The sequence below is a fragment of the Emticicia sp. GW821-FHT11C11 genome (assembly GCF_058808615.1).
Genome location: NZ_JBXARV010000003.1, coordinates 570,346 through 628,016, shown reverse-complemented (window position 1 = coordinate 628,016; position 57,671 = coordinate 570,346). Strand labels below are relative to the sequence as shown.

Sequence of the window (57,671 nt, the reverse complement as noted above, 5' to 3'; positions counted from 1 at the left end):
TTATTCCTGTGCTTGTGAGATTACCATACGTCTTATTTAATTCCGAAATGGATTTGGATGAAAGTCAAATCATGGGGCAGGCCATCGGCCTGAAAAACGGTTTACTTATATGGAAAGACATCAATCCTACTACATCCGGCCCGATAAACACCTATGCCTATTATTTATTCTGCCTCATTCTCAATATTCCGTCTAATTATATTTCCGTACATTTCCTGTCTTTATTGCTTGATTTAATCATGCTATTTTTTTTGTTCAAAGCAGGTGAAAAACAATTCGGATTCCGAAAAAGTATATTAGCAATACTGGTAGTGGTTGTAGTGTTGCTCTTAAACCCTAACTCGTATTACACATTGCTTATCAACAAAAGTGCTGTTTTGCAATCTGTATTTTCGAAAAACCCTCTTTCACAGTATTCAGATTACGGCAATTTCAGGAATTTGTTTTTCCATTATGCAAGTGAAAAAGTATCATTGACTATCATAGCTGTCATGCTTTATCTGGTAGCCGGAATCTCCGCCAGCAAAAAAACATCAATTGCTCAATTGTACCTCGTAGGCTTTTTAGCTGGCTTTGCAATATTTACTAAGCCTCAGTGTGTCCTAATTACTTCTTTTATTAGTCTCTATGTACTCTATTTGTCCTATAAATTCAAAACAATTAGTTTAACAAAAAATCTATCTTACTACTTTTTGGGCGCTGTTTCATTTCCACTTTTAGTTATCGCGTACCTGTATTGTATTGATGGATGGAGTATTTTCAACAGTCAGTTAAAACTCATGCTAGACCACCATGGCTTCATAAATGGTATCGTTGGTAATACAGTGCAATTTTTCAGGTCGGTTGGTTTTACATGGATATTTTTTGCACTTTTTATTTTGTTCCTGATTAATTATTCACACAACCTGAAAGCCAATCCGGAATTCTTCTGGTTTCTTGTCGGATTATCTGTAATCTCAATCTACTCAATTTGCAAGCCCGGAAGATTTTATGGCCATTATTATCTTTACCTCCTGCCTTTAATTTTCTATTTCAGTATTTACTCCATTTATAATAAAACCTATAAGTTGAATACTGTTTTAATGCTCGCCCTATTAATTTCTTACATTGCCCTCGACCGTGCTCACCGCAGATTAAATTCTTCAGAAAGTATTGAAGCAACTATAACACTACAAAAACATCCCCTGTCTGAAACTATTAACAGACACAAAAAACCAAATGATAAAATGGCCATCTGGGGATATACCCCCCATTATTTTGTAGAAACGCAATTACCTCAGGCTACATCACAAAACCACGTTACAACTTATTTTAAAACAGGCAGGTATAAGTTATTCTTTCGACAGGAATATATGAATGAGATTATCAGAAACAAACCCGCTTTCTTTCTCGATGGAATTAGCAAACCTCATATTTTGGTCCCACAAAAATTCGAAGTGGTTTTGCCTTCGCTGGTTTCTTTCATTAAACAAAACTATGTACTTTATGAAACCTATGAAGGCCGCAGATTATTTATCAGGAAAGATCGGTTAATTAAAAAAAGAGATTAATACTAAAACAACCGCACATCATAGAACCACAACACTAAAAAACAACCGTGCCACGCCTATACTCTGTCGAGAAAGGGCGTGGCACGGTTAAATTCATGCTAATTTTTTACCAAATTCGACAATCCGAAATCGAAAATCGACAATAATAACTATTGCTTTATAATTTTGTAGCTGAATCCCTTATCTCCCTCTCCCAGCACACTTACCTGTATCGTCTTATCGTCCAGTGGTTTGTATTGAATCTTCTTAGGGAAATCGTGCATAGGGTTTTCAAATGAAAATAGAGTTTTTACCTCACGGTTCAGTATAAACGGGATAGTCCGGTTATCGTTCTGGTCGGGCACTCTTGCCTGATACGTTACTTTACCATCTATAACCTTAATGCTCAGGTATTCACTGATAACCTTCTGACCGGCTTTCATTTTATAGCCTTGTCCTTCTAAAGAACTGTCGGCAGCCTTTTTCCAGATTTCATAGTTTTCCTTGTTTTCGGTTTTCCAGGTTCCCTCCAGAAAATGTATATCATGCAGATTGTCTGTCTGTAAGAACGACATCAGCATAATAAGAACAAATGCACTGATAATAGTTTTCATTGTGTTTACTTTTAGAGTTTACAGATAAGGGCGATTCTTCTCACCTGCACAAAATTGCCCGAAAACCCGAAATCAAAATTGTAAAATTGCGACAGTTCATTCGGTGCCGATAAAAAGTGCCGACATTTTCAGATTATCGGCATAAAATTTCTTCGGACTCACCCCCGTAAACTCCTTGAAATCCTTAATAAAATGTGCCTGATCGTAATAATTACCTTCATAGGCTACCGAGGTGAGCTTTTCAAACGATTGCCCAGATAAAATTTTCAAGGCCGATTGCAGCCTGATAATTTTTGACAATTGCTTCGGGCTGAGCCCTATCGCACTGGCAAATTTTCGTTCCAGCTGTCGCCTGTTTACCAGTAAATTATCCGAAAGCACATCAATAGATACCTGCCCTTTCAGTTGTATAATCATTTCTACACTTGACTTTATCAATGCATGCACCGATTCTTCCGTAATCAGCCGATTTATTAAAAATGTTTCTACCAGTTCAATCCTCTCCTTTGTTGCTTGCGCTTGCAGAACTGCTTCTGCCAGTTGAAGGCCATCTACACCGAACAATTCTTCCAGTGGCACGGCCCTGTTTTCCATATTACTGACGGGCATAGTGGCAAAAGCAGTGAAACCCTCTGGCTGAAACCGCACTGAAAAAATACCCGTTTCTCCTGTCGGCTCAATATCCAAAGCCTGGGTTATCTGCCCGAACACAAAGCATTGCGGCTGCACAATAGCGCCGCCATCTTCCAGATACTGTCTGTATAAATCTTTGAAGTGAAAAATCATCTCCATGCAGCCGTCGGGCACGATACGCTGTTTTTGAGGAGCTGCCTCAGCCGGGGCTTCCAGAGTCCAGTAGCATTTAACGTATGCCGACAGTCGGGTATCAGGAGAGAAGGTTTTATAGTTCATTGGGTATCAGCTATTGCAGTAATAAAATTAGCAAATAAGTCTGAATTCCGTTCAGTTAAACCTCGATATCCGGATAAAGAACAAAGCCATATCGTTGTTTGTCATTACTCCTCCACCCTTTCTTTCAAAACGATTCTCAGAAATAAGTACCCGATTATACCTGCCACTAGCGATGAAAGTAGAATCACAAACTTGGCCTGATTGATGATTCCGGCGTCATCAAATGCCAGCAGGGTAATAAATATCGACATCGTGAAGCCAATTCCCCCCAGAAAACCTACACCACCAATGGCTTTCCAGCTCAGGTCTTCGGGTAGCTTGCAGATTCTGAGTTTCACAGCCGCAAAAACCAGTAAAAAAATACCAATCGGCTTGCCCAGAATCAACCCGGCGGCAATACCTCTGCTATACGTTTGTGCCAGTATGTCGCCTACATCTCCGCTCAGGGTAATAGCAGTGCTCGCCAAAGCAAAAACGGGTAATATCAGAAAAGCCACAGGTTTATGCAGAAAATGCTGTAATACATAGGAGGTTGACTTCTCATCTCCATTCCCGAAAGGTATGGCAAAAGCCACCAACACCCCTGTGATGGTAGCGTGCACGCCCGAATTCAGCATAAAATACCACATGGCTACACCACCTATCAGATAAGGAATCAGGCTTTTTACCTTTAACCGATTCATTGTAAACAATACGACCAGAATCCCCAGCGCTATCAAAAGGTTGCTCCACAGCAAAGTCTTGGTATAGAAAACGGCAATGACCAGAATAGCACCCAGGTCGTCAATCACGGCAAGGGCTGTCAGAAAAACTTTCAGAGAAGCGGGCACTCTGTTGTTCAGTAAAGATAAAACTCCCAGGGCAAAAGCGATATCAGTAGCCATCGGGATTCCTGCCCCCGCCTGGGTGGTTGTACCAAAATTGAAAGCCATATATAAAGCGGCAGGTACTAGCATACCGCCAATGGCCCCAAAAATAGGTAGCAATGCATTTTTTACATCCGAAAGCTCCCCTAGATATACCTCTCTTTCCAGTTCCAGACCAATCAGCAGAAAGAAGATCGCCATCAGTCCGTCGTTTATCCAGTATTCCAGTGGATGCCCAGCTACTGACGTATGCCATACATGCTGATAGCCTTCTGCCAGACTGGAATTGGCCAGTATCAACGACACCACTGTGCAGGCAATCAGTATCAGTCCGCCTGCTTTTTCACTGTCAAAAAAATCCCTGAATAAAATCGTCAACTTCATGTTTATTGAGTGAATTGGTGAATGAGCTATTTAACGCACATCTATCTTTAGACAGATACACTTATTCACTCCGCCAAATATGCCACAATGTACACGAATCTCACAAGGTTGCACAATAAAAAATTACTCATTCTGCAAATTTGCCGCTCATTCACACATTCACTCAATAGTTACCTCCCTCAATCATTTCTCCTCCACATCATAATCCCTGCCAGCACCAACCAGCTTACCAGTCCGAATATAAATGCTCTGAAGCCCCACACACTAATAAAATTGAATTTTACTACTGCCCCTATTAAGCCCATAGCCACAATAATCAATCCATAGTAACCTATCCATTTGGGTAATCTGCCGGTCATAATGATAACTATCGACCACAAACCTACTGCAAAGGTGCAGGCAGCAATAAAAATATAAGCCATGGCTGCATTCACAAAATATCCGTAGCGCATAATCACTTTCAGTACTTCTTCGTCGGTACCGCTATTGAAATAACGGACTACGAAATTGGGCAAAATAAGACCATTAAAAGCGCCCGCAATCATGGCTGCTACCAGCCCCATGCTAAAAACATAAAAGCCCAGCATTGAAACTCTGCCTGGAGTAAACAGCAATTCTGATAGCCCCCATGCGCCAAAACCTATAAAAGGCAGACAGATGATAGCCAGTGAATGTGAAAAAATAATAACACCGCTGATGTGATGAATATACTCCATACTGCCGCCGGTAGGATGCAGTATCATCGTAATAGTAGCCAGCAATGAGCCAATGAAGAGCGATAAAGCTGTTGTTTTTCTGAATTGATTGTCCATAAGTATGTTTGGTTCTGAATACCCTGCAAAATTGCAGGATACCCACCGGACCATCACTTGATTCAAATCAAGAAATACAGGCTATCAATAGATACTTCTTACTCTGCTGAGCGTTTCGGGAGTGATTTTAAGATAAGAAGCAATCATTTTGAGAGGAAACATTTGCAGCAAAAGGGGTTTGGTTTCGAGCAGGTAGTTATATTTCTGCAAAGGGCTGAGCGCATTATCAGAATAATGTGTGCGTGCAAGGCCTTGTTCCAGAACTTTACCCAGTTGGAAAAACACCGGCGAGCTTCCGATCAGATCATGGGCAGCCAGAATGGAGATTTCCATTACTTCACAGTCGGTATAAGCCTTTATAAATGTAGTTGAAGGTCTTTGCCCAACAAAACTCGGATAATTGATAACCCAGTCTTTTTCAATATATAAATCAACTACATTTTCGTCAATGTCGTTGACGGTATATTGATAGGCAGATCCGGACACTACTAAGCTCATAGATCGGCACACTATTCCTTCCGCGAGCAACAGTGTATTTTTTTTATAGTGCTTCGTTACCATTTTTGAAGCCACAAACGCAACTTCATCATCCGTGAACCGGCCTATTTTATTTAGAGCTTCGTATAACATCATGGGATATTGTCGATTTTCGATTGCAGAATGTCGATTGACACAATGTGCTATCCTAAAACAAGTTGACTCTTAATTATTCACTAATTCGCCATCCACTAATTCACAATTAAAAAATCACCCAATCACTCAATCGCTCAATCTTAATTATTCACTAATTTGTCATTCGCCAATTCACAATTAAAAAATCACTCATTCACTCAATCACTAATTCACTCAATCCTTCACCTCATTCGACAATCCGAAATCGAAAATCGACAATCTCCAAATTATTCATGCGGTTCCACATGTATCAGTATCTGGTCGAGCTCAGGCATTTGTGCCTGCAGGTAATCTTTCAGGTTATGCGCCACCGTGTGTCCGGCTTTTACTGTAATGTGTGCATCTACAATGATATGTAAATCGACATGATACTTCATACCAGCTTTGCGTACATAACATTTCTCTGTCTCTATTACTCCCTTTACCTCCAGCGACTTCTCTCTGATAACCGCAATTACATCATCATACATATTCTCGTCCATGATTTCTCCCAAAGCCGGGCGCACAATCAGGTAACAGTTATATAAGATGAGGCCGGAAGCAAACAAAGCCGCCCAATCATCGGCCGACTCATACCCTTTACCCAAAATCAAAGCGATAGAAATACCGATAAATGCCGCCACTGAAGTAATGGCATCACTTCTATGATGCCAGGCATCAGCTTTCAGCGACGAGCTGTTGGTTTCCTTGCTGCGCCGCATCACAATCTGATACGAAATCTCCTTCCACAGAATAATCACCCCCAATACAATCAGCGTCCAGGCTTTTGGCAGCGCATGGGGTGTCCTGATATTCTTTATACTTTCAAAGGCAATAATACCTGCTGAAAAAATCAGAAAGCCTACTACCAGAAAAGTAACCAGAGGTTCAATACGCCCATGCCCATAAGGATGATTATCGTCTGCCGGCCGGCTGGCGTATTTTACGCCCAGCAATACCAGAATAGACCCGAATATATCGGTGGTAGACTCAATGGCATCTGCTATTAACGCATAGGAATTTCCGAAAAAACCGGCCAGCCACTTCAAAATAGCCAGGGCAATATTTCCGAAAATACTGAAGTAGGTCGCCTTTATCGCTTTTTCTTCGTGGGTACTTGCCATCAATACAAATGTTAAAATTCACTCCGAAACTGCACTTTTAAAAAAAATCTCACAAATGTAGACTAAATAGGTTATTTTTCACCCTTTTGGTTGTATTAATACAATATAACCATTATTGATTCACATTAATTATTCTGACTGCTTACAACAGAGCACTGATTCCTTACCAGTTTATCCGGATTCAGGCTGGCATAATATTTTAATAAAATTATCCGGTAAACAGGTCGCTCTTTATTAAATCATTGTTAAAAACCGGATTTCAGGTACTTTATACCAGTTTTTAACGAAGAAAATACCTGTATTTATAAATACTTTACTGATTCAGTAGAACAAATCGTTTTATTTACCTGACAAGCGATTCAGAAATTTTGTCAGAAAACCCATGAAAACACGGCTTCGTGCTTTATAAATCAGATGTGGCACCACGCAAGTGCACTAAAGAAAATCAGCTTTTCTTAATACAAACATTTTAATTGGTCCGGAATATTCTTCATCGGTTTGATAAACAATATTCGCTTAATCCCATTCACCACACTTAAAGATTAAATAGTATGCATGTATCATTGAATGTAGTTCTGGCTGAAGACGATAAAGACTATCAGGAAATATTTAACAGTGCTTTGGAAGAGGTAAACATCCCTACCCTGCTGACCGTGGTGAACGATGGATATGAGCTAATGAAAATGCTAAAATCTCCCGATTCGCCCACTTATAACATTGTTATTCTGGACATCAACATGCCCAAAAAGAATGGCATTGAGTGTTTGGAGGAAATCAGGAAAGATAAGACCCTGAGCAGTACTTTTTCGGTTATCCTGACCACCAGCCAGGATCCTGTCATTAAAGAAACCGCCTACCGTGCCGGAGCCAATCTGTTTCTGACCAAGCCCATCAATTTCAGTGAATATGTTGAAACCATACGAACCATTCTGACCTCTGACTGGCGGATGAATTTGCCCATATTTTTTTAAAGACAGTTCATTCGTTTAATCTATAACCTTTTCTCTTAGAGCGACTAACAACGTATTTATATTTATATAATTGCTTTAAACTGACGATAGAACATTTCCTGAATAGTTTCTAAAGAAGTGAGCAAAATTTAAAACTAATATCTGAACTTTATTTTCAATGATTTATCGTATATATTTTTTCTGAACAACTTTCAGTATAAACGTAATTATACGTAGCAAAATGCGTAGAAATACGTATTTATTATACGGAATTTAACTATAAATTTGGTGTAGGTTTTCAGAATTAATATTTTCAAACTAAATCAAACAAATCAATGAAAAATTTAGCCTTAAGAATTTCGTTCAGTTTATGTTTATCATCTTTTTTAATAATCTCTTGCGAAAAAGAAGGAACAAAAGTCCCCATTGTCACTTTAAGTGTTAAAACTCTTAAAAACGATGCTATTTTTAATGAATTTGCTTCATTAACAATGCAGATGCTTACCGGACATTCAAATTACCTAGAAAACCTCACTACAAAAGAGGTAGAAACTTCAAGGCAGTATTTATCATCATTGTCAAATAAACAAAGTCTGTCTGATATGGATTATCATAAAATGAGTGTCTCTTTTGGCTTTTCAAGTGAAAAATTATTTGCAGAAAAATTAGACAGATTAGAAGTTTTAAAAACTCTCCTTCATGAGAGATATTCTGAATTATCAAGTAAACCACTTATACTTGAACAAGCTCTTTCTGAGTTTGTAAAAAAACGAAGCGCAAATTTAAAAGAAGATGATAATTGCCGGGCCATATATGAGTCCTGCTTAAGTGTTGCTGTTGCTGGTGGGGCTGCCTGTATTGTTTTCACTTCTGGGATTGGAGTACCTTTGTGTTTAGCATCAGCCGCCGCCGCAATGGAATACTGTAGACAACAAGCAATCGGATGTCATTAACATATTATGGAAAAAATACTTCAAATAACTAGAGTACTTAGAGTAGTCATATTGATGGCAATATTTTGGCTATTCTTGTTTAAGGTTTATAATATTGGGATATATCTCATATTTTTTGTAGCCGCTCTTATCATAAGATATGTAGAAATAAAAAAAGGATTTACAGTCTTCGATAAAAGAAAAATTATAACGTTGATTATAAGTGCCGTCATACTGGCAATTTTGTATTTCTATTATATGTCATATTAAATATTTTCAAACTTTACACACGTAAAGAGGGTGTATCAAAAAGAAAACTTACAAATATTATTTGTGATTGTAAAACCCCACTCTCTAAATCGCGCCGCGTCCTCACCCCAATAGTGAGGGAAAGGCTTTTAGGTCCTTCCCTCACTATTGGGGTGACCCGCGTAGGGAAGGGTTGGAATGGGCGAATGCCACATGGTTTTGCCAAACGTAATTTGGTAAAAAATCTTTTTGATACAGCCGCTTTATGTCGTTCTTATAATTATTGAATAGTTATTAAGGTCTGCTGATAAGCGAACAAATCTGCGTATCTTTTTATAGCCATATAAAGTTTTTAAACTTAGACTGTATTTCCCCGATTCGACAATCTCCCATATCATCCCTAATTCTGATTTTTCTCATATTACAGGCGAACAATCGTCCCTACTTTTGGTGTTTGAAGGATAATAACATTTGACAAGCCTTGTCTGTAAAGTTCTCTCTTGCTTTATAATCTGAATACCACCATGACACATACTTACTATATACAGGGCATGTCTTGCGACGGTTGCCGCTCAAAAGTAGAAAAAGCCCTCAATGCCATAGAAGGTGTACACGCCACCGTGAGCCTCGAGCCTCCGCAGGCAGTTGTTCACATGCAAAAACATATTCCGCTTGACGAGCTACAAGCAGCTTTATCGGCAGTGGGTAAATATACCATCAGCACTGAAAACACGCCTCCGGTTGCTCAGGCAAATCATGACCACCATGCCCACCACAACCATCACCAGTCAATGCCGGCACCACAAAATGCCAAAGGCAAATACTATTGCCCCATGCACTGCGAGGGCGACAAAGTATACGACCAGCCCGGCAACTGCCCCGTATGTGGCATGAATCTGGAAAAACTACCCGAACTGGCCACGCATACGCAATATACCTGCCCCATGCATTCTGAGATTATCAGTAATGAGCCGGGCAGCTGCCCGATATGTGGCATGGATTTAGTGCCTATGATGCCCTCTGAAACAGACGACAACCGGGTTTACCTCGACCTCCGCAAAAAAATGATAGTGGCAACGGCTTTTACCCTGCCGGTTTTTCTGATTGCCATGATCGAAATGATACCCCATAACCCGCTGCTGCAACTGATGGACGTGCAGTATTGGAACTGGGTGCAACTGATACTCTCGCTACCTGTAGTTTTTTATGCAGGCAGTTTGTTTTTTGCAAGAGGCTGGCGGTCTGTCACTTCGGGCAATCTGAATATGTTTACACTCATTGCACTGGGAACAGGAGTGGCTTTTGCGTTTAGTGTGGTTGGTGTGCTGGCTCCCGGTATTTTCCCTGACGAATTCAGAACCGGCCATGGCTCGGTTACCTTATATTTTGAAGCCGCCACTGTTATTCTGAGCCTTGCCCTGCTCGGCCAGTTGATGGAAGCCAGAGCCCACACCCAAACCAGTACTGCCGTTAAAGAACTGCTCAAACTAAACCCTACCGATGCCACACTGGTACGCAACGGCAAAGACGAAAAGGTTTCAATTCATGCCATTCAACCCGGCGATTTACTGCGCATTAAACCCGGCGACCGGATACCGGTAGATGGAAAAGTAACTGAAGGTGAAAGCAGTATCGACGAGTCGATGATTACGGGAGAACCCATTCCTGTCGATAAGAAAACGGGCGATGTCGTAAGTTCGGGTACCATTAACGGTAATAAATCGTTCGTAATGGTGGCTGAAAAAGTAGGCTCCGAAACCCTGCTGGCACAAATCATTGACATGGTCAATACCGCCAGCCGTTCCAAAGCCCCTATTCAGAAACTGGCCGACACTATTTCCCGGTATTTCGTGCCTACGGTTATTATCATTGCGGTAGTTACTTATTTTATCTGGGCCAAATGGGGGCCCGAACCTCGTTCGGTATATGGCTTTATCAATGCCATTGCGGTGCTGATTATCGCCTGTCCCTGTGCGTTGGGCTTAGCTACGCCTATGTCTGTTATGGTGGGTGTGGGTAAAGGGGCGCAGTCGGGTGTGCTGATTAAAAACGCCGAGGCACTGGAAGACATGGATAAAGTAAATGTGCTGATTATTGACAAAACTGGCACCATCACCGAAGGTAAACCCTCGGTAGAAAGAATTTTCACCCGGCAATATGATGAAACTGAGGCGTTGGCGTACATAGCTGCCCTGAACCAGAACAGTGAGCACCCGCTGGCACAGGCGGTTGTCAATTTCGCCAAAGCGCGCCATGTTTCATGGCCACAGGCCAAGGCCTTTGAGGCCGTAACCGGCAAGGGGGTGACAGGCAACGTGGACGGGAAACAAATAGCCTTGGGGAATAAAGCATTGATGACGGATATCCACGCACAAATTAACCCGGATATAGACAGCAACATTATTGAACAGCAAAAACTAGGCAAAACGGTTTCCTATATAGCTGTTGATGGCGTGGTAGCAGGTTTTGTAAGCATTGCTGATGCCATTAAACCAAGTAGCAAAGCCGCCATTCAGGAACTAATCCAACAAGGCATTGAAGTAATTATGCTCACCGGCGACAACGAGAACACAGCCGCGGCCGTTGCAAAAGAATTGAATCTATCTGCCTTTAAGGCCTCCTGCCTGCCGGAAGATAAGCTGAACGAAATCAAACAACTGCAACATGCGGGCAAAGTGGTAGCTATGGCCGGAGATGGTATCAACGATGCCCCCGCGTTGGTACAGGCCAGTATTGGCATTGCCATGGGTACAGGTACCGATGTAGCCATAGAAAGCGCCCGTATCACCCTGGTAAAAGGAGATTTACAAGGCATTGTAAAAGCTAAAAATCTGAGCCATGAGGTCATGAAAAACATCCGCCAGAACCTGTTCTTTGCTTTCTTTTACAACACACTGGGTATACCCGTAGCGGCAGGCTTATTATTTCCGTTCTTCGGAATCCTGCTGTCACCCATGATAGCCGCACTGGCCATGAGTTTCAGCTCTGTATCGGTTATTGCCAATTCGCTGAGATTACGCGGAGTGAAAATCTGAAGGGATAGTGCATAATGAATGACTGAACACTTTTCATAAAATAGGCTTCTTTATTGAGCGACCTCTGAATTTTAAATATATTTCTGTAATTTTGCAAAAGGGTGAACCGGCTTCACTCTTTTGTTATTTATAGCTACAAGATATGAAAAACTGGCTCTCAGCTGCCCGCCCGCGCACTTTACCGTTATCGTTGTCAAGCATTCTGATGGGTAGTTTTCTAGCTGCCTCAGCCGGACAGTTCAACTGGCTCATTTTTGCCTTTTGCTGCCTCACTACCATTGCTTTGCAGGTACTCTCAAACTTTGCCAACGACTATGGCGACACCCAGAACGGCGCCGACCTTGCCGGTCGCGTTGGTCCGCAAAGAGCGGTTCAGTCGGGTGCTATTACACCACAGCAGATGTTCCGCGGTATTATTGTTTTGGCCGTTATCTGTCTGGCCTTTGGTATTTCGCTGTTGTACTTTGCTTTCAGAGATGCCGCAGCTAACCAGTTCTGGGGTTTTCTGGGTCTGGGTTTGCTGTGTATGCTGGCGGCTTATACCTATACTGCCGGTAAAAAACCCTATGGCTATGCTGGTTTGGGCGATGTATCTGTACTCATTTTCTTCGGACTGGTCGGTGTATTAGGCAGTAATTATCTGTACACCAAAACCTTCGACTGGCTCAATCTACTTCCGGCGCTTACTTGTGGTTTCTTTGCCACGGGGGTGTTGAATATCAATAATATCAGAGATATCGAGTCAGATACCCGTGCAGGTAAGAAGACAATCCCGGCCAGGCTGGGTCGTGCAACCGCCATTAAATATCACTGGTTTTTACTACTGGCAGGCATGCTGAGCATATTGGCATACAGTCTGTTTAAAGAGCAATACATAATACTATATGTGTTATGTTTCCCTCTGTTTTTTATCAATGCCATTAAGGTTTCCAAACTTCCGAACCCCGACCCCATGCTGAAACAGATGTCACTCTCAACATTGGCATTCGTGCTCCTGTTTGGCATCAGTCAATTGTTTTTGTAGGGTGTATTTCAGAGACAAAAAATATTTTATATCCTACGAGTAGCCCCGTCTCTACCGCTTTATAGGCAAAAAAAAAGAGCAGCAAATCTGCTGCCCTTAGTATATAATTTCACAATATATACAGTGCCTTATAGTAAACAACCAAAAATGCTTCACTCACTAAATCACTCATTCACTAAATCACTCAATCACCATTTAATCCTCTACTGGCTCACTATCGAGGCCTTCGACTCCAGGAATTTCTTCTCATTAGCCCGTATTTTTACCAATACCCGGCGGTTTTTCCGGCGGCCTTCCGGTGTTGCATTACTTGCCAAGGGTTGGGTAGCGCCATAGCCTGCAACGGCCATACGCTCAGCCAATACTCCTTTCGTCTTCAAAAATAAAGCAACCGACTTGGCACGATTCTCTGACAACGTCTTATTTTTCAATTGATTACCACTGCTGTCGGCATGGCCTTCAATAAATATCTCTGTGTACGGATATTGATTCAACACCCCTGATATATCGCCTAATACACCTCTGGCATCGGCTGTCAGTCTCTCAGAACTCGACTCGAAGTAAAAATCAGGTTGAAACGTTATATTAATACCATCAGCCGTGCGCACAATATCTGCCTTACCACTGGTAGCGCTTATCAGGTCATTAGCCAGTTTGTCAAGCATGATGCCGATCCTCAAAGCGGCCTCTGCGGCAATCGGGTCTTTCTTACGGCCATTTGCCGCATTCTCTGATGTTTTCTTTGATGATTTGCAGGAGGCGACAAGCACTATACCCAGTGCTGCCATCGCCAGAAGTCGATGTAGTTTCATAAATTAATAATATGATAGCAACGTAAGTTGGTGGTTTTTAAGGTTTCTTAAAATCCGGAATTGCACAAAGTTCCTAAAAAACATATAATGATCGCAAGATTTTTATTAAATATTTACAGCCCTTCATTACAAGGGTAGATTTAACAAAATCTTTTCCGAAAAAATGTTGGGTAAATCACCATAAAATTTATCTTTGCTAAAGAATTTCTCTTTTAGAAAGACCTTACCTCTTTCTCCTAACTACCCGAACTTTAGTATGAAGAACCGCTTACTCCCTTTCTGCTTTCTGGCGGCAGTGATGGGTATTAATCAAGTATTTGCCCAGCAAACTGCATCCGATTATTTTGACATTGGCGTTTTTAAAAGTAAGGCCGGTGATTTTGTAGGCGCTTCTCAAGCCTATAGTACTGCCATTTCCATGAATCCGGACAATCCCAACAGTTATTTCAACAGAGGGCTGGCTAAGCAGCAACTCAAAGATCATCGGGGAGCGATACTGGATTTTGATAAAACCATCGACCTTGACCCAAAAAACGCACTCGCCTACCTGTTCAGGGGGAAAAGCAAAAGTGAACAGGATGATTACCGCTCTGCCCTGCAAGATTACAACCGTACCATCGATCTAAGCCCTGACGACGCCACGGCTTATTTATACAGAGGTACAGCCCGTGCAAAATTACTTGACTACCACCGGGCCATTCAGGATTTCAGTAAGGTACTAGACCTCAATACCGAGGATGTCAATAAATATCAGGCCTATTATTCTCGTGCGGTATGTAAATCGCGTCTGGATGATTTCCAGGGAAGTATTCTGGATTTTACCAAAGCCATAGACATGAACCCCAAGCGATCGCAGACATTTGCCGGCCGGGGTTTAAGCCGCCTGCGAATCCATGATTATACCGGCGCCATTAAGGATTTCGACGAAGCCATCAAATTAAATCCTGAAGACGGCGAGTCTTTATATAACCGTGGTTTCAGCAAAACTAAAATAGACGATTTCCGGGGTGCTATCAGCGATTTCGACAAGGCCATAGCGCTCGACAATCAAAATACGAAAGCCTATTACGGCCGTGGTTTTTGCTACAGCAAACTCAATAACCAGAGAGACGCCATTCACGACCTGACCAAAGCCATCGAAATCAATAACGACAACATTGAATCGAAAATAGTTTATCATGGACGCATCAAAAGAAATGTCCTGGATGAGCTCCGCAATATGGTTCAGGAAAAGGGCAAAATCAACGAGTTTTCAGAAGATCGCTCAGAAGGTTACTACAGCCGCAGCATAGCCAAATTCAAAAACGGAGATGCCAAAGGTGCCATTACCGATTTGAACAAGTCTATTGAGTTGAATCCGATTTATGCCGAGGCTTATTTTTTCAGAGGGTTCGTGCGCTCATCGATGAACGCTCAGAAAGAAGCCATGCAAGACTGTACCAATGCCATTAAACTGAACCCCAAATACGGCGAAGCCTATTATGTGAGAGGCATTATCAAACACGCGCTGGGCGATGAAAACGGCGGTTGCTATGACCTGAGCCGTGCCGGCGAGCTTGGCTACTCGGCAGCCTATAATGTAATACGTGAATACTGTAATTAAGCATTGCTACTGATATACTGTCAAAGCCCTGCCATAAGGTAGGGCTTTTTTGTTTGCTTTCCGTTTCAGCAGAGTCTATTCAACCAAAGCCTGGCTTCAACTACATCCTTCTATTGCTTCACTAAACACAACCTTATCTTTATAAGACACAACCCATGCCTGGTTAAGTCAGTTTTGAAACCTTCAATTTAATACGCTTACTTTAAGCATTATTACCTCGCTCAAAACACTTTTGCTATGACTACCTCTCTGCTTGGTTCAGACATAATCGTTTTTCTTAATAAAAAAACATGGGTTTGTGTCAATGAAATTATGCTCTTAGAAGCACTTGCCAATTATACTAAAATACACTTCGAAGAAAAAAAACCTTTAATAATTGCTGTGACACTAAAAAAAATCGAGCCTTTGGTGAAAGACTTCGGTTTTTTACGAATCCACAAGAAGTATCTGATTAATATGAATTATGCCGATTCATCACTTTTGTCGAATGAATCAGTTACAATCCCGAACGATGTAGTCATTAAAGTTTCGAGAAGAAAAAGAAGCACCTTAAGGCGGAATTTAAAGCAATGGGCTGTTGCTTGAAACTCTTTCTGCTATTAAGAATTTGCTCCTTATATACTACAACTCCACCAGCGTATCGGCATCACACTGGTAGATAAACTGGGCCATTTCAACCAGTTCAGCCTCTGAAAGTTTCTTCATCTGGGTATCAAACTCACCGGCATATTTCGTAGTAATGTCCTTGGCTTTCTCTATAATTTCGGCTATGAACGGATGTTTCGGTTTTCCGACTGACTGCCCGAAGTCCATAATATCGGTCTTGAACATCAGGTTCATCGGTATCTTATACATTTGTCCGTTTTTCGCAGCACATACAGGCACGGGTTCGTAAACCGGCGAGGCCGAATACTCTCCTATTTTCTTCTGTGCTTTTTTATACAACTCGTCAGATTCTCCGAATACCACCGCCACTTTCTTGCGGGTAGTAGTTACGCGCTCTTCAATCATGGCGTCCAGCCTTTCCAGCAATTGGCGCAATGGCACAGTGTTCTTTCCGCTTCTGATACGCTCCCGAACCGACTGACGAATAAAATAGGTAATTGATTGGGTAACCGTAAGCCCGATTTCTGCCATCTGTTTGAATATCAGCGAAGAGGGCGACATCCCCGGTATCGTATTCGGGTCATGCAAAAGCACGCGGCCGTCAGCCGTCAGGAAGCCGTCTATGCGCGTCACTACACAAAAGCCCAGTGTATTGAAAGTCTTCAACAGGCTCTCATGAATCTTGTGCAGATTTTCCATACTTGTATCAACCGGAATCCGCTTCTTGGTCACATTCGATTTATACTTCGACTTGAAGTCAAAAGTCTGTATTTCTCCGTATATTTCTGTAGGGGGCAGGGCAATGGCTTTGCCGTCATCTTCCTGAATCACACCGCACGAAAACTCCTGTCCCTGAATAAACTCCTCTATCATCACATAATCCTCGGCATTTACCGAAACCACCGTGGCGGTATCGGCCGTAAACAAAACAGCATCCAGTTCCTCCATAAGATCAGCCGGGTGCGACAATATCTTGCCGTTTACCATCACCGGAAACCCGATGCCTTCATCCAGATTTGAGGTTTTCTCCATCAAATGCCGTTTCTGGCGTTCGGTCAGTTTCTCCCAGTCATTCTTTTTGAAAATCGCTTCAAAGAAACATTGGTTAACAGACCTTGTAAATTCTTCCAGGCTTCTTTTCCTGACAATAGCTACCCCGATTGATGACCCCTGATGTGGGGCTTTCACCACAAACGGGAAGCCGATATTATTAATCAGTTCTGTAAAAAGTTTCGAGCGGTCGGCCGTAGCCCATTCTTCTCTGGTAAACGTTACCATCTTTTTCTTTTGACCTGTCACGAGCGAAATCAGCTGGTTTTGCATGGGCTTATCAATACCCACTGCCGAGCCTATCAGTCCCGGCCCCATATACGGAATCCCGTACCATTCCAGCAAACCCTGCACGCTACCGTCTTCGGCCTGCGGGCCATGCATGATGGTAAAGGCGAAATCCATAATCTGCGAGAAATCGGAGGGTTGAATCTGCTTGCCGACTTTATAAATCAGTTTATAGAGTTGGGTTTCGTTTAGTTCACCCAACGATTCTATATATACTCTAAACCCACGATTCAGATTTTTCGAAGGGAAGAAGTCCCTGATAGATTCCTCATAAAGCAGCTCAGGGTTGATTTGAATAAAATGACCTAAACTGTCAACAAATACCGGAACCGGCTCAAACAAAGCTTTGTCGATATGCTCGAAAGCTGTTTTCCCGCCTAAGTATGATATTTCCCTTTCCCGGGCTTGTCCGCCAAAGAAAATCCCGACTCTAATTTTACTTGCCATTTTAAACCTTGAACTGATTATTCGTTTAGCGTAGTGCCTGAAATCAAAAAGTGCATGCAAGATAATAAAAAAGCCACTTGCAAATGCAAGTGGCAGTATATTTTTAGCTTATTTTACGTCGAAAACCCTATTAAAACGCAGGTGTAAGGTTTAGTGCCTCTACTTTTTGTATCTCTGGTACAGCTTTCAGAATAGCTTCTTCAAGCCCTGCCTTAAAAGTCATCGACGACATCGGGCATGCGCCACACGCACCCAGCAATTCCAATCTTACGGTATAGTCGTCAGTAATCTCAATTACTTTCACATTACCACCGTCTGTTTGCAGATAAGGTCTTACTGTATTTAAAGCGGTTTCTACTCGTTCTATTAAATTTTCCATATACCAACTATTCAGAGTATTTATCTATTACAAAAGTAAAAAAATATTGAAAAAGTTCAAAATCGGGCGATAGAATAAACTTACTCCTCGAAGATTTCAATTTGCTTAAAGTAATTGTCGAAGTTTTCATCCCATAAAACTGAAATCAATCCGAGTATTAATTCATAATCCTCAAATACATAGGTGGTAGCTCTATGTATAAATCTATTGTTTGCATTCCCAACTTTAAATCACAAATACGGGATAAGTCTTATAATACTCTTTTCCGGTCGGCATTTTTAGGTATTTCTATTTCTCCTGCCTGAACCTGGTTTACCCATTTTTTCTTTAACTCAATGGCTTTTTTTATTTTATGGGGTACAGGTGCATTAACCTGTATGCGCTTCTCAGTTATTATCTCTTCTTTTATCATAAATAATCTATTAACACTTAAATATAACATATTTTCAATTATTTTCATTCATTTATTTAATTCTAAACAGTTTCCTACTTTTCCTACACTTCACTATCTTTACAGCTACTAATCAATCAATTTCCAAACTGTATTCAATTTATCAGCAAACTATGCGAAGCTTTATCTTAGTGTTTATTCTTTTCTGCTCAGGGGCAGCATTTTCCCAGACCACCGATGCCGGTTATGTGCAGGAAAACTACAAAAAACTGGAAGTGTACATACCCATGCGCGACGGTGTGCGTCTGTTTACTTCCATTTATCTGCCGAAAGATTCCACCCAAAAATATCCTGTCATGATGCAGCGCACGCCCTACTCTGTAGCGCCCTATGGCGAAGGCAAACTAAAAACCCAGGTAGGCCCAAGCTCAGAGTTGATGCACGACGGCTTCATATTTGTATATCAGGATGTACGCGGCCGCTGGATGTCTGAAGGAGATTTTGTAGAAATGCGCCCGCATCTGGACACCAAAAACGGCAAAGCGATCGATGAATCGACCGATACGTATGATACCATCGAATGGCTCCTGAAAAACCTCAGCTACACCACAGGTAAAGTAGGCATGTGGGGTATCAGCTATCCGGGTTTTTATGCTTCAGCGGGTCTTATGGCCAATCACCCTGCTTTGGTGGCTTCATCGCCACAGGCGCCTATGGCCGACTTATGGCGCGACGACAGCTATCATAACGGTGCCTTTATGTTGCCGCATAACTTTGGGTTTTACCCTTCATTTACCAATCGTACCGACAACAAGCCTACCCAGAGTTTTGGCAAGCGCTTTGATTTCGGCACGCCTGACGGCTACAAATTCTACCTCAATCTTGGTCCATTGAAAAACTCGCTCAATTATACCGAAAGCCTGGGCAAAGACCCCTACTGGCGTGCCAATATTGACCATCCTAACTACGATGAGTTCTGGAAAAGCCGTAATATTCTGAACCATCACAAGAGCATTAAACACGCGGTAATGGTAGTGGGCGGCTGGTATGATGCCGAAGACCTCTACGGTACTTTCAAAACCTACCAGTCGATCGAGCAAAAGAACCCGGGTATCTTCAATATTTTTGTGGTTGGCCCCTGGGTACACGGCGGTTGGGCCAGAGGTGACGGAGACGTACTCGGCAATGTGAGTTTCGGCGAAAAAACCAGCATTCATTACCGCCAGAATATAGAACGCAAATTTTTTAACTACTACCTGAAAGGCCAGGGAGACAATACTTTTGCAGAAGCACAAATGTTTGAAACCGGCACCAACCGCTGGCGCAACTTCAGCGAATGGCCACCCAAAGCAGCTAAAGAACAAAAACTTTACTTCGGTGCAAACGGCAAACTGACTTTCGATGCCCCGGCTGATGCAAAAAGTGCCAGCCAGTATCTATCAGACCCGAGCAAACCTGTGCCATCGTCAGACTACATCACTTCAGGTATGCCGCGCGAATACATGGTAGACGACCAACGCCATGCCAGCCGCCGTCCGGACGTACTGACTTTCCAGACCGATGTGCTCGACAAAGACATCACCCTTGCCGGAAACATCTGGGCCAGCCTGAAAGTATCAACCACAGGAACCGATGCCGACTTTATTGTAAAAGTAATAGATGTGTATCCTGACGACGCCAAAGATAACGCCAATACAGCCAAGCATATCCGTATGTCGGGCTATCAGCAGATGGTCAGAAGTGAAGCCATGCGCGGCAAGTTCCGTAAGAGTTTCGAAACACCGATACCCTTCAAACCCGGCAGTGTAGACGAAGTTTCTTTCGAATTACAGGATGTACTGCATACCTTCAAAAAGGGCCACCGCATTATGGTACAGGTACAAAGCACATTCTTTCCGATTATCGATCGTAATCCGCAGAAATTCCTGCCCAATATACATTTTGCAGACCCGTCAGATTTCCAGACGGCTACCCACAAGGTGTATCACGAAAAGAATAACGCCAGCCACCTGAAAGTACGGATACTGGAATAAACCAGCCTTAAACAAAAACCCCTCCGTCAGCCTGGCCAACGGAGGGGTTTCTATTTGATATATTCAGATTATTACTTCAAAGTAGTAATCCATTTTGCAATTTTCAATGCTTCTTCTTTTGGAACTTGTGTCATCGGAGCCATTGGAGGATACCCTTCCCAGTTAGCAGGATTCGGCTTGTAGATTAACTCTACAATCTCTTCTGCTTTGTATTTTTTCTTCTTCATAACGTCTTTATAGGCTGGTCCTACTAAACGGGTATCTACTTTATGACAAGCCAGACAGGTATTTTTTTGTAATAATTTTTCAATATCCGGTGGTATTTTGGTTTGAGCCTTTGAAGCAGAGGCTATACCAAGCACAACGGCAATGGTCAGGAATGTTTTTTTCATTGGTAAATCTAAATATTAAAATTATACTTAAGTCCGAGCGGAAAACTTTTCCGCTAAATACGTAAACAAAACGTTATGAAGAAAGAATTAGTTAAATTTTTAATATAGTATTTTGTTAATAAAACGTTAAATACAAAAAATGAAAGGCTGTTAATAAATCATGATACCCCGTAGCATGCATTTTCTTGATAGTTTCCTGATTTTACTTTACTTTCGCTGTTATACTGGCTATCAGGGTTTACCCAAATTAAAATTGTATGAACGCATTACCTACCCCAAAAAAACGCAGAACGCTGTTGTGTTTCAAAAAATGTATTACAGGCTTTGGGGGGTTCTTTATCGTATTTCTGCTTTGTTTTGATATTTCGGCCCAGCCCATTCAATGGGCCAGCAAGGTATTGGGTGTTTCTTCCGAACGCACCGACCCTATGGGGCAGGGTCAAGAATTCAAAGCAGTTCAAATATTGGGTAAACCCAACAAACTACCCCAAACCGGTGACTCTAAAGTTGCCTGGTCGCCTGCCGGTGCTGATACCAATGGCGACGAATGGATAACGGTCGGCTTCGAAAGACCTATGAAAATCAGACAGGTGTCTATTGCCGAAAACCATAACCCGGGCGCTATTATCCGGGTCTTTGCTTATGACTCTACCAACAAAGACCACCTGATTTACGAAAACATAGGTGACGCGCCCAAAGTACCGGGGCGTATGTGGAACATCACCATCCCGCAGACATCCTTTAAAGTACATGCCATAAAACTGGTGATGACCCCCTCGCTGGTGCGTGGCTATAATCAGATTGATGCCGTGGGGATAGCTGAACTGAGCATACCTTATGAGGCGCAGATTAATCTGGCTAAAAATATACCCAAAGAAATTGTGAAAGAGAATCTTGGGCGGGGTGTTAACTCAAAATTCGGTGAATTGGCGCCTATTATTACCCCTGATGGCAGAACACTGTTTTTTACCCGTATTTTGCATGATGGCAACATTGGCAAACTGAAAGAGCAGGATGTGTGGGTATCAAAACTACAGCCAGACGGCACCTGGGGTGAAGCCGAAAACGTGAAAGCACCTATCAATACAGAACAGAACAACGCAGTAACTTCTGTATCGGCCGATGGTAAAACCATCTTTCTGCTGAATGTATACCAGCCTGATGGTTCACTTTCACAGGGCTTATCTACCTCAAAAAAAACACAGCTGGGCTGGGAGTTTCCGAAAGAAGTAAAAATCAATGACTATTATAATCTGGCCGATTTCACCGAGTTTTCTCTGGCTCCCAACAACAGGGTGCTGGTGATGACCTGCAAACGCCGGGACACACAAGGTGGCAAAGACCTGTATGTTTCATTTCTGAATGCAGACGGCACCTGGTCGAAACCGCTGAACATGGGTGACGACATCAACACGATAGAAGACGAAACCGGGCCTTTTATTGCGGCAGACTCAAAGACCCTCTATTTTTCAACAAAGGGTTTCCCGGGTTATGGAGACAACGATATTTTTCTGAGCCGCCGCCTCGACAGCACCTGGACCAAATGGAGTGAACCTGAAAACATAGGCCCGCTCATCAATACACCCAAGTGGGACAGTTTCTTTACCATTCCGGCGTCAGGTGAATTCGCCTATCTGAGCTCTGTCGAGAAATCTCTCGGCGGTGAAGACATCTTCCGGATCAAGCTTTTCCCATCAATCAAGCCGGAACCCGTAGCCATTATATCGGGTACTGTGTTCAATGCCACAGATAAAAAACCAATTGCCGCCGATGTGTTTCTGGAAATTATCCACGATACTACTTTCATCGACTCGAAAGAAAAAATTGTATCGGAGTTTGACCCCGGAACCGGAGAATTCAAGTTTGTAGTACCCCTGAAAAAAAACTACAGCCTCAGTGCTTCTAAAAAGGGTTTCATTGCTGTAAGCGATAATATCGATTTAAGCCGCGACAACCGTTTCAGGGAAATCAGACGGAATATCAACCTGATACCCATCAGGGAAGGAGAAAAAATTGTACTGAATAATCTGTTTTTCAACCAGAGTAAATATGATATCCTGCCGCCCTCCTACTCCGAGCTTAACCGCATCATTCAACTGATGAAAGAATACCCTAACATGGAGGTATTGATTGAAGGCCACACCGACGGTGCAGACGACAACCTGATGCTGAACGTGAAGCTGTCACAAGACCGGGCCAACGAAGTAAAAAAGTATCTGGTAGAAAAAGGAGGAATCAATCCCGGCCATATTCAGACCAAAGGCTGGGGGCCATCACGGCCTATTGCCAGCAATGTTTCGGAAGAAACCAGAAAGAAGAATCGTAGGGTCGAATTCTCAATTTTGAAATTGTAATTTATGCCTTCTAAGAAAAAACCTGAACAGGGGCTTATAGCGCTCTGTTTTATCCTGATTCCCATCCTGTTTTTTGGATACATTTTTCAGAAATATGCAGTCAACATACCTCATTGGGACGACCACGGAGTAAAAAACTCTCTTGCGGTTTTTCTCACAACCAGTAGCCTGACAGAAAAAATAAGGATTCTTTTTGCACAGCATAACGAGCACCGCATTGTTCTTACACGCGTTTTTGCCTTGCTCACCTATCTGTTCACAGGTACTCTGAATCTGAAAGTGCTCATGCTTCTTGGCAACCTGGCTCTGGTGGGTATCCTGATTGTTTTCTACAATGTCGGCAAACGCAACAACTTCTCCTTATTAGCGCTTGCACCGGTTTCATTTATGCTGTTTTTGAGCAGTAATAGCGAAAACATTTTCTGGGGAATGGCCTCCGTCCAAAACTTCTGGATCAACCTGCTGACATTTCTTTCCCTTTATTTTCTTGTTTATTCGTACGATAAAACAGATAAATCATATTTCTATTTAGCCATTGCCTGTTGCTTTCTGGGCATTTTCACCAGCAGCAACGGCATATTGATTGCCGTAGTCGGTTTGTTTGTGCTTGTGATTCAGAAGAGATACCGTCAACTCGGCATCTGGTCAGGTGCTTCAGTTTTATTCCTGTTTTTATTCTTTTTCAATTACAGCAAACCGCCCGATAACGTAGCCGTAATAGATTTATCGAAACCAAAGTTATTACTAATGGGCATACTTACTACCCTCGGTAATAGCATTGATGTATCTCACATTGCACATGCTACGCAACTACTGCTGCCTATGGGTGTAGGCATGGTGATACTTATCATATCCGGTTTTTTGGCGTTTCAGTTATTTTTTAGAAAATATAATATCAAGCAGCACAACAACAACCTGTTTTTAATCAGTTGCCTCCTGTTTTTGGGTATTACCTGTGCCGGTATAGCCGCCGCCCGGCTTTCTTACTACGGCATCGAGTTTTTGCTTTCCAGCAAATACAAAATTAGTTCAGCATTGCTTCTTTGCCTTTGCTACTTTGCCGTGCTGAGTTTCACTAATCAATCTAAACGAGACTTACTGATTAAAATAATACTGGTCGTTACGGTAGTTTTCTATTTCTACACCTATTTTGCCGAACTGAGAAACATCAGCTATTTGCACAGATCGCGGGTGGCTGAGCAGTTTTATGCTCAGCATAACGAAAAACAGATGCCATCAACAGGTATCCATGCCCGATTACAACAGCCGGCTCCGGCATTTTATGATACCCTGATGCCCGACCTGTTATCGCGCCGGGATTCCGTCAAAACCGAAATTATCATCGAAAAAAACGACACCGGGTTTATTTTGATCGATAAGCAGACAAGTGGACAGAGTGCCGGTTCGGCAGATACCTGGGAATACCTTCTTTTCCGATCAGCCCAAAACCTATATCTGTATGCGCCGAGAATCAACTCGTCGAGTTTTATCTCATCAAAAGATTCTCCAAAAATCAGTTTTCTTTTCGGAAATCAACAGAAGACAACTAGCTTTGTGTTTGATGTTTCTAAATTCCTGATTGCGCCCGGCAACTATCAGCTGGGTATTGTTCGGATAGAAGACCAAAAGCATAAAGTAATCTGGACCACCCAATCAATCAATATCGAGGCGCTGAAAAAAGCGGAATCAAAACAAAACTGGTAATTTCCTGTAAGAATTCAATTTCTGATGTCGGCACAAAACACTTCCTATTTAAAACAGCTTGACGGTATTCGTTTCATAGCAGTATCATTGGTGCTAATAGATCACTGGTCTGACGAAAAACTGAATATCCCCCTTGGTTTTCTGGGTGTTTGTGTGTTTTTCGTGCTGAGCGGTTTTCTGATTACCCGCATTTTGCTCAATGCCAAAGACAAAGACGAGGCCCTCGACCGTTCGCATGGCTTCTCGCTGAAACAATTCTACATCCGCCGTACCATCCGTATTTTCCCGGTTTATTACCTGACCATATTTATACTCTATGTATTGAATGTGGCGCCCGTACGTGATAAAATCATCTGGTGCCTTACCTATTCAACTAATATTTACATAGCCGTCTATCAATCATGGTTAGGTGTCATTGATCACCTGTGGTCGCTGGCGGTTGAAGAGCAATTCTATTTGTTTTTCCCCTTCGTTATCTTTTTTATTCCATCGCGCTATCTGGTCAAAGTTCTGTTTGGTTTCATTGGCCTGTCAGTATTGCTCAGGTTTGTACTATACAAACAAGGGGTGGCTTGGATGGCCTCATACGTACTCATGCCTACCTGCCTCGATGCATTCGGCATGGGTGGTTTACTGGCCTATTTTTTCTATCAGAAAAACGAAAAGGTAAAAGCATTCATCACCAACAAGATATGGCTGTTGCTAAGTCTTCTGATGTACATCGGCATACTTATACTAAGCCGAACCATTTCTGAAGGGCAGAACATCGTAACCATCGTTTTTCTGCGCTTGTTCGAATCCCTCCTCTCTCTTTTTCTGGTCGGCAATGCCGCTTACAATTTTGGGGGCATCGCTAAAACCATACTCGAAAGCAAAATGGCGGTTTACCTCGGGCGCATCAGCTACGGTATCTACATCTATCATAATTTCATTTATAATTACTATCATTCAGGGCCGCTGCACCCAACCATAAGGGTGCTGAACAAACTCCCCTTCTTAGCCCATAATTTACCGCTCAGATTCATTTTTCTGTATGCCGTTACCATTGGTGTAGCCACCTTGTCATGGTATCTGATAGAAAAACCCATCAACCGCTGGAAAGAGAAATTCGGGTATTGAGGTTTCTTATTGCCTCTTATCAAAACTCAAAATATATATTCATAGACCAACATTTTATCTTAATTTTGCCGGTGTTTAGAAGCATAGCATAACCCAGGTTTCTCTCATGAGTAGTACGTACGGAACAATTTTTAAGATTTCAACATTCGGAGAATCGCACGGCAAGGCGATTGGTGTAGTAGTTGACGGATGCCCCGCCGGAATAGATTTTGATGAACAATACATTCAGCATGAACTTGACCGCCGCAAACCCGGGCAGTCGCGTATTACAACCCAGCGTAAGGAAGCCGACGAGTTTCAGGTACTATCAGGTATTTTTGAAGGCAAAACTACGGGTACTCCCATTGCTATGGTTATTTTTAATGAAGATCAACGCTCTAAAGATTACAGCCATATAGCACATCAGTTCAGGCCGTCACATGCCGACTATACTTATACTGCCAAATACGGCGTGCGCGACTACCGCGGTGGCGGGCGTAGTTCTGCCCGTGAAACAGCCGCACGGGTAGCCGCAGGTGCGCTGGCCAAAATGTTGCTGTCTGCACAGCAGATTACCGTTCAGGCGTATGTGTCGCAGGTCGGAAAAATCAAATTAGATAAAGAGTACTGGGAGCTTGACCTGAGCAAAACAGACGATAACGCCGTGCGCTGCCCCGATGAAGCCATAGCACAGCAGATGTTCGATTTCATTGACGAAACCCGCAAGAAGGGTGACTCAATCGGTGGTATTATCACCGGTATTATTAAAGGCGTGCCTGTGGGCTGGGGAGAGCCCGTGTTCGATAAACTGCATGCCGAGCTGGGCAAAGCCATGTTGGGTATCAATGCCGTAAAAGGTTTTGAATATGGCAGCGGTTTTAATGGCATAGAGTTGTATGGTTCACAACACAACGACGAGTTTTATGTAGGTGACGACGGAAAAGTACACACCCGTACCAATCATTCGGGTGGTATACAGGGAGGCATCTCCAACGGCGAAGACATCTACTTCAGGGTAGCATTCAAGCCTGTAGCTACTATTATGCAGGATCAGGACAGTGTGGACGACACCGGAGAAAAAGTGGTGGTGTCGGGCAAAGGGCGGCATGACCCTTGCGTATTACCCAGAGCCGTACCTATCGTAGAGGCCATGGCAGCGCTTGTTCTGGCCGATTTCAGCCTCCGGAGCAAGAGCAATAAACTATAAAACAGAGAAAAAAAATAGCTGCAAAAAAAACACAGGGGCAAAAAAAGCCCCTTTCTTATTCGTTTTTTTGAAATTTGTTCTATTTTTGTATAAAAATGCTTTCCTGATGGAATTTATTCCTTCTGATATTGACAAATATTGCCTGGATCACACCACACCTGAAAACGACTTACTGAGCAAACTTAACCGTGAAACGCATGCCAGAGTGTTGCAATCGCGTATGCTTTCCGGTCATCTGCAAGGGCGTTTTCTTGCTATGTTGTCGCACATGATCCAACCAGGGCTTATTCTTGAAATCGGTACTTATACGGGGTATTCGGCCCTGTGCCTTGCTGAAGGCCTGACAGAAAGCGGAAAAATCATTACTATTGACGTGAACGAAGAACTGGAGGATTTCGTAAGAGGTTTCTTTCAGCAGTCTTCATTAAATGATAAAATAGATTTCAGGGTTGGTAATGCGGCGGAAATAATCCCCGATATTACCGAACCGATAGATCTGGTTTTTATCGATGCCGATAAGCTGAATTATCATCTTTATTATGAGCTGGTTTTCGATAAAGTGCGTGCAGGAGGCTATATCATTGCCGACAATGTTTTGTGGAGCGGGAAAGTAAGCAACCCGACTTCTAAAGACAAAGACACGCTGGCTATCAGAGCTTTCAATGAGATGATTCAGCAGGATAACCGCGTAGAAAATATCCTGTTGCCCATCCGTGACGGGCTGATGGTGCTGAGAAAGAAATAAGTGCTTGAATTTTAATAGAATCGATCTTATCAACACTCCCACATCGGGAACAAACTGCTGCGAGTATTTTGCTGTACTTTATAAATAAAAGTAAGCGAATCATTTTCTTATCTGAAAAGATTCAGAATTGCCCATCTTCTGCGCTTCCGCGAGGGGCCAGGAGAACAGAATCTAAACGTGTTTAAAAGTTGTGCTTTTACTAATAATTTGTTAGCTCATGAAAAAACTCTTCGTGCTTTCGTTTTTTGTGGCAGGTTTTCAGATGGCGCTTGCACAGCAGGCCAGCTTGCCACAAGTACCCAAAAAAGTGACTTTTGCGGGTCTAACCGTCAATCTGGATTCAGATGCCCAGGAACTCGTTCTGAAAGAAGTATCGGCTTTGCTGATACCCGAAAACAGATATGTTCAGGATAAACTCCAGCGTATTCAGTGGTACTTCCCGGTTATAGAACGTATTCTTGCTGAGGAAAAAGTACCCGACGACTTCAAATATCTGGCAGTAGTAGAAAGTTCGCTGTTGCCCGATGCCGTTTCCAGCTCAAATGCGGTTGGTTTCTGGCAAATGAAAGCCCCCACCGCTCAGGAATTTGGCTTACGCGTTGATAGCAACATTGACGAAAGAAAGAATATCTATGCCTCAACCCGGGCAGCAGCCAAATACCTGAAACGGAACAATCAGATTTACAAAAACTGGATATCGGCGCTCTACTCCTATTTGCTCGGAGCCGGCGGTATCAGTAAAATTGTACCGGCCGAATGGACAAACGCATCGTCGGTAGCATTCACAGGTCGTACTGATCGCTATTTGATTAAAACCGTTGCGGCACGCCTTGCTTTTGAGTATCGCGTGAACCGCATGAAACAAAACGACTGGACCTTCTTTGAATACACCAAAGGAAAAGGTAAAACGCTGGCAGAGATTGCTTCCGTTTTTGAAATTGATCTTATCGAGTTGAAAAGACATAACTCGTGGTTGCAGGTAAGTACCATTCCTGACAATTACTCGGTAGCCCTGTTTGTGCCTGCCAACAAAATAGACCTGGTACAGATAAAGGCAATCGGGCAAAGCACTTTAACTGCCACCGGTGCTTCTTCAACACCGGCACTAACGGCAGTTAAAGAAGAACGCCCCGCAAAAGAGGAAACCAATCACATGGGATACCCCGTTTTAGTACGTGTAACCAAAAAGACAAGCAAAGACGACGAGGCCGTTTTCTATGAAATAAATGAAATGAAAGGTATTCTTGCTAAATCGGGCGACAACGTAGCCTCTTTGGCAAAAGCAGGTAAGCTGAAAATAAAAGACTTCCTGATGTACAACGACATGAGCGACGCCGACGTGGTAGAGACAGGGAAAGTGTATTATCTGCAAAGAAAATACAGTAAAGGTCCCGTACGTGAGTTTGAGGTGAAGTCTGGCGAGTCGATGTGGAGCATCTCACAGTCTTTTGGGGTTAAATTAAAGTCTTTGTTGAAATTCAACCGGATGAAGGCCTCTGCTGATATTGCGGAAGGCCAACTGGTGTATTTGCAGCATAAAAGGCCTAAAGACCTGGCTCTGAAACTTAATACGGACCAACGCAAGCCCGAGGTTGTTGTTCCGCAGCAGAAATTGCCTCTTATGGAAAAATACGAGCAGAAGGCTACCCAAAAGCCGGAAGTTATCGCAAAGACAGAAGAGAAACCTGCAAAAACTGTGGAGCCTGAAAGAGTAAGAGAGCAGTTGCCATCAGAAACAGTGGTGATTGAACGATCTACAAAAAGACCGGCACAGCCACAAACGCAGCCACAGCCGCTAAAGGAGTCGAAAACAACCGCTATCGCTACACAAAACAGTGGAGCATCTGACGACGGCGACAATATCCCCGTAATTAAGATTGAAGACGAAACAGAATATTCAATATCTGTCAATCCTTCTAAATCTGTTAATAAACCGGTCGTTTCTGTCGTTAATAACGAACCTGCCGAAACGGAAGTCAAAAAAGTAGTTAAAACCAATGCAGCGCCTAAAAAGGTGTTTCACAAAGTTGCTCCAGGACAAAACCTCTACAGCATTGCCCGTAAATATGATGTAACCGTAAGAGAACTGGCCGACTGGAATAATTTCTCGACTAAAGAAAGGGTAAAAACAGGCCAGAGGCTACTTGTTGGGTATCAGGGCGACACCGATAACACTGTGAAAGAAGAACCGGCCAAAGAAAACGTGGCGAAAGCAAACACCGCCAAAGAAGAGAAACGCAGCGAATCGCTGGCTAAGTCACACAAAGTAGTGAGAGGCGAAACCCTGTTCAGTATTTCAAGACGCTATGATGTAACCATGAAACAAATTCAGGAATGGAACAATATGCGCGATCGCAGCGTTAGAATAGGGCAGAAACTTGTTATCAGAAAAATATAGTCTGACCGGGAGTTTTAAACCGAATAGTCATACAGTTCAGCATTTACTTTTACTGAGCCTCAGAAGAGTAATTGAACTTAGCCTTATAAACTAGTCCCCTCTGCCTTTTCTTACCGGCAGAGGGGCTTTTTACAATGAAGCATGCCGACCCGGCCTTTGGCAAAATGGGGTATTATTTAAAATAGACAATGATTTTAATCGAAAACACTTGTATCAGTGATGACGTTGCAGAGAAGTTCTTTGTCTGCAATCTGGAAAAATGCAAAGGCGCCTGCTGCGTAGAAGGCGACCTGGGTGCCCCATTGGAAGAATCTGAATTGCCGATACTGGAAGAAGTCTATGACGCCGTGAAACCCTACCTTTCTGCCGAAGGAATTAAGGCTATTGAAACACAGGGAAAATACATTAAAGACTGGGAGGGCGACTTCTCTACGCCAACCATCGATGACCGCGAATGTGCCTATGCCATTTATGACGACAGAGGCATTCTGAAGTGCGGAATTGAACAAGCCTATATAGATGGGAAGATATCCTGGAAAAAACCCATCTCCTGCCATTTATACCCCATCCGTATTACTAAATACGAAGACTTCCACGCCGTGAACTACGACCGCTGGACTATCTGCAGCGATGCCTGTGAACTAGGCGATAAACTCGGCGTGCCGGTCTATCAGTTCCTGAAAGAACCATTGATAAGAAATTACGGTGAAGCATGGTACAACACACTCGATAAAGAAATAAAAGAGCGGGAAGAAAAATGATTTTTTATTGTCGATTTTCGAATGCAGACGGTTCGCCGCGCGATTGTCGAATTGTTTAATTGTGGCGTGAACTTTCAGTTCACTGCATGCAAACCGATTGTTACTATACTCACAAAGCTTACAATTTTTCATGATAATTTCACTTTATCTGATTCGGCGAATGAATTCACCGGCTATCAGAACAAAGGAATATTAATGTCTATTTCGACCGACTTAAGTCGGTCTTAACTAAAATCAAATCCTATGTTATTGTAGCCCCCGAATTCATTCGGGGAATCGTCAGATTGGGAAAAACAGTAAAATATTAAACCAACGCTCACTCAACCACCAAATGAAACCCTCCATAGACAACGTTTTTGATGAGATATATCAGGTAGTACGTATGATACCCAAAGGCCGTGTAACCAGCTATGGTGCTATCGCAGCATATATCGGTTCAAAATCAGGAGCAAGACTGGTAGGCTGGGCAATGAACGCCTGCCATAACCAGCCGGACGTGCCCGCGCACAGAGTAGTGAACCGCAACGGGGTTTTAAGTGGCAAAGCGCATTTCGGTGGTAATCGCATGCAGGAGTTGCTGGAAAACGAGGGAATAAAGGTAGTCAACGACAAGATTACAGATTTCGACAAGCATTTCTGGAACCCCTCAACAGAATTGATATAGCAGATGGTCTATAAAGAAAAAACCCCCGAAGCTCGGGGGTATTTCTCAACTTTATAGCCATGAAAACTAATATTTTTATAACATTCTCAAATTTCCTTATGCTAATGTTATTTTTAAATCATTTAATTTCTTTCTGATCGAAGTATCAAACTGTCTGTCATCCAGTTTCAGTACGTACCCACCAATCAGGTCTTGGTTTGTTTTCTCCTCCAATATTACTTCTTTTCCTGTAGCTTTTGCTACTAAAGCTGTAAAATCTTTACGTTGCGTATCGGTTAACGGAGAAACAGTGGTTACAGTAGCTTTTTGAATACCCTTTTGCTCGTTATACAGTTTCTGAAACTCTTCTGCAATTGAATAAATCAAGTTCTCTCTGTGCTTCTTTGTTAATACATTGAATATCGAAAAAGTAACATCGCTTACACGATTCTCGAAAATATTCTTCAGTATTCCTAATTTTTTGTCATGACGCACAATCGGGTTGTTCATCACAACAGCAAACTGTCTGTTTTCGTCGCAGATTTGTTGAAACAAGAACATGTCTTTGCTCACATCTTCCACAACTTTTTTTTCTATTGCCAAATCAAACAACGATTTAGCGTATCTATATGCAACTATTGAATCTGCCATTTCTTTTTATATAGAAGTAAATTCTCGGTTGCAACATATATTTCTACAAAAGTACAACCGACTCTACCAAAAAAACAAATTTTGTAACACTTATTTTGCAAAAGCTTAACAAGAAATTTGCAAAACGTAAGTATTTTAATTAAGAATGAACCTGCCTAGCGCTGATATCAGTTCAATTTAGCTTCTGAAATCAGGTCTGTTACCAGCGACTCCTGTGCTTTTTTATCAGTCAATTCTTTACGCAAAACTTTTTCGGCAATCTCGATCGAGAAAGCAGCCACGTCTTTTTTCATTTGCGCTACTAAAGCTGCTTTTTCTTGTTGGATGGCCTCACGGGCATCAGCAATAATTTTTACTCCTTCACTCACTGCTTTTTCTTTTGCTTCGGCCAATAGGTTATCAGATGCCTTTTTCGCTTCACGGATAATCAAATCGCGTTCGGCACGGGCTTCAGCAATAATTCTGTCGTTATCAGATTTCAATTTCGCCATTTCTGCACGGGTTTCTTCCGCCATTCTCAAAGCCGACTCAATTGATTCTTCACGCTCTTTCAATGCGCTCAGGATGGGTTTCCAGGCAAATTTTGCAAGGAAAAAAACTAAAATACCAAAAACCAAAAGCATCCAGACAATCAATCCGGGGCTGGGGGTTAGTAATTCCATATCAGTTTTAAAATTATATTTTTATTATTTGACTAGTAAAGGCCTGCTGTTTACAGCAACTAATTTACCATAAACTGCTTTACAATACCGACCGCCGATGTGTGATAGAATCCTGTACTAACGCCTAATGCGAGTAGTACAGGATCTTAATCAGAGTCGTTTACTTTTGATTCTTACACTAATTTGAAAGAGATCAAAAGACAGATTACAGCTGCAAAAAGAGCTACGGCTTCTACAAGGGCAGCGATGATGATCATCATAGTCTGGATTTTGTTAGCCGCTTCTGGTTGACGAGCCACACCCTCAAGTGCGCTACCACCGATACGACCAAGACCAACACCAGCACCAATTGCTGCAAGACCAGCACCAATTGCTGCGCCCATTACTGCAAAACCGCGGGTTGCATCAGCACCTGCTTGTAAAAGAACTTGTAATAAAGACATGATTTAACAATTTATATATTAGTAAAAAAATAAATACAAACTCAGGTTATCAATGACCGTGGTCAGCCTCATGATGTTCTTCAATGGCACTGCCAATATACATTGACGACAACAAGGTAAAGATAAACGCCTGCAGGAATGCTACCAGTAACTCAATGGCATTCATGAACAACGTAAAGATGGTTACCACGCCACCTACTGCAAAGCTCTTGAATATAAAGATAAGACCCAGCAAACTCAGGATAATAATGTGACCGGCAGTGATGTTAGCGAAAAGACGTATCGTTAACGACATCGGTTTCATGAATACACCGGCAATCTCAACCACCCACATTAAGGGCAACATCAACACAGGTACGCCCTCAGGTTTCACTAAGTGCAACCAGTAGTGTTTGTTGGCATTGATATGCGTAATAATAAAAGTAATAAGGGCCAGAATCAGGGTAATGGCAATATTACCTGTTACGTTGGCACCACCCGGCAACAGCCCCAAAAGGTTGTTGATTAATACAAAGAAAAACAAAGTAAGCAGATACGGCAGGTATTTACCATATTTAGGGCCGATATTCGGTTTCACTACTTCGTCTCTGATGAAAAAGATAACCGGTTCAATAAACGCCTGTATACCTTTAGGCGCTTTGCCACGGTTAGTGTTAAAGCTTTTGGCAACGGTCGACATCAACACAATAAGAATAACGGCGCTCAGAATAAGCGATGCCACGTTTTTGGTAATAGATAAGTCCCATACGTGAACAGCCTCATCAATTGAGCCGTCAGCTTTTACTCTGTGTATATGTTCGTGTTCGTTTTTATAATCGTTGTAGATACCGTTTCCTTCTTTGAAACGGGCAGATGAGAATACTTCAACGCCTCTGTCTTCGCTATAAAGAATAACCGGAAGCGGAATGATAGCCCCATGCGAAAATTCCCACTCATGAGAATCGGAAATGTGGTGCATGATCATCTTACCGATGTCGAAATTCTCTTCCTCATGTGTAGCACTTTCCTTTGCTTCGTGATGGCTGTCGTGCGCTTCCTGGGCAAATGAAAAAGTAAGAGAAAAGACTGATAATGAGGCTATTAGTAAGGCTTTATTTGTTAGTGAACGCAACATAATTTTTAAATGATTCGGTCAATCAACGTTTCGGGATAATCACTTTTCTGAATTTTGGCGCAAGTTACTATTTAAATTCCAAATCTCAAAGACTGTATAAAATAAATATAATGCAAAAAAGTTGGCAACGAACAGTTCCTGCTGCTGCAAACCTGCATATAATTCAATGCCGATGAAAATAATGCTCAGAAGTAGACGTAAAGCAACTGTTGCGAGATAAAACTGGATAAAGTTTTTACGTTTTTCGCGGAAACCTAATTCCATTATCCGGTTAAAAAGAAAGGAATAGGCCACAAAAAAGCTCAGAATTACCCATTTTTGCTGGTGCAGCAGATAACCGAGACCAAGTGGTGCAGCTAAAAAAAATACAATTATGAATACTCCGGTGAGCAGTAAAGTTTTTGTCATAAAAGCCATAGCGGGTTGTTAGCCACAGTATTATTGTTTCGGAAGCTGTCTGATAACGTTGTAAAGAGAGACGCCGATGGAGGTAAGTGACAAGACGAGTGTCCAGACCGGTGTTTTATTGGCCGAACGCGAATCGAGCCAATAACCAAACCAGGTACCCAGCCCGATGGTCAGAATCATCTGCAGGCCAATCTGCGTAAACTTAACCCAGGTACGTGGGCTCGGGTTGTTATCATTCTCTTCCATACAATCATTTTTTGCAAAATTAAACGATTAAAGTTTAAGGATTCAGCAAACGGGCAGAAAATATGAATCGGGCACATAAAACCTGTGGGGATGTTTCAGTTTTATGGTAGATTTTACTGTACCAAACAAAGCGATAAATATGTGAAGTTGCCATTAGAAAGTCTGACTCCTTTGCCGAAATGCGCTGCTGAGAGGGTATCCGGGCATGATACAATCTGGAGAAATATCACCAGCCGGGTTCATACATATCTAAAAAAGAAGGAGCAGATAAGTTTAAGAAATCGACCAGAAAGTGAGAGAAAATCACCCATCGCAGGCTATTGGTTTTCTTATAGGTTATGGCCCAAACGATACCCATCACAAAGGTAGATACCAGCACTTCAAACCCTCTGAAGAGCTCGGAGTTTACCCCAAAAACCGCATGATTGACTGAAAATACAAGACTGGTAAAAATGATGGATACGGTGGTATTCCATCCTTTTGTAAAGTCAGACAGGAGCCCTCTCCAGTAGAACTCTTCCAACCAGGGATTAACAATGGCAAGGAGTATCCACGGTAGCCAGATTTCCCAATCCGTCAGTAAATGATTGTATTTCAGAAAAATTGGTAGCGGAATCAGTCCCACCAACAACACGGCGACTATCCATCCCATACCACCGGCAGCAGGTTTTAACCATTGGCGAACCGATTCTTTTTTCCCGTATTTCAGAATAAAGAAAGCAAACAAAAGCCATTCGATTAAAATAATGGGAATAAAAGCCCATTTACCAATTAACCGGCCGGCTACATAGGCAACTACAAAATTGATAGCAATGATAAGGAAGGGGGAAAACAATACTGTTTGTTTGCTTTTAGCGCTCATTTATTTCCTGGTTTAATTATTGATAAGACAACCGGAATCCGTAAAGCCCCTATTCACTGCGAACCATATCAGAAATAAAAAAACACTATTTTTTGTACCACATATTCACCAGATAATAAGTAGCATCTCTTACCCCTTCGTAACCTGACTGCAAGGCTTCGTTTAACGTTTGAGGGCGGTTGAGAACAGAAGCAGCATAGCTGATACCTATCTCTTTCATTTGCCGGGGGGTGGCATCCAATGTGCCGCAAATTGCGGCCACAGGAATTTGTCCCGCTTTGCTTGTAATTCCTTTAATCAGTTTTCCCTGTAGTGTCTGGCTATCAATTTTCCCTTCACCCGTAATAATCAGGTCAACCCCATTCAGGTGTTGGTCGAAATCACAAAAATCCATCAGCAGTTTTACACCTTCATGAAGTGTAGCATTCAGAAAAAAGGCCGCGCCGAAACCCAGCCCGCCTGCCGCTCCAAAACCGGGACTATTCAATACATCACCCGACAAACCGGTGATACCCGCAAAATCCTGCAAGCCCTTGTCTAGTATTGCTACGGCGTTGGCATCAGCTCCTTTTTGTGGGCCATAAACATAAGCCGCACCGTTGGGGCCATAAAGAGGGTTGGTGACATCGCACGCAATCCTGAATGCCGGTAAACGTGAAGTGAGCGATGAAGGAACAATCTTTTTTATAGCAGACAGATTCCCTCCTATTGCTTCTACTTCATGCCCTGCCTCATCCAGAAACTCCCAACCTAAAGCCTTGGCCATGCCTATGCCGGCATCGGTAGTGGCACTGCCGCCTATACCTAGCATAACCTCATGCACTCCGGCTTCTGTCACAATTCTGATTAACTCGCCGGTGCCGTAAGTACTTGTAAGCAGCGGATTTCGCTCTTCGGGTTTCAGCAGATTCAGACCCGAGGCCGTTGCCATTTCTATAAAAGCGGTTTTGCCGTCGGCCGAAATACCATACTCAGCATCAATAATCCTGCCCAGCGGGTCTTGCACTTGTGCTGTTTTCTTTTGTCCGCCTGCATACCACAGCAGCAGGTCGAGCGTACCTTCTCCCCCATCAGCCATGGGCAGGCTGGCGACCTCAATGTCAGCAGATACCATGCTGATACCTTCCGCCATGGCCTGGCAAACCTGTTGTGCATCAAGCGAGCCTCTGAATTTATCGGGTGCTAAGAGTATTTTCATTCAAAAACGGAAGAAATTCTTCTTTTGGCCAAAAAGTGTTTATCAATAGTTGGTTGGGGAGTTGCTGTAGCCGTTTTTTCATCCGACGCTTTAAATTTATTAACCCCCACCATAATTTTCCCGTTTTGCAACAGGCTTATTTTCTCCTGATAGGCCTTTTCGATTTCAGTTTGTATAAATTCTTCTTCAAAGGCCTGTAATATTCCACCTTTTTGCTCAACGGCCAGAAACAAACCCCAGGCAGCTTCAGATAAATCGTTAGTGAGGTTTTCGAGATAATAAGAACCGGCGGCCGTATCCTGTGTCTGGCCCAGATAACTTTCGTCACTCAGCAGAATTGATATATTGCGGGCAATCCGCTCGCTCATGGCATTATATTCATCATTAAAGACTGCATCATAGCCATGAATACTGAGGGAGTCGCAACCACCAATAACTGCCGACATGGCCTCGGTAGTGGCGCGCAGCATATTAGTATGGGCATCTGGCGTGGCATCATAGAACCAAGAGGTATGGCAGTGTACCCGGCAAGCTGCACCGGTGCATCCGTAAGCCTCAATAATCTTACTCCACAAATATTTCAGACTGCGTATCTTGGCTATCTCCATAAAGTAATTGGTACCTACTGCCAATGAAAACTCCATCTTCGACACCACCTGGTCAGCAGGTAATCCTTCGTCAGTTAGTTTGTCAAGATAAGCAACGGCTGTAGCCAGTGTAAAGGCCAGCTCCTGCACGGCATTGGCCCCAGCATTATGAAATACTTCCGAACGGATTGTGAGGGCATAAAATGACGGATACCCGGCACATTCCTGAATAATGCTTTTTGCATTTTTCCAAGTTGTTCCATCCGCAACACCCCGCCCGTTAAAGAAATCTCCTAACGAATCAAAGATTAAGCCTCCTTTGGGCTGATACGGCACAACCCGTTTCAGGGCAGGCAGAAGCACTTCATAATTATTGGTTCTAAAATAAACCGGGGTTTCGCTCAGTTTTATTTTATCCAATAATCTGGTAAAGTCAACTTCCTTGATATCCGCTTCTTCGAAATCAATGGTTATGGCGTGTGCCCCATTCTGCAGGGCATCAATTATAATCCTGTTTGTCTCTTTTTCTTCAGAAAACCTCACTATTGGCCTGTTTTGCCAATTCGGACCTTTTTTGCCGGCCTGCGCCTGCTGAATTTCTCTGAACGGCACACCGGCCAGGTCTTCTTCGGCATAATATGGCTGAACAGAAAATCCTTCGGGGGTTTTCCAGACAAGCGTTTCTTCGAAACTTTTTCCTTTCAAATCTTTTACAGCCTGCGCTTCCCAAATTTTTTTTGTTGCTGCCTGAAATTCTTCAAAGAATTTTTCCCTCATTGATAAATTGCATTTTTCGGTGAAAAAGTTTACTTACAAAGCAAATGTAAAGGTACATTTTGTATTTTTATAAGGCAAATCAAATTTGGTGAAATAATGTTTTGGATTTACTTTGAAAATCCAGCAAAAATCTCAAAATTCACTTCTTGGTTGCAAAGCTAATTTTATTATCTTTGCACCCCCTTAGAATCCCATCATTTGGCCATTATGACTATTTTAGAAACACCAAAGATACAACGAGAGGTAGAGTTAGTATGGCAGAACTGCCTGAAGATTATCCGCGAGAATATCTCAGAACAGAGTTACAAGACCTGGTTTGAGCCGATTGTTCCGGGTAAACTTGAGGGTAAGAAACTGATCATACAGGTTCCGAGCCAGTTCTTTTATGAATGGCTGGAGGAAAACTATGTGCAGTTGTTGAGAAAAGCGTTGGATTATGCCATCGGCAGAGACGGCATGCTGGAGTATTCTATTATAGTAGATAGTGGGAATCAGAAGAAAAACGAGCCGCCTATTGCCGTGAATATGCCACAGCATAGCTCACCGGTAAGCAACAGAACAGATAATAATCAAATGAACGATCAGGTGCGGAACCCTTTCATGATGAAAGACCTCGACCTGCCGAATGTAGACTCATATCTGAATCCGAATTATACTTTCGATAATTTTGTAGAGGGCGACTGTAACCGTCTGGCCCGTGCGGCTGGTTTTGCAGTGGCTTCCAAGCCCGGGGTTACGTCTTTTAATCCGCTGATGATCTATGGCGGAGTAGGGCTGGGCAAAACGCATCTGGTACAGGCAATTGGTAACTTTATGAAAAACAGAGCTGTCAATAAGTTTGTGCTCTATGTTTCGTCTGAAAAGTTCACCAGCCAGTTTATCAATGCCATCAGAAACAACAGCCTGCAGGACTTCATGAGTTTTTATATGCAGGTAGATATCCTGATTATCGACGACGTGCAGTTTCTGTCGGGTAAAGAAAAAACACAGGAAACTTTCTTCCATATATTTAACCACCTGCATCAGTCCGGCAAACAGATTGTGATGACTTCCGACCGCCCCCCACGTGAGCTGGAAGGAGTAGAAGACCGTCTGTTGTCACGTTTTAAATGGGGCCTTACTGCCGATTTGCAGACACCTGATTTTGAAACACGCATAGCCATTATTCAGAAAAAAGCACAGGCCGAGGGTATTTCGCTCGACTATGAAGTAATTGAATACCTGGCGCATAGCATTGATACCAACGTGCGTGAGCTGGAAGGGGTAATTATTTCATTATTAGCACAGGCTTCTTTAACCCGCAGAGAAATAGATGTTGACCTGGCTAAAATTACTTTGCGCCACCTGGTAAAAGATACTGAAAAAGAAGTAACGATTGACACCATCATAGAGGCGGTAACAGAGCAGTTTAAGGTAAGAATCCCAGACCTGAAAGGCAAAAGCCGCCTGAGAGATATTGTATTGCCACGGCAGATAGCCATGTATCTGGCCAAAGAAATGACCAATCTTTCGTTGAAATCGATTGGATATCATTTTGGCGGACGCGACCACAGTACGGTAATACACGCCATTCAGACCGTGAACGACCTCATGGATACAAATAAGGAAATAAACGGAACTGTCAATAAGCTGAAAAAGCTATTCGGTAAATAATTCTCCTTTACTCAAGGTCTCGTGTAGTTTCAGCACCTGCGGTATCAGCAGGTGGTTTTCATCATTCAGAATCGTGTAATTGGCCACAGCGGCAAACTGTTCTTCGGTTTTCTGGCGGGCTATAATGGCCCTGATTTCTTCCTGGCTCCGGTGAGGGTCTCTTTTTTGAGTTCTCGCTATTCTTAATTCTATCGGCGCACTAACCACAATTACAGCATCAAAATCATTATTGTCGCCTGCGGCATTCATTAATGCGGCTTCTCTCAGAGTATACGCCTCATGCCGATGCTGCAGAAACCACTGGTCGGTATCGGCAAATACCCGTGGATGAATCAACGCATTGAGCATTTTCAGTAATTCCGGATTATCAAAAACCTGAGCAGCCACCCATGTGCGGTTATATTTCCCCTGCGCATCATACGCCTGCCTCCCCAGCAATTCCTTTATTTCTTTGCGCAGTTGCAAATCATGATTGGTCAACCATTTGGCGCGCTCGTCGGCATAATAAACCGGAACCCCGAGGATTTCGAACATCTGGCAGACAATGGATTTACCTGACCCAATGCCACCGGTGATACCTATTTTAAGCACAATAATGAAAGATTGATGTATTGCAAAGATAATGGAATATGCGATCAGTCCTGACTTGTTAACTCTGTGAACGTCTTCTTTTTCTTAAAAAAATAAGCCCACACAATACTTTCAGGATAAATGTCTTTCTGTACCGGCGGAGATTTCCTTTCTAGTTTACCAATCATGCCATAGAAGGCAAAATGCGCTTTCAATATAGCCCAGATGTCTTTGAATGAACCGGCCAACAGGAATTTAACACCCGAGACACCGTCAAGCACCAACCGAAAAAAAATAGTAGTGAATAACTGACCGGCAGGCAGGTTTTTGTACATCATGGCCAGCCCGTTGCGGTAATTGAAAAAAGTCTTGCGTGGATTCGATTTATGAAGGGTACCCCCGCCCACATGATACACCGTTGATGCCGGAGAATATAAAACACGATAGCCCGCGTTTTTCATGCGCCAGCACAAATCTATTTCTTCCATGTGTGCAAAAAAGCGGGTATCGAAACCACCCAGCTGGTGAAAAACCTCTGTCCTTACAAACATACAGGCGCCTGTAGCCCAGAATACCTCGCGGGTATCGTCATACTGCCCGTTGTCAATCTCACAAGTATCAAAGATCCGGCCCCGGCAAAACGGATATCCCAACCAATCTATGTAGCCCCCGGCGGCACCGGCGTATTCGAAATGAGTCGGTTTGTAATAATCTTTTATTTTGGGCTGGCAGGCTGCAATATCCGGGTGAGCATCCATCAGTTCAATCACTGGCGCTATCCAATCAGGCGTAACCTCAATATCTGAATTCAGCAAAACATAATACCTGGCTTCTATATGCGCCAGTGCCTGATTGTAGCCTCCGGTAAATCCACCATTATGGGGTAATCTGATCAACCTTACCTGTGGATAGTTGCGATTCATAAACTCAACCGAGTTATCCGTAGAAGCGTTGTCGGCCACTATTACTTCATAACCCACCGAGTTTTTTATAACAGAAGGCAGGAATTTCTCAAGAAACCCTTGCCCATTGTAATTAAGAATAACGATCGCAACTGTTGGCATGAATAAGAATTGAGTGATTGAGTGAATGAGCGAATTAGTGATTGAGTGAATGAATAGGCAGTGTTTGTCGAAATTAGTCAATAGAGAATTGATGCTTGAACGACTATTGCTGCGGTGAGTTAGTGATTATCCTTGACTATCAAACAGTAACAGACTGCATGAACCTGAAACCAGCAAACGTTACATGTACATTTTGAACTCACTCAATCCCCCATTCACAAATTCGCCATTCGCTAATTCACTCAATCACTTATTCACACAATCACTCAATTATTTACCAAACATACTCCCCAGGTCCATGCCCGGTATATTCGGCATCAGGCCTTCGGTGCTTTTTTTAAGTTCTTCTTTGGCTTTTTCTTCTACTTTTTCCAACGCTTTATTGGTGGCTGCCACGATCAGGTCCTGCAATATTTCACGTTCGCTGCCTTTAAGAAGGTCTTCATCTATTTCAATTTTCAAAACCTGCTTTTTACCGTTTACGGTCGCCTTCACCATGCCTGCGCCCGATTCCCCGGTCTCGATTATCTTTTCAAGATTCTCCTGCGCTTCCTGCATACGGGCCTGCATTTCTTTCATTTTGCCAGCCAGCCCGAAAATATCACCCATGTTCATATCTCTATTGGATTAAATGTTCAATATTCAGCAAAACTACAAAAAAAGGCCGTCGGTTCAGACAGCCTGTAAAAATATCATTACTTACCTCTGCATTTCGCCTACTTATCGAGCAATCGCGAACTTATGTAATACTACAGATGCTTTTGCCCACGAAGCGTTCCATACGTTTTAAGCGGTATAAATCGCGCAAACAATTCTTCTGAATACCAGTCTTCTGCTCTGGTTTTCTTAATTACAGCAGCATGTGTTTGCTGGCGGTAGGCAAACTGCTTCACGTCGTCAAGGCTCTCCCAAATGGAAAAAGTCGCCTGCCTGATAAACGGTATTTCGCCAATACCAAAAGAAGTAATGAACCCCGGCGCCTCACTTACCTGAGCAGCTACGGGCGGCACATTACGCCAGAAACTCCGCAGTTTTGTAACCCGAATACTGGCCCGGGTCAATACGGCGACCTTGCCCTCCATCAGATTCGTAGCCGGGCTATTACCAAATGGTTCTCTTCCACCCCATTTCCCGTGCGATTCACCCGGTACACAAAGTATAGTCCATTGTTCATCTGTAAACAGCTTCCACCATTTCTGTATGCACGAATCCTTCCTGAATCGCTCAAAATCTGCCTCAGTTTCCCATACAACCAGCAGCCCCCATTGTTTCAGGTCAGGTTCAATATCGAAAGAACCGTTCTTGCCGCAACCCAGCAGCTTCCAGAACGTCAGTCCGCGGGTAAACAGGAGTGGCAGCCTGAACAAAGCCATTGCAATAAAAGCCAGCGGAATAGCATAAGCCGGATAACGCACAATGGTAAGAGACATAAACATATTCAGATGGTTTTGGACTTTTGACCTATCATTTTTTTAATCTCACAAAGTAAAGTGTTTTGGGATTTATAAACTGCTTTGCAGATGAATGAATGAATTAATTCTCTATTAATAATTTTATTATCAGGCATATAATTTTATTTTTGGGAATTGGCGAATTAACGAAATGCACAAACCGACAAATTCAGATTTCACCTCAATCAATAATTACTAATTAAGATACTCAATATACATTGAATGGAACACTCTATCTATCCTGATAATCAGATATACATACCTATCGTTTCTGACTATGGATTCAAAACTACTTTCGGCAATGAATCCAACACTTTATTTCTAAGAAAATCTCTGCAAGCAATTATCCAATCGGAACGACCGATTACAGAAATCCGATTTGATAAGAATGCGTTTGAAGCATTAACTATTGACAGCAGAAGCGGTATTTTCGATTTATCTTGTACCGACGATGCAGGCAATCAGTTTATTGTTGAAATGCAATTGGGGTATGCCCCTTACTTTATACAGCGCATGAAATTCTACGCCTTACACAAATTTAATATATTGGTCGAAAAAGGTAAATTTGATTATGAAGAACTCCCGAAGCTCTATACCATTGCATTCATGGAAAAAAATATCCTCCCTGCAGGAGGTTTTTATACAATTGCTAACTTAAGAAATGAGCAAGGTGAAATTATTGACCGCCAAATGACGTTTATAATAATAGAATTAGCTAAATTTGATAAAGCTTTGATCGATATTCAGACAGATTTAGAAAAACTAGTTTATACGATGAAGACCTTACATAAAACAACCGAGGCGAGCCAGTATCCTTCGTTCTGGAATGAAGAATGGCTTAAGCATGCCATTGAGGAATTAGACACCCGAAAAATGACTCCAGAAGAAAGGGCTTCTTTTGCCAGAAGAATTGCTGCTAATGCCGAAGCAGTAAAAGCAGAAAAAAAGAGAATTCAAGAAGTTAAAACAGAGGCAATCAAAAAAGCGTTGAAAAGAGGTAAGCTGACAATAGAAGAAATAGCAGAAGATAATGACGTGACTATCAATTTTGTAAAGTCAATTCAGACGCAGATGGCTATTGAAAAATAACAAGGTGGTTTTTCTGAAAAAATAGATGTATAAGAAGTACCTTATCAGCAGGTACTTTTTTTTGTTTAGCAGGAAGTTCATCACACCCTTTTCTCCCTCAAATGCCTGATTACCCACAAATACCCCTTACCTTTACAAAAAAAGTGAATGATGAGAAAACTACAAATGGACGAATTGAACCGGCTGTCGGTTGAGGAGTTTCAGGAGGTAGATAAGAAGAATTTCTGCCTGATACTGGACGACGTACGCAGCATGAACAACGTAGGTTCGGCGTTTCGTACTGCCGATGCCTTTCTGGTTGAAAAAATCTATCTGTGTGGCATTACGGGTACTCCGCCACATCGTGAAATAGAAAAAACAGCTCTTGGTTCAACTGATTCGGTAGCATGGGAACACAGAACAGATATAGTAGTGCTGATTGAAGAACTGAAACGAAACGAGTATACGGTACTGGCCATAGAACAGGTTGAAAACAGTCTGAAACTACCGGATTTTCAACCGGATGCTTCGCGCAAATACGCTTTCATTTTCGGTAATGAGGTTTTCGGTGTCAATGACGCCGCCATCGCTGCTGCCGATAATTGTCTTGAGATTCCGCAATTCGGCACCAAACACTCGTTGAATATAGCAGTTACGGTCGGAATTGTCTGCTGGGACTATGTCTCAAAAGTAATGGCGCAATAATTGAAACACCGCCCATGCAATTTTTTTTACCTTTCTTTCGTCTTTATTGATGATTACCTCTTGAATATCTGAACATGCGTTTGTTGGGGAAAACCTTTATTTTACTGTTATCTTCTTATACCTTGTTTGCGCAGGAGTCTATGCCTGCCGAGCCGGTTATATGTTATTATAAGGAAGAAGACAGTTTTACGCAGATACTGCCCGACAAGAGCCTGTCCGGAAATGCCCGAATCGCTTCTACTGCCACCATTGTGGTTACGTATGTTGATTTCCCCGAAACCGCCAAGGCTGCTTATGAACAAGCCATGAGCCGGTGGACAGAATACCTGTATTCCAGCCAGCCGATTCGTATCAAAGCCACCTGGGCCTCGCTAGCGTCAGGTGTATTGGCCGTAACTGGCTCTACCCGTATTTATAAAAACTTTAGTGGCGCTCCCTACACCAATGTATGGTATCCTGTGGCGTTGGCTGAGGCAATTTCAGGCAAAGACCTGAACGACGGCGACTTTGAGATAGAAATGAAGATCAACAACAGCATGAACTGGTATTTAGGAACAGACGGCAAAGCGCAGTCAGGTAGGTTTGATCTGATCACTGTGGTGATGCACGAAATTGCACATGGGCTGGGGTTCTCGTCGTCCATGAAAATCGTCAACAGCACACAGGGTCAGTACGGGCAGTCGGGCAGTAGCTATATTTATGACCTTTTTTTGCAGAACGCCGAAAATATAAAACTGACTGATACCGGTGTTTACGGCAATCCTTCTACCGACCTGAAAGATGCCTTAACAAGCAATGCTTTATACTTTGGTCTGAAAAACACCAAGCTTGCCAACAGCCTGCCCCGAATATATGCTCCCACCACTTTTAATGAGGGCTCGAGCATATCTCATTTTGACGAAAGCACCTATCCTGCCGGAAGTGCTAATTCGTTGATGACACCCAGTATCAGAGCAGCCGAAGTTAACCATACCCCGGGTGATCTGTTGTTGCGCTCGCTGCAGGATTTAGGATGGTTTGTGATTGGCATTAGTGATAATGTCATTAATTCGGTTGAACCGGGTACCGAATCGCAATTGCGTGTGCTGGTATTCCCGAACCCGACAACTAATCTATTGCGTATCGCTTTCCCTTTGCACAATTCAGCCCGCGATGTAAGCGCTGAGCTGTTTGATGTGAAAGGACAAAGCCTGCACAAAATAGAAGGTAAGTCGGTCGTTTCTGAGACTTATACGCTTGATCTGACACCACTTCCGGCAGGAGTTTATATCCTGAAAATCATTGATGGCGACCGTCTGACAAGTAAACAGGTATTGAAACGCGGTGCGTAAAAACCTGTTGACGCTCTCCTAAACCAAACCAAAAGTTAAGCAAAAGAACTTTGGTATCTTCAAAGTTCTTTTACCAACCATATATCCGGCATTCTCGTCTTCAGCCACCACTCAATCGCCAATTCATTCAATCACCAAATCACTCATTCAATCACACCCCCCTACTCACTTTTAAGCGTTTTAACCGGATTAATCAACGCGGCCTTAACCGCCTGAAAGCTGATAGTCAGCATGGCAACCCCTGCCGCCAAAACTCCCGAAAGCACAAATACCCACCATTCAATGCTGGTTTTGTAGGCAAAATCGGCCAGCCACTGATTCATGGCATACCACGCAATGGGTGTTGCAATAATGATAGACAACAGAATAAGGTACAGGAAATCTTTAGAAAGCAGTGCCACTATATGGCTTGCAGTAGCCCCCAGTACCTTACGGATACCTATTTCTTTCGTACGCTGCTCGGCTGTAAAGGTTACCAATCCGAACAGACCCAGACAGGAAACCAGTATGGCCAGTACTGAAAAATACAATACTACCCGCCCTGTGCGTTGCTCGGTACGATACAGCGCATCCAGCGATTGGTCTACGAATCCGTAATAAGGCGGAAACACGCTTTTATATTTTTTGTAGATGTTCTCAACAGCCGCAATGGCTTCTCTGGCTTGACCGGGTTGTGTCTTTATCACAAAAGCTGTATAGAAAGTTTTAGGCCAGTATCTGAACAGAAACGGCTCAATTGCAGCAGTAAGCGGCTTGTAATGAAAATCTTTTACCACACCTATTACCTTGCCTTTTTTACCCCAGAAAGTAAGCGTTTTGCCCAGTGCCTGTTGGGGTGTCCAGTGCATGCGTCGGGCAGCGGTTTCGTTAATGAGATACGCATCTGTAGTATCAGTTTGAATCGCAGGGCTGAAATTCCTGCCTGCTGCCAGTTTCAGCCCGGTAGTAGTCAGAAACTCAGGGTCGGTATTCATGTGCGTTATCACAAATCCTTCTTCTTTTGCCTTACCCTCCCATTCAAAATCATAGGTTGAATTGCCCATGTCAACCATATTACCTGTGGCCAGCGATGCCTGTACAATACTGCTATGGTTATTCAATTCGGTTTTAATCAGTTCCTGCTTGGCTTTCAGTTCAGTACGAATCCAGACATGCAATAGCTGCGATTTATTGAAACCCAGATTTCTGTCCTGAATAAACATCAGTTGTCTGTAAATAACAATGGCTCCTGTTATTAACATAACCGACATCACAAATTGACTTACTACCAGCGTTCGACGGAATAACTTACCAGAGTAAATATCAAACACACCTTTCAATACTTTAACGGGTACAAATCTGGACAAATAAAAGGATGGATACATACCTGCTAACAGGCTGATCACTATACTCAAGGCTATTAAAATCAACCAGAAAATTGGATTTGCAAAAGGTACGGCCAGCTCTTTTGCCGATACATTATTCAACAATGGCAAAAACAAAATCAGCAGAGCCAATGAAAACAACATTGCCAGCAATGTCATCAGAAAAGATTCCCCCATGAACTGAACAATCAGCTGCCCACGAACGGCCCCAATGGCTTTCCGGACACCTACTTCTTTTGCCCGTTTCATTGCCCGCGCAGTGGCCAAGTTCATAAAGTTAAAAAGTGCAATAGCCAATACAATCAAACCCACTGCCATGAATACCCATATATACAAACGGCTGCCTTTGGTGGGCCAGTCGGTGTGGAAATCAAAATCGGGGTTCAGATAAATATCAAGCATGGGTTGCAGGCTGAGAGTTGGTTTATCAAAAGGTCGGTATTTAGTCATAAAACCGAATATTTTCTTATTCAGCGCTTCAACATTTGCCTCAGGGTCCAGCAACAGATAATTATATTGGCTATCGTTGTTCCATTGATAGCGTTCGGTATCCTGCTCAATTAAACGGAACGGGAACAAAACATTAAACTGAATATGAGAATTATGCGGTGCATTTTTAGCAATACCCGTAAGCCTGAAAGCCTTCCCCTTGAGCTTAAATGTTTGCCCGATTAGTCCGGTTGCGCTTCGCCAGTTGCTACCAAAGAATTTTTCGGCCATGCTTTCATTGATAATAATTTCGTCCGGATTCTGCAATACTTTTTGCGGATTCCCCTGCACCAACTGAAAATTGAATAGGGTGAAAAACGAAGGATCTACCACCAGCATATCTTCGGGTTCAAGCATAGTAGTGTTGTGTTCTAGTATGCCCCAGTAGCGGTCAAAACGGCAATAGTCTTTAATTTCTGCAAACTCGGCTTTCAATGCCGACGAAAGCGGCGCAGGGGTTGAGGCAACATCATAAATAGTACCCGCCTGATTCTGTTTTTCCACCACCCGATAGATGTTCGGGGCGTTGGCATGAAAGCGGTCGAAACTGTACTCATCATACACATAAAGGCCGATAGCGAGACAACAGGCTATGCCTATGGCAAGGCCGCCCGTATTGATCAATGAATAGGTCTTGTTCTTGACAAGATTCCGAAGCGCGATTTTGAAATAATTACGTAGCATACCAGGATGTAAATAAATGGGTGAAATAATAGCTTTTATATCATAATTTGTTTTTTGCTTCCGCCAGAGCCGGGGATGCACAAGCAGGAGGATGTCAAGCAAGTGCCACAGCCTGGCTCTGAAATAACCCAGCCGCTGTGCCCTTGCATGAAACAGTTCGTCCAGATCTCCCAGTAATTCTTCTTTCAGGTGCGGGGCTGCCAGTTTCGTTATCAACCAGGTAGCCCATCGGTAGGGTTGTGGAGAGTGTTTCATGACAAGCTCCCTCCAAAGGCCAGATCAGGAATACCAGCCCATAACTCTTCCCGAACTTTTCTTGCTTCTCTTAAAGCCTGCTCACCCCAGGCGGTTACGGTAAAAAGGCGCTTACGCCTCCCTCCTCTTTCTGCCGACGCCTCTCCAAAGCGCGAAAGCACCAGTCCTTTTTCCTCGAGCCGCTGCATCGTGCGGTGTACTGCGCCCAGGCTCATGGGTCTTTCAAGTCTTCGGCTTAGTTCTTCTATTACCGCTACACTGTAGGCGTCGTCGTAGAGCAGTGCAATTGTTAGTAAAACCAGTTCTTCAAATTCACCTAATTGATCTCCTTTCATACTCAGGGTTTATATGTTACTCATTTGTATAGCAAATACTATTCCAAACTGATAAATGCATTATTCCGCTTCAAAATGAGGCATTGAATATTTTTTCATGTCCATTTCCGGACAATATCATGTACGCCTTTGGACGTGGGATGGTGAAAGACGAATGAAAAAAGGATAGAATAGAAGTCTGTATTCTGCTAAGTTTAAAATACCCATGGTCGGAACTCCCACCCCCGATCTTGCAGGTGAATAAACGTGTAGAAAGACACCCTTAGTGTTCAATAAAAACAGAATCAACAGTTTAAAAAACTTAATCTCTTTTCGCTGATACATTCCGGTACATTAAAAAAACGTTAATTTTTATAACCGGCACCAGTTTTTCAGGTTTTACGCCACAAAACCACTAACTGACTGCCGGATTCCGTACCATAGGCACAAAAAAAAACCGAGCTCAAAGTGGCCGGTTTTTATTCAATAAACTAAACTAAACTGTATAAATTCTTTTTCTTTGCTGCGCTTCGTTCCGTTCTTTTTTCCTAAATCTACTCTCGAAAACCCTCGGGTCTTTTCAATCCTCAATTTACGAAACTCACAAAGCGGCAAAGTTTATATTTTCTATTATCTGAAAAACCCCAAATCGCTATTGGCAAAGTATACACATTCCGGTATAAAATTCTGCCTGCTCAAAACTGTCATATCCGCCTTTTGGGATTTCTGCTAAACCAACTTTCTAAGCACTTGTATAGACAATTATCTGCTGGTTTCTATAACCTGAACAGACTTTGTCTGCCTTGCAGTTATTATTCATTGTCTGCTTGCTTTGGCAAAGTAAATACGTTTGGTTGATACAATCAAAAACTTCTGCGTCTTGCCTCTATGCCACAACCAGATACTAAGTATAAATTACTAGCTCATAGCACACTCCTTCCAGGAGCGATAACCTGCACCCGGATCCTCTGAATCTGTCTTTGTTTGTTGAATAATAATAAGAGTTGTATCAGTCTGCAAAAACACCAAACCAGTCGCCTCCGTTATAGAACTGCCATGAAACTGTGCAGCTGTAAGCGTCTGCTGGTATACGTGTGTGTCTTTAATACTATACGTTTGTACTGATAACAACGGGTTTTCAGTCAGGTATGTTGCAGAGTCACTAAAAAAAACGATAGAATTTAATCCGGCGCCGGCAGATGCATATCCGTTGTTATGTGTATACCCCGGCAGATGCGCCCTTTTTACATGCTCATTTACTTTTTCAAGGGCCTTATCCATAAGAAGCCGCACACACGCAGCTCTGGCTGTACCCGGCCGGGAAACCGTAAATTTCTTTTTCATAGTAATGCTCTTCATAATCAATATCTCAAATATAGTCAAAAGTGACTAGTACTTCCTACCCCATTTTGGGGGATTTAGATGAACGGCAAAATACAATGACCAGCGTCCAAAAAAAAGTCCTGACACAACCGGCCAGGACTTTAAACTAACAAACTGTATGTAAGCCCCAAAAAATTGAGGGATTATCCGTTGGTCTGAATCCTGCGGTTTTCTTCCTCTAGTCCACCGTTTCTTCTACGCGCAGGGGTTACTGTTGATTTCCCGAAACGATAATTGAACGACACCATCACAAAGCGGCTGTCGACACGGCGTTTCAGGGTCATATCAAGATTCTGGTAACGCACAATCATGTTGTTGCGCTGAGTCAGGAAAGGATCGTTTACACTCACTTTCAGCGTTCCTTTTCTTTGCCACAGTTGTTTCTGTACTCCCATTGCCACCTGTGCCTGAGAGAGTATCTTAAATGTGCCAAATAAAAACGGCGACTGATAGTAGCCCGTCAGTTCGGCAGACCAGCTTTTACCGAGTGTAAAGGTGTTGGTAGTGTTGGCAAAGAAAGTGGTTAGTTGCTGATTAAATTCACCATTCAGAAACTGCCCCCAATACTTGTTCCGGTAGTTTTCAAAATAAAGGGTACCATTCCACCATTTGGTGTATTTCACAGGTACAGAGATATTATAACCAATGGTTTCCAGATTGTTTAAATTTCGCTGCGACTGTGCAGCTACTTTTGTGGCATCATCCTGAATCAATACGGTCGATATAATATCTCTAGTGCGGCTGCGGTAAACAGTGATACTGTACTGCTGTTTAAAGGTGTAGGTGAGCTCAGAATTATAGGTAAACTGGGGCTGCAGTTCGGGGTTCCCTTCCCGATACACGTAAATATCAAGAAAGAACTTGAAAGGGTTCAGATCCTGATAATTCGGGCGTTGGATACGCCTGCCTACATTCAGGCTCAATTCGTGGTTTTTGTTGATTTCCTGACGCACAAAAACGGTTGGAAACAACTGGAAATATTTACGGCTGAAAGTTGCATTGGTTGATAACTGATGCCCTTGCGCGATGGTCTGCTCTCCGCGCAAGCCCAGCTGCACACCGGTTTTCTTCAACCGGGTGTTGAAGTTGATGTACCCGGCATTGATGTTCTCTTCATAAATAAAATGGTTAGTACGTGTCTCGTCAATCACTTCGCCGGCCTCCTGTTTCAGGTAGTACTGCGCATTGCCATCGTTGCTTACCCAGCTGCTTTTGGCGCCTATTTCAAATCTGGTTTCTTTACTTAGCGGATGCGTGTAATCAAGCTTAATGGTTTTAATTCCGATAATCGACGGCAGGTCTCCTCTTAAAATATACGGTGGTGTAAGCGCCTGTCCGGGTGTATAGGTAGTTTCGGTGGCTGAATGCTGAATCACCTGCTGGTGATACCCGGCATAGTCAAAGTCTGTCGTCAGTTCTTTACCGGTGCTGTCAAAGGTATGTTTCAGGTTCAGATTCAGGGTATAGTTCCGCCATTGGTCGCGGTTCGAATTGCTGGTCACATTGCTGTTGGTCAGATTACCATCGGCATCTCTCGAATCGCTGGGGGTATCGGCTTCTACCAGTATATTATTCAACGTACCGTTCAGATTAACCCCCAGAATAGTTTTGCGGCTCAGAAAATAATCAACTCCCACTTTCAGATTCTGAGAATTGAAATGCGGCACCTGTGTAGGTTTTTGGGTCAGCGTAGATACTACCACCCCATCTGCAGTAAAGTTGCGGTTAATAACCGAGCGGTTCTCTCCTGCCCTGTTAACCTGTGTCAGATTCCCGAACACATTCCATTTCCTGTCGCGGTAGTTCAGGTTCACCCCTGCATTCTGCTTGAATCGCAATCCCTGTCCTACGCTCAGGTTCACGCTGCCATTCACGCCCAGTTTGTTATCCCGCTTCATTCTGATGTTGATGATTCCGGCGTTTCCCGTGGCATCATACTTTGCCGACGGATTGGTAATCAGCTCAATTTTTTCAATCTGGCTGGCGGCCATTCCACGTAACATATTCGCCAGATCAGCCGTCGAAAGGTTAGTCGGCTTGCCATCCATCAGTATCAGTACTCCCTGCTTACCTTTCAGCGATACATTGCCGTCGGCATCTACCGTTACGCCCGGGGCTTTTTCCAATACCTCAATGACACTGCTTCCGGCCGAAGTAATGCTGTTTTCTACATTCAGCACAATTTTGTCTATTTCACGCTCTATGAATGGCTTGTTCGAACGAACCGTTACCTCACTCAATGCCCGGGCATCGGTCTGCAGTTGAATCTCCGAAAGTTTAATGGTTTTATTGTCCGTAGTAAGCCCAAAAGCAGGCGACTTGAATTTCTGATAACCCACCTGCGACACCCGCACAAAATAGCGTCCGTCGGCAATGCTCTCAAATCCGAAATTGCCCAGCGCATCAGTAATGGCCGCTTTTACAAGGGTGGAGTCTTTCTCCCGGTGAAGTGTAACATTGGCAAACTCAACCAGTTTTTTCTGATCATCATTCACCTGTCCCTCTACCCTGCCCGATGGGCTCTGGGCAAAAGCAGGCACAGTAATACCTAACAGATAAACGGTTAATAGCTTTTTCATAGTTACGCTTTTTCATATCGTAAGGCAAAATTAAAAAGAGATGAGCAACCTGTCTTAACCCATATTGGGGGATATTGGATGAGCGGTAATGAATTTGGATGAACGGATTTGGATGAAAAATAAAGCCCATTGCTTTACCGAATGAATTCGGCAGCTATTTTAACAAAGGAATGGTTTTGTTTTATTGACCGACGAAAGTCAGTCGTTAAAATTTATCCGGAACAAAGGTATTGTAATATCTCTCAGAAGGTTCTTCCAATTGCGCGTCTCCGCTCGGGTAGGCCAAAGCAGGCACTTTGATGCGGTGAGGCGATTAACCGAGTCCAAACCATTCATCAATCACGGTTTCAAACAAAGCGCCTAGCATGAATGTTTAATTGTCATATTTTAATAAATTAGCACTATTATGGAAACCATGGAAATAGCACACAAACAGCTGAACAAATTTGTAGGCATATGGAACACTGAAGGACAAGTGCTGCCAACGCATAACAGTGCCGGTATAGAAATACACGGAACAGATACTTACGAATGGCTTCCGGGTGAGTTTTTCCTGTTGCATAAGGTAGCTGTGAAAATCGGAGAAGACAAAGTAGAAACTCTTGAAATAATAGGATTTGACGAACCCGCCAACCATTATACCCTACAGCACTACGACAACAAGGGCAATTCGGGACTGATGACTGCCACATTGATGGACGAACTCTGGATATTTAAAGGAGAATCTCTGATATTCCGTGGTGGTTTCAGTGAGAATGATACCGTTTTTTCAGGTGTGTGGGAGCAACTCAATAAAGAAAAAGTCTGGGCACCTTATATGCATATCAAGTTGGTGAAGGAGTTGTAAGTGGTTATTCACGATATTAGTAGAGCCGCATTGCAATGCGGCTCCGACGGTCTTTGCAATCATCAGCCAAATGATTAAAGGACGAAATATCATTTCCAAAATTTCATTCAATCGGTCAGATAACCCCCTGAGCCGTATAGCAATACGGCTCTACGGCTCTCCATTATTATTCCTCGCCCACTACCACATAATTCAGTTCAATTACTCCACTATTAAATGGTCGGGTACTCAATAATTTCAGTTTTATTTTGTCTTTGATATCCTTAAACAACGGAATGCCCTGCCCAAGAATAACAGGGTTAACAAACAGCCAGTAGCCGTCAATCAGGTTTTGTTCAATAAGCGCATGTGTGGCCGTCGGGCTGCCAAAAATTAGAATATCTTCACCCGCTTGTTGTTTTATTTCATTAATTCTCTCCGGAAGGTTGTCGCCGATAATGGTTGTGTTTGTCAAACCCGAATCTTTCATTGTTTTTGATAAAACAACCTTATGAACATTGTTATACCACTTTGAATGTTCAATATCGTGTTTGCTCGCTCCCGGCTTGTCTCCTGCGGTGGGCCAGTAATTTTCCATCATCTCATACGTTGCTCGTCCATACAATGCCGTGTCACCTTTGCTTATACGAATACCTACATAATCAAAAATCTCTTCATCAACTTTCACCCAGTTGAGTTCTCCGTTCGGCCCTGCTACAAAACCATCAAGCGATATATGCATAAATGAAATTACCTTTCTCATATTCTTCTGTTTTACTGTTGTCTATGGGTTGTTAATAGCTATTGTAAGGTAGTTCTCCAATCGGTTTAATGTTTGCTTACCACCTTCAATGGCATTTACCTTTCTGTTTAATTCCTCAATAATTTCTTTTGATTTAAACACCGACTTCATGGTAAGCAATGTTTTTCCTTCCATCTCTTCCAATAAAACGGTAACGGTAAAGTTGTAATCTTCGCTTCTTTCACCGGTGTGTTTATAGCTTATTAGCGAAGGCTTTTTTACTTCTACATACTCAATTTTATTATCCCAGTCCCGACCCATACCGTGCATCACGAAGTCCCAGACTTTGCCCGGCTCCACAGTCATTGATTTAGTGGTTAATGAAAACCCATCCGGCCCCCACCATTCTTTTATATGTACAGGGTTGGTCCATACTTCCCAGACTAAATCTCTTGGGGCATCAAGAAGCCTTTTATGAATAAGAATGTTATCCTCTTGTCTGAATGTTCTATACTGTTCCATTTTGTTTACACCTTGTTTTGAATTTTAGCCAGATAAGTTTCCAGCGAGTCCAATTTATTATCCCAGAATTGCTGATACTGACTAACCCAATCTGACACTTCTTTCATTTTCAGCGGATTAAAGTGATAATATATTTCCCGCCCTCTTTGCTCCTGCTTTACCAATTGGCATTCTGTCAGAATCTGAATATGTTTTGAAATGGTTTGCCTTGAAGAATGAAAGTTTTCTGCAATTGCCCCCGGGGTCATCGCCTGAAATGCCAGCAAAGCCAATATTGCTCTACGCGTGGGGTCTGCTATTGCCTGAAATATATCTCTACGTGTTTCCATATTATGCAGCTATCTGACTGCAAATATAATGCAGCCATTTGACTGCGCAAATTATTTTGCTTTTATTTTTTTGTAGGGTTTTCGGATTGGGCATTTCCGTGCGTGTCAACCCAAGCAGAGCAGGAGACCCTGCCGTAAGGGGGATTATCCATTTCCAATTTAATCAGCCGACATCCTGATTCTACGAATAGCCACATGCAATGTGGCTCTACCAAACACAAAATCATTTGTGTTCCGACTCAGGGTGTTTTGATAGATAATTCCGAATCTTGTAGAGCCGTACTGCGTGCGGCTCCAAGGGCCTGCAAAAACCTTGAAATAATGTTTGATAAGCAATTCTGTATATATCCTGATTCTACGACTAGCCATATGCAATGTGGCTCTACCAAACACAAAATCATTTGTGTTCAGACTCAGGGTATTTTGATAGATAATTCCTAATCTGGTAGAACCGTACTGCGTGCGGCTCCAAGGGCCTATTGGAACCTTGAAATAATGTTTGATAAGCAATTCTGTATATCCTGATTCTCAGACATCCCGATTCTACGAATAGCCACATGCAATGTGGCTCTACCAAACACAAAATCATTTGTGTTCCGACTCCGGGTGTTTTGATAGATAATTCCGAATCTTGTAGAGCCGTACTGCGTGCGGCTCCAGGGGTCTATTGGAACCTTGAAATAATGTTTGATAATCAAAAAGCAATTCTGTATATATCCTGATTCTCAGACATCCTGATTCTACGACTAGCCACATGCAATGTGGCTCTACCAATATTTTAAAATAATTGTATTGAAAAATTGAATAGAATAATTATTTTTAGGGACAAATATTAATTCTATGAGCGAATTATTTAATAACAAATACCGAATCCCTACGGTCAGATTAAAATCATGGAATTATGCATTTGAAGGATTCTACTTTGTAACTATCTGTACTAAAAATAGAAAACACTATTTTGGAGATATTGCAGGAGGCGAATTAATATCAACTCAAATAGCCAAAACTGCCCATACTGAATGGTTCAGAATTCAGGAACTAAGGCCTGATATGAATATAGAGTTAGGTGAATTTGTAGTAATGCCTAATCATATTCATTGCATTATAATCATTGGTAGAAACGATTTCAATAAATCAATTTCTATAGGTGAAACCCAAAACCAGTTTTCTCCTCAATCAAAAAATCTGGCTTCAATTATTAGAGGATTTAAGGCGGCAGTAACAAGCTATGCTCTAAAAAACAATATCGAATTTGAATGGCAATCCAGATACCACGAACACATTATTCGTTCCGAAGCCGATTATTCAAAAATCAGACAATATATTATTGATAATCCGCTAAAATGGAATGAGGATTCATTGTTTTGACAAAAATTGGTAGAGCCGTACTGCGTGCGGCTC

The 57,671-nt window shown here is 42.7% G+C and carries 54 protein-coding genes (1 of these 54 running past the window's edge); 22 read left to right on the top strand and 32 right to left on the bottom strand.

Annotation, left to right across the window (positions count from 1 at the left end; all coding sequences use genetic code 11):
- Window positions 1–1,550: the 3' portion of a hypothetical protein gene (locus tag AC1RRY_RS17765; RefSeq protein ID WP_492822132.1), read on the top strand. Its footprint begins 133 nt before the window's first position; 1,550 of the gene's 1,683 nt are visible here — the last part of the coding sequence; its start codon lies beyond the left edge, outside the window; its stop codon occupies window positions 1,548–1,550.
- Window positions 1,551–1,699: 149 nt separating this feature from the next.
- Here AC1RRY_RS17765 and AC1RRY_RS17760 read toward each other — a convergent pair whose 3' ends face one another.
- The 6 genes from AC1RRY_RS17760 to AC1RRY_RS17735 form a co-directional block, all read right to left on the bottom strand.
- A complete protein-coding gene (locus tag AC1RRY_RS17760) occupies window positions 1,700–2,143 on the bottom strand; it encodes a DUF6265 family protein (RefSeq protein WP_492822134.1) in 444 nt (147 codons plus the stop codon).
- 96 nt (window positions 2,144–2,239) lie between these two features.
- Entirely contained in the window at window positions 2,240–3,055 is an 816-nt protein-coding gene (locus AC1RRY_RS17755; protein ID WP_492822136.1) for a DUF6597 domain-containing transcriptional factor, read from the bottom strand.
- A gap of 104 nt (window positions 3,056–3,159) precedes the next feature.
- On the bottom strand, window positions 3,160–4,305 hold the full coding sequence (gene nhaA / locus AC1RRY_RS17750; protein WP_492822138.1) for a Na+/H+ antiporter NhaA: 1,146 nt from the start codon (window positions 4,303–4,305) through the stop codon (window positions 3,160–3,162).
- A gap of 179 nt (window positions 4,306–4,484) precedes the next feature.
- Window positions 4,485–5,117 carry a hypothetical protein gene (locus AC1RRY_RS17745; RefSeq protein WP_492822140.1) on the bottom strand — a complete coding sequence of 211 codons (633 nt, stop codon included), beginning with the start codon at window positions 5,115–5,117 and terminating at the stop codon, window positions 4,485–4,487.
- An 84-nt stretch (window positions 5,118–5,201) separates the two neighbouring features.
- Complete coding sequence (locus tag AC1RRY_RS17740) at window positions 5,202–5,750, bottom strand: Crp/Fnr family transcriptional regulator (protein WP_492822142.1); 549 nt, start codon at window positions 5,748–5,750, stop codon at window positions 5,202–5,204.
- Window positions 5,751–6,016: 266 nt separating this feature from the next.
- Window positions 6,017–6,892, bottom strand: a complete 876-nt coding sequence (locus AC1RRY_RS17735) for a cation diffusion facilitator family transporter (protein WP_492822144.1) — start codon at window positions 6,890–6,892, stop codon at window positions 6,017–6,019.
- A 551-nt stretch (window positions 6,893–7,443) separates the two neighbouring features.
- Between AC1RRY_RS17735 and AC1RRY_RS17730 the strand changes: the two genes are divergently transcribed.
- From AC1RRY_RS17730 to AC1RRY_RS17715, 4 genes are all read left to right on the top strand, one after another.
- On the top strand, window positions 7,444–7,863 hold the full coding sequence (locus tag AC1RRY_RS17730) for a response regulator (protein WP_492822146.1): 420 nt from the start codon (window positions 7,444–7,446) through the stop codon (window positions 7,861–7,863).
- Window positions 7,864–8,177: 314 nt separating this feature from the next.
- Entirely contained in the window at window positions 8,178–8,795 is a 618-nt protein-coding gene (locus AC1RRY_RS17725) for a hypothetical protein (protein WP_492822148.1), read from the top strand.
- Window positions 8,796–9,547: 752 nt separating this feature from the next.
- The gene (locus AC1RRY_RS17720; RefSeq protein ID WP_492822150.1) at window positions 9,548–12,058 is read left to right on the top strand and encodes a heavy metal translocating P-type ATPase; all 2,511 of its coding nucleotides are present in this window, start codon (window positions 9,548–9,550) and stop codon (window positions 12,056–12,058) included.
- Window positions 12,059–12,200: 142 nt separating this feature from the next.
- Window positions 12,201–13,082 carry a 1,4-dihydroxy-2-naphthoate polyprenyltransferase gene (locus AC1RRY_RS17715; RefSeq protein WP_492822152.1) on the top strand — a complete coding sequence of 294 codons (882 nt, stop codon included), beginning with the start codon at window positions 12,201–12,203 and terminating at the stop codon, window positions 13,080–13,082.
- Window positions 13,083–13,285: 203 nt separating this feature from the next.
- Here the strand turns inward: AC1RRY_RS17715 and AC1RRY_RS17710 are convergent, their stop codons facing one another.
- Window positions 13,286–13,894 carry an OmpA family protein gene (locus AC1RRY_RS17710; RefSeq protein ID WP_492822154.1) on the bottom strand — a complete coding sequence of 203 codons (609 nt, stop codon included), beginning with the start codon at window positions 13,892–13,894 and terminating at the stop codon, window positions 13,286–13,288.
- A 256-nt stretch (window positions 13,895–14,150) separates the two neighbouring features.
- Between AC1RRY_RS17710 and AC1RRY_RS17705 the strand changes: the two genes are divergently transcribed.
- Both AC1RRY_RS17705 and AC1RRY_RS17700 read left to right on the top strand, forming a co-directional pair.
- The gene (locus AC1RRY_RS17705; protein ID WP_492822156.1) at window positions 14,151–15,497 is read left to right on the top strand and encodes a tetratricopeptide repeat protein; all 1,347 of its coding nucleotides are present in this window, start codon (window positions 14,151–14,153) and stop codon (window positions 15,495–15,497) included.
- A 237-nt stretch (window positions 15,498–15,734) separates the two neighbouring features.
- Window positions 15,735–16,082 (top strand): LytR/AlgR family response regulator transcription factor, encoded by a 348-nt coding sequence (locus AC1RRY_RS17700; RefSeq protein ID WP_492822158.1) that lies wholly within the window; start codon window positions 15,735–15,737, stop codon window positions 16,080–16,082.
- Window positions 16,083–16,118: 36 nt separating this feature from the next.
- On the opposite strand, the gene AC1RRY_RS17695 is transcribed toward AC1RRY_RS17700, so the two are convergent.
- The 3 genes from AC1RRY_RS17695 to AC1RRY_RS17685 all read right to left on the bottom strand — a co-directional run bounded on the left by AC1RRY_RS17695 (window position 16,119) and on the right by AC1RRY_RS17685 (window position 18,679).
- Window positions 16,119–17,888 carry a D-alanine--D-alanine ligase family protein gene (locus tag AC1RRY_RS17695; protein ID WP_492822160.1) on the bottom strand — a complete coding sequence of 590 codons (1,770 nt, stop codon included), beginning with the start codon at window positions 17,886–17,888 and terminating at the stop codon, window positions 16,119–16,121.
- A 130-nt stretch (window positions 17,889–18,018) separates the two neighbouring features.
- Window positions 18,019–18,267: a NifU family protein gene (locus AC1RRY_RS17690; RefSeq protein ID WP_492822162.1), complete on the bottom strand. Its 249-nt coding sequence runs from the start codon at window positions 18,265–18,267 to the stop codon at window positions 18,019–18,021.
- Window positions 18,268–18,517: 250 nt separating this feature from the next.
- A complete protein-coding gene (locus AC1RRY_RS17685; protein ID WP_492822164.1) occupies window positions 18,518–18,679 on the bottom strand; it encodes a hypothetical protein in 162 nt (53 codons plus the stop codon).
- A 152-nt stretch (window positions 18,680–18,831) separates the two neighbouring features.
- Between AC1RRY_RS17685 and AC1RRY_RS17680 the strand changes: the two genes are divergently transcribed.
- Window positions 18,832–20,691 (top strand): CocE/NonD family hydrolase, encoded by a 1,860-nt coding sequence (locus tag AC1RRY_RS17680; RefSeq protein ID WP_492822166.1) that lies wholly within the window; start codon window positions 18,832–18,834, stop codon window positions 20,689–20,691.
- A 71-nt stretch (window positions 20,692–20,762) separates the two neighbouring features.
- Here the strand turns inward: AC1RRY_RS17680 and AC1RRY_RS17675 are convergent, their stop codons facing one another.
- On the bottom strand, window positions 20,763–21,083 hold the full coding sequence (locus AC1RRY_RS17675) for a c-type cytochrome (protein ID WP_492822167.1): 321 nt from the start codon (window positions 21,081–21,083) through the stop codon (window positions 20,763–20,765).
- Window positions 21,084–21,340: 257 nt separating this feature from the next.
- Between AC1RRY_RS17675 and AC1RRY_RS17670 the strand changes: the two genes are divergently transcribed.
- The 8 genes from AC1RRY_RS17670 (at window position 21,341) to AC1RRY_RS17635 (ending at window position 32,014) form a co-directional block, all read left to right on the top strand.
- Window positions 21,341–23,437 carry an OmpA family protein gene (locus AC1RRY_RS17670; protein ID WP_492822168.1) on the top strand — a complete coding sequence of 699 codons (2,097 nt, stop codon included), beginning with the start codon at window positions 21,341–21,343 and terminating at the stop codon, window positions 23,435–23,437.
- Between the two features lie 3 nt (window positions 23,438–23,440).
- Window positions 23,441–25,141 (top strand): hypothetical protein, encoded by a 1,701-nt coding sequence (locus tag AC1RRY_RS17665; protein WP_492822169.1) that lies wholly within the window; start codon window positions 23,441–23,443, stop codon window positions 25,139–25,141.
- A 24-nt stretch (window positions 25,142–25,165) separates the two neighbouring features.
- Window positions 25,166–26,260, top strand: coding sequence for an acyltransferase family protein (locus AC1RRY_RS17660; protein ID WP_492822170.1), 1,095 nt, complete (start codon window positions 25,166–25,168; stop codon window positions 26,258–26,260).
- A 106-nt stretch (window positions 26,261–26,366) separates the two neighbouring features.
- A complete protein-coding gene (aroC, locus tag AC1RRY_RS17655; protein WP_492822172.1) occupies window positions 26,367–27,446 on the top strand; it encodes a chorismate synthase in 1,080 nt (359 codons plus the stop codon).
- 106 nt (window positions 27,447–27,552) lie between these two features.
- A complete protein-coding gene (locus tag AC1RRY_RS17650) occupies window positions 27,553–28,191 on the top strand; it encodes an O-methyltransferase (RefSeq protein ID WP_492822174.1) in 639 nt (212 codons plus the stop codon).
- A 217-nt stretch (window positions 28,192–28,408) separates the two neighbouring features.
- Window positions 28,409–30,589 (top strand): LysM peptidoglycan-binding domain-containing protein, encoded by a 2,181-nt coding sequence (locus AC1RRY_RS17645; protein WP_492822176.1) that lies wholly within the window; start codon window positions 28,409–28,411, stop codon window positions 30,587–30,589.
- Window positions 30,590–30,777: 188 nt separating this feature from the next.
- Window positions 30,778–31,350: a DUF3109 family protein gene (locus AC1RRY_RS17640; RefSeq protein WP_492822178.1), complete on the top strand. Its 573-nt coding sequence runs from the start codon at window positions 30,778–30,780 to the stop codon at window positions 31,348–31,350.
- A gap of 331 nt (window positions 31,351–31,681) precedes the next feature.
- Window positions 31,682–32,014, top strand: coding sequence for an MGMT family protein (locus AC1RRY_RS17635; protein WP_492822180.1), 333 nt, complete (start codon window positions 31,682–31,684; stop codon window positions 32,012–32,014).
- Window positions 32,015–32,110: 96 nt separating this feature from the next.
- Here AC1RRY_RS17635 and atpH read toward each other — a convergent pair whose 3' ends face one another.
- The 9 genes from atpH to AC1RRY_RS17590 all read right to left on the bottom strand — a co-directional run bounded on the left by atpH (window position 32,111) and on the right by AC1RRY_RS17590 (window position 38,941).
- Window positions 32,111–32,644 (bottom strand): ATP synthase F1 subunit delta, encoded by a 534-nt coding sequence (atpH, locus tag AC1RRY_RS17630; RefSeq protein WP_492822182.1) that lies wholly within the window; start codon window positions 32,642–32,644, stop codon window positions 32,111–32,113.
- 167 nt (window positions 32,645–32,811) lie between these two features.
- Window positions 32,812–33,306 carry a F0F1 ATP synthase subunit B gene (gene atpF / locus AC1RRY_RS17625; RefSeq protein ID WP_492822184.1) on the bottom strand — a complete coding sequence of 165 codons (495 nt, stop codon included), beginning with the start codon at window positions 33,304–33,306 and terminating at the stop codon, window positions 32,812–32,814.
- A 173-nt stretch (window positions 33,307–33,479) separates the two neighbouring features.
- The gene (atpE, locus tag AC1RRY_RS17620; protein WP_116980791.1) at window positions 33,480–33,749 is read right to left on the bottom strand and encodes a F0F1 ATP synthase subunit C; all 270 of its coding nucleotides are present in this window, start codon (window positions 33,747–33,749) and stop codon (window positions 33,480–33,482) included.
- 49 nt (window positions 33,750–33,798) lie between these two features.
- Window positions 33,799–34,863: a F0F1 ATP synthase subunit A gene (atpB, locus tag AC1RRY_RS17615; protein WP_492822186.1), complete on the bottom strand. Its 1,065-nt coding sequence runs from the start codon at window positions 34,861–34,863 to the stop codon at window positions 33,799–33,801.
- Window positions 34,864–34,902: 39 nt separating this feature from the next.
- Window positions 34,903–35,271, bottom strand: coding sequence for a hypothetical protein (locus tag AC1RRY_RS17610; RefSeq protein ID WP_492822188.1), 369 nt, complete (start codon window positions 35,269–35,271; stop codon window positions 34,903–34,905).
- A gap of 30 nt (window positions 35,272–35,301) precedes the next feature.
- Window positions 35,302–35,517 (bottom strand): AtpZ/AtpI family protein, encoded by a 216-nt coding sequence (locus AC1RRY_RS17605; protein ID WP_492822190.1) that lies wholly within the window; start codon window positions 35,515–35,517, stop codon window positions 35,302–35,304.
- A gap of 226 nt (window positions 35,518–35,743) precedes the next feature.
- Window positions 35,744–36,379, bottom strand: a complete 636-nt coding sequence (locus tag AC1RRY_RS17600) for a CPBP family intramembrane glutamic endopeptidase (RefSeq protein ID WP_492822192.1) — start codon at window positions 36,377–36,379, stop codon at window positions 35,744–35,746.
- A gap of 85 nt (window positions 36,380–36,464) precedes the next feature.
- Window positions 36,465–37,577, bottom strand: a complete 1,113-nt coding sequence (locus AC1RRY_RS17595; RefSeq protein WP_492822194.1) for a glycerate kinase — start codon at window positions 37,575–37,577, stop codon at window positions 36,465–36,467.
- Complete coding sequence (locus tag AC1RRY_RS17590) at window positions 37,574–38,941, bottom strand: methylmalonyl-CoA mutase family protein (RefSeq protein WP_492822196.1); 1,368 nt, start codon at window positions 38,939–38,941, stop codon at window positions 37,574–37,576. The genes AC1RRY_RS17595 and AC1RRY_RS17590 overlap by 4 nt, the downstream gene beginning before the upstream one ends.
- A gap of 207 nt (window positions 38,942–39,148) precedes the next feature.
- Between AC1RRY_RS17590 and dnaA the strand changes: the two genes are divergently transcribed.
- The gene (gene dnaA, locus AC1RRY_RS17585) at window positions 39,149–40,594 is read left to right on the top strand and encodes a chromosomal replication initiator protein DnaA (RefSeq protein WP_492822198.1); all 1,446 of its coding nucleotides are present in this window, start codon (window positions 39,149–39,151) and stop codon (window positions 40,592–40,594) included.
- Here dnaA and coaE read toward each other — a convergent pair.
- The 4 genes from coaE to AC1RRY_RS17565 all read right to left on the bottom strand — a co-directional run bounded on the left by coaE (window position 40,580) and on the right by AC1RRY_RS17565 (window position 43,658).
- Window positions 40,580–41,185, bottom strand: a complete 606-nt coding sequence (coaE, locus tag AC1RRY_RS17580) for a dephospho-CoA kinase (protein WP_492822200.1) — start codon at window positions 41,183–41,185, stop codon at window positions 40,580–40,582. The two genes, dnaA and coaE, sit on opposite strands and share 15 nt — an antisense overlap.
- Window positions 41,186–41,229: 44 nt before the next feature.
- Entirely contained in the window at window positions 41,230–42,228 is a 999-nt protein-coding gene (locus AC1RRY_RS17575) for a glycosyltransferase family 2 protein (RefSeq protein ID WP_492822202.1), read from the bottom strand.
- Between the two features lie 270 nt (window positions 42,229–42,498).
- Window positions 42,499–42,843, bottom strand: coding sequence for a YbaB/EbfC family nucleoid-associated protein (locus AC1RRY_RS17570; protein WP_492822204.1), 345 nt, complete (start codon window positions 42,841–42,843; stop codon window positions 42,499–42,501).
- A gap of 134 nt (window positions 42,844–42,977) precedes the next feature.
- Window positions 42,978–43,658 (bottom strand): DUF3291 domain-containing protein, encoded by a 681-nt coding sequence (locus tag AC1RRY_RS17565; protein ID WP_492822206.1) that lies wholly within the window; start codon window positions 43,656–43,658, stop codon window positions 42,978–42,980.
- A gap of 243 nt (window positions 43,659–43,901) precedes the next feature.
- Here AC1RRY_RS17565 and AC1RRY_RS17560 point away from each other — a divergent pair, with 243 nt between their 5' ends.
- From AC1RRY_RS17560 to AC1RRY_RS17550, 3 genes are all read left to right on the top strand, one after another.
- A complete protein-coding gene (locus AC1RRY_RS17560) occupies window positions 43,902–44,768 on the top strand; it encodes an Rpn family recombination-promoting nuclease/putative transposase (RefSeq protein ID WP_492822208.1) in 867 nt (288 codons plus the stop codon).
- Window positions 44,769–44,918: 150 nt separating this feature from the next.
- The gene (locus AC1RRY_RS17555) at window positions 44,919–45,452 is read left to right on the top strand and encodes a TrmH family RNA methyltransferase (RefSeq protein ID WP_492822210.1); all 534 of its coding nucleotides are present in this window, start codon (window positions 44,919–44,921) and stop codon (window positions 45,450–45,452) included.
- 74 nt (window positions 45,453–45,526) lie between these two features.
- On the top strand, window positions 45,527–46,783 hold the full coding sequence (locus AC1RRY_RS17550) for a T9SS type A sorting domain-containing protein (RefSeq protein WP_492822212.1): 1,257 nt from the start codon (window positions 45,527–45,529) through the stop codon (window positions 46,781–46,783).
- Between the two features lie 161 nt (window positions 46,784–46,944).
- Here the strand turns inward: AC1RRY_RS17550 and AC1RRY_RS17545 are convergent, their stop codons facing one another.
- The 4 genes from AC1RRY_RS17545 to AC1RRY_RS17530 form a co-directional block, all read right to left on the bottom strand.
- Window positions 46,945–49,575 (bottom strand): ABC transporter permease, encoded by a 2,631-nt coding sequence (locus AC1RRY_RS17545; RefSeq protein ID WP_492822214.1) that lies wholly within the window; start codon window positions 49,573–49,575, stop codon window positions 46,945–46,947.
- Window positions 49,572–49,910 (bottom strand): PadR family transcriptional regulator, encoded by a 339-nt coding sequence (locus AC1RRY_RS17540; protein ID WP_492822216.1) that lies wholly within the window; start codon window positions 49,908–49,910, stop codon window positions 49,572–49,574. The genes AC1RRY_RS17545 and AC1RRY_RS17540 overlap by 4 nt, the downstream gene beginning before the upstream one ends.
- Window positions 49,911–50,807: 897 nt before the next feature.
- A complete protein-coding gene (locus AC1RRY_RS17535) occupies window positions 50,808–51,233 on the bottom strand; it encodes a hypothetical protein (RefSeq protein ID WP_492822218.1) in 426 nt (141 codons plus the stop codon).
- A 182-nt stretch (window positions 51,234–51,415) separates the two neighbouring features.
- Entirely contained in the window at window positions 51,416–53,851 is a 2,436-nt protein-coding gene (locus AC1RRY_RS17530; protein WP_492822220.1) for an outer membrane beta-barrel protein, read from the bottom strand.
- Between the two features lie 406 nt (window positions 53,852–54,257).
- Here AC1RRY_RS17530 and AC1RRY_RS17525 point away from each other — a divergent pair, with 406 nt between their 5' ends.
- Window positions 54,258–54,698 (top strand): DUF1579 family protein, encoded by a 441-nt coding sequence (locus AC1RRY_RS17525; protein WP_492822222.1) that lies wholly within the window; start codon window positions 54,258–54,260, stop codon window positions 54,696–54,698.
- 166 nt (window positions 54,699–54,864) lie between these two features.
- On the opposite strand, the gene AC1RRY_RS17520 is transcribed toward AC1RRY_RS17525, so the two are convergent.
- From AC1RRY_RS17520 to AC1RRY_RS17505, 4 genes are all read right to left on the bottom strand, one after another.
- Window positions 54,865–55,440, bottom strand: a complete 576-nt coding sequence (locus AC1RRY_RS17520) for a dihydrofolate reductase family protein (RefSeq protein ID WP_492822224.1) — start codon at window positions 55,438–55,440, stop codon at window positions 54,865–54,867.
- Window positions 55,441–55,461: 21 nt separating this feature from the next.
- The gene (locus AC1RRY_RS17515; RefSeq protein WP_492822226.1) at window positions 55,462–55,941 is read right to left on the bottom strand and encodes an SRPBCC domain-containing protein; all 480 of its coding nucleotides are present in this window, start codon (window positions 55,939–55,941) and stop codon (window positions 55,462–55,464) included.
- A gap of 5 nt (window positions 55,942–55,946) precedes the next feature.
- Window positions 55,947–56,270 (bottom strand): ArsR/SmtB family transcription factor, encoded by a 324-nt coding sequence (locus AC1RRY_RS17510; RefSeq protein WP_492822228.1) that lies wholly within the window; start codon window positions 56,268–56,270, stop codon window positions 55,947–55,949.
- A gap of 159 nt (window positions 56,271–56,429) precedes the next feature.
- Window positions 56,430–56,639: a hypothetical protein gene (locus AC1RRY_RS17505; RefSeq protein WP_492822230.1), complete on the bottom strand. Its 210-nt coding sequence runs from the start codon at window positions 56,637–56,639 to the stop codon at window positions 56,430–56,432.
- Window positions 56,640–57,110: 471 nt separating this feature from the next.
- Here AC1RRY_RS17505 and AC1RRY_RS17500 point away from each other — a divergent pair, with 471 nt between their 5' ends.
- Window positions 57,111–57,638 (top strand): transposase, encoded by a 528-nt coding sequence (locus tag AC1RRY_RS17500; RefSeq protein WP_492822232.1) that lies wholly within the window; start codon window positions 57,111–57,113, stop codon window positions 57,636–57,638.
- Window positions 57,639–57,671 lie beyond the last annotated feature (33 nt).

Excerpts from the sequence above, each read along its gene's own strand:
- AC1RRY_RS17760 (WP_492822134.1), bottom strand. The coding sequence starts at position 2,143 with ATGAAAACTATTATCAGTGCATTTGTTCTTATTATGCTGATGTCGTTC.
- AC1RRY_RS17755 (WP_492822136.1), bottom strand. The coding sequence starts at position 3,055 with ATGAACTATAAAACCTTCTCTCCTGATACCCGACTGTCGGCATACGTT.
- nhaA (WP_492822138.1), bottom strand. The coding sequence starts at position 4,305 with ATGAAGTTGACGATTTTATTCAGGGATTTTTTTGACAGTGAAAAAGCA.
- AC1RRY_RS17745 (WP_492822140.1), bottom strand. The coding sequence starts at position 5,117 with ATGGACAATCAATTCAGAAAAACAACAGCTTTATCGCTCTTCATTGGC.
- AC1RRY_RS17740 (WP_492822142.1), bottom strand. The coding sequence starts at position 5,750 with ATGATGTTATACGAAGCTCTAAATAAAATAGGCCGGTTCACGGATGAT.
- AC1RRY_RS17735 (WP_492822144.1), bottom strand. The coding sequence starts at position 6,892 with ATGGCAAGTACCCACGAAGAAAAAGCGATAAAGGCGACCTACTTCAGT.
- AC1RRY_RS17730 (WP_492822146.1), top strand. The coding sequence starts at position 7,444 with ATGCATGTATCATTGAATGTAGTTCTGGCTGAAGACGATAAAGACTAT.
- AC1RRY_RS17725 (WP_492822148.1), top strand. The coding sequence starts at position 8,178 with ATGAAAAATTTAGCCTTAAGAATTTCGTTCAGTTTATGTTTATCATCT.
- AC1RRY_RS17720 (WP_492822150.1), top strand. The coding sequence starts at position 9,548 with ATGACACATACTTACTATATACAGGGCATGTCTTGCGACGGTTGCCGC.
- AC1RRY_RS17715 (WP_492822152.1), top strand. The coding sequence starts at position 12,201 with ATGAAAAACTGGCTCTCAGCTGCCCGCCCGCGCACTTTACCGTTATCG.
- AC1RRY_RS17710 (WP_492822154.1), bottom strand. The coding sequence starts at position 13,894 with ATGAAACTACATCGACTTCTGGCGATGGCAGCACTGGGTATAGTGCTT.
- AC1RRY_RS17705 (WP_492822156.1), top strand. The coding sequence starts at position 14,151 with ATGAAGAACCGCTTACTCCCTTTCTGCTTTCTGGCGGCAGTGATGGGT.
- AC1RRY_RS17700 (WP_492822158.1), top strand. The coding sequence starts at position 15,735 with ATGACTACCTCTCTGCTTGGTTCAGACATAATCGTTTTTCTTAATAAA.
- AC1RRY_RS17695 (WP_492822160.1), bottom strand. The coding sequence starts at position 17,888 with ATGGCAAGTAAAATTAGAGTCGGGATTTTCTTTGGCGGACAAGCCCGG.
- AC1RRY_RS17690 (WP_492822162.1), bottom strand. The coding sequence starts at position 18,267 with ATGGAAAATTTAATAGAACGAGTAGAAACCGCTTTAAATACAGTAAGA.
- AC1RRY_RS17685 (WP_492822164.1), bottom strand. The coding sequence starts at position 18,679 with ATGATAAAAGAAGAGATAATAACTGAGAAGCGCATACAGGTTAATGCA.
- AC1RRY_RS17680 (WP_492822166.1), top strand. The coding sequence starts at position 18,832 with ATGCGAAGCTTTATCTTAGTGTTTATTCTTTTCTGCTCAGGGGCAGCA.
- AC1RRY_RS17675 (WP_492822167.1), bottom strand. The coding sequence starts at position 21,083 with ATGAAAAAAACATTCCTGACCATTGCCGTTGTGCTTGGTATAGCCTCT.
- AC1RRY_RS17670 (WP_492822168.1), top strand. The coding sequence starts at position 21,341 with ATGAACGCATTACCTACCCCAAAAAAACGCAGAACGCTGTTGTGTTTC.
- AC1RRY_RS17665 (WP_492822169.1), top strand. The coding sequence starts at position 23,441 with ATGCCTTCTAAGAAAAAACCTGAACAGGGGCTTATAGCGCTCTGTTTT.
- AC1RRY_RS17660 (WP_492822170.1), top strand. The coding sequence starts at position 25,166 with ATGTCGGCACAAAACACTTCCTATTTAAAACAGCTTGACGGTATTCGT.
- aroC (WP_492822172.1), top strand. The coding sequence starts at position 26,367 with ATGAGTAGTACGTACGGAACAATTTTTAAGATTTCAACATTCGGAGAA.
- AC1RRY_RS17650 (WP_492822174.1), top strand. The coding sequence starts at position 27,553 with ATGGAATTTATTCCTTCTGATATTGACAAATATTGCCTGGATCACACC.
- AC1RRY_RS17645 (WP_492822176.1), top strand. The coding sequence starts at position 28,409 with ATGAAAAAACTCTTCGTGCTTTCGTTTTTTGTGGCAGGTTTTCAGATG.
- AC1RRY_RS17640 (WP_492822178.1), top strand. The coding sequence starts at position 30,778 with ATGATTTTAATCGAAAACACTTGTATCAGTGATGACGTTGCAGAGAAG.
- AC1RRY_RS17635 (WP_492822180.1), top strand. The coding sequence starts at position 31,682 with ATGAAACCCTCCATAGACAACGTTTTTGATGAGATATATCAGGTAGTA.
- atpH (WP_492822182.1), bottom strand. The coding sequence starts at position 32,644 with ATGGCAGATTCAATAGTTGCATATAGATACGCTAAATCGTTGTTTGAT.
- atpF (WP_492822184.1), bottom strand. The coding sequence starts at position 33,306 with ATGGAATTACTAACCCCCAGCCCCGGATTGATTGTCTGGATGCTTTTG.
- atpE (WP_116980791.1), bottom strand. The coding sequence starts at position 33,749 with ATGTCTTTATTACAAGTTCTTTTACAAGCAGGTGCTGATGCAACCCGC.
- atpB (WP_492822186.1), bottom strand. The coding sequence starts at position 34,863 with ATGTTGCGTTCACTAACAAATAAAGCCTTACTAATAGCCTCATTATCA.
- AC1RRY_RS17610 (WP_492822188.1), bottom strand. The coding sequence starts at position 35,271 with ATGACAAAAACTTTACTGCTCACCGGAGTATTCATAATTGTATTTTTT.
- AC1RRY_RS17605 (WP_492822190.1), bottom strand. The coding sequence starts at position 35,517 with ATGGAAGAGAATGATAACAACCCGAGCCCACGTACCTGGGTTAAGTTT.
- AC1RRY_RS17600 (WP_492822192.1), bottom strand. The coding sequence starts at position 36,379 with ATGAGCGCTAAAAGCAAACAAACAGTATTGTTTTCCCCCTTCCTTATC.
- AC1RRY_RS17595 (WP_492822194.1), bottom strand. The coding sequence starts at position 37,577 with ATGAAAATACTCTTAGCACCCGATAAATTCAGAGGCTCGCTTGATGCA.
- AC1RRY_RS17590 (WP_492822196.1), bottom strand. The coding sequence starts at position 38,941 with ATGAGGGAAAAATTCTTTGAAGAATTTCAGGCAGCAACAAAAAAAATT.
- dnaA (WP_492822198.1), top strand. The coding sequence starts at position 39,149 with ATGACTATTTTAGAAACACCAAAGATACAACGAGAGGTAGAGTTAGTA.
- AC1RRY_RS17575 (WP_492822202.1), bottom strand. The coding sequence starts at position 42,228 with ATGCCAACAGTTGCGATCGTTATTCTTAATTACAATGGGCAAGGGTTT.
- AC1RRY_RS17570 (WP_492822204.1), bottom strand. The coding sequence starts at position 42,843 with ATGAACATGGGTGATATTTTCGGGCTGGCTGGCAAAATGAAAGAAATG.
- AC1RRY_RS17565 (WP_492822206.1), bottom strand. The coding sequence starts at position 43,658 with ATGTCTCTTACCATTGTGCGTTATCCGGCTTATGCTATTCCGCTGGCT.
- AC1RRY_RS17560 (WP_492822208.1), top strand. The coding sequence starts at position 43,902 with ATGGAACACTCTATCTATCCTGATAATCAGATATACATACCTATCGTT.
- AC1RRY_RS17555 (WP_492822210.1), top strand. The coding sequence starts at position 44,919 with ATGAGAAAACTACAAATGGACGAATTGAACCGGCTGTCGGTTGAGGAG.
- AC1RRY_RS17550 (WP_492822212.1), top strand. The coding sequence starts at position 45,527 with ATGCGTTTGTTGGGGAAAACCTTTATTTTACTGTTATCTTCTTATACC.
- AC1RRY_RS17545 (WP_492822214.1), bottom strand. The coding sequence starts at position 49,575 with ATGAAACACTCTCCACAACCCTACCGATGGGCTACCTGGTTGATAACG.
- AC1RRY_RS17540 (WP_492822216.1), bottom strand. The coding sequence starts at position 49,910 with ATGAAAGGAGATCAATTAGGTGAATTTGAAGAACTGGTTTTACTAACA.
- AC1RRY_RS17535 (WP_492822218.1), bottom strand. The coding sequence starts at position 51,233 with ATGAAAAAGAAATTTACGGTTTCCCGGCCGGGTACAGCCAGAGCTGCG.
- AC1RRY_RS17530 (WP_492822220.1), bottom strand. The coding sequence starts at position 53,851 with ATGAAAAAGCTATTAACCGTTTATCTGTTAGGTATTACTGTGCCTGCT.
- AC1RRY_RS17525 (WP_492822222.1), top strand. The coding sequence starts at position 54,258 with ATGGAAACCATGGAAATAGCACACAAACAGCTGAACAAATTTGTAGGC.
- AC1RRY_RS17520 (WP_492822224.1), bottom strand. The coding sequence starts at position 55,440 with ATGAGAAAGGTAATTTCATTTATGCATATATCGCTTGATGGTTTTGTA.
- AC1RRY_RS17515 (WP_492822226.1), bottom strand. The coding sequence starts at position 55,941 with ATGGAACAGTATAGAACATTCAGACAAGAGGATAACATTCTTATTCAT.
- AC1RRY_RS17510 (WP_492822228.1), bottom strand. The coding sequence starts at position 56,270 with ATGGAAACACGTAGAGATATATTTCAGGCAATAGCAGACCCCACGCGT.
- AC1RRY_RS17505 (WP_492822230.1), bottom strand. The coding sequence starts at position 56,639 with ATGGCTAGTCGTAGAATCAGGATATATACAGAATTGCTTATCAAACAT.
- AC1RRY_RS17500 (WP_492822232.1), top strand. The coding sequence starts at position 57,111 with ATGAGCGAATTATTTAATAACAAATACCGAATCCCTACGGTCAGATTA.